We start from the raw sequence: 54,076 nt of genomic DNA, 5'->3' as shown, positions 1-54,076 counted from the left end.
CCACTTCCTGGAGAGCACGCCCAAGCCGAAGCTGCTCCTCTTCCTCGGCATCGTCCTGGAGGACGCCGACCAGGCCGAACGCGCCGCGGTACTCGCCGGTCTGCCCCTGCCCGCGCGCCTGGTCTGGCACGCGGTGGGCCGCCCCCTCTACCGCCGCAGGACCCGCCTGGTGCGCGCCTCCCGCGCCTGATCCCCCGACCGACGCCCTGCCGCGTGCCACTTCGCCTCCGTCACCTCCCTCACCTCTGGAGACATGCCATGAACACCAAGCACATCGCCACCGGTCTCGCCGTCCTGGGCGGCGCCTTCATCGCGTACATCGGAGCCTGTTATCTGCTCGACCCGCAGGCCACCGCGTCCGGGTTCGGCCTGCCGTCCTGGCCCCGGAGGGAACAGGACGGCACGGGGTTCCTCGCCGTGAAGGGCGTGCGGGACCTGGGGTTGGCTCTCGTCGTCTTCGCCCTGCTGTTCACCGGTCAACGCAGGGCGCTGGGGTGGGCGTTCCTCGCGATGGCGTTCGTCCCCGCCGGGGACACGGTGATCGTCCTGAGCAGTGGTGGCTCCGCGGCCACCGCGCTCGGGGTCCACGGCGCGACCGCCGTGGCCGTGGCCGTCACCGCGGTGCTTCTGCTGCGCGAGCGAGCGACAGGGCAGCCGCAGGGCGTGCGCCCCACGGACAGGAACCGCTCGTCACGGGTTTCGTGATCGTGAAAGGGTGGCGCGCATGACGACAGAGCGATTCGAAGTGCAGCGTCAGATAGCCGCGGCCCCGGAGAAGATCTTTGCCTTGTTGTGCGATCCGGCCGGGCATGTGGCGATCGACAGTTCAGGAATGCTCCAGTCCGCCGAGGGAGACGCGGTGCGCGGGGCGGGCGACGAATTCGTCGTCCACATGGACCGTGAGTCGTTGAACGACTACCCGCTGGGCAAGTACGACGTCACCGTGATCATCACGGAGTTCGAGCAGGACGCCCTGATCGAATGGACGATCTCCGGCCAGGTGCAGCCTCCCATCCGGCACCTCTACGGTTACCGGCTCAAGGCGAGCGAGGGCGGCACTCTGGTCACGTCGTACTACGACTGGAGCGAGATCGAGGAACGCTACCGGGAGGCGGGCATCTTCCCCGTCATCCCCGAGGCGGGCCTTCGCGCGACGCTCGGGATTCTGGCGCGGAACGTGGAGTAGCCCCCGACTCGCGGCAGGTCGCCGCCCCCGGCCGTCGTGGCCCGGGGGCGGCGGTTTCACCGGGTCAGGACCAGATCGTGAAGGTGACGGCGACGGAGGCCTTCTTGCCCGTCGCGTCCGTGACAGTCAGCGTCGCGTTGCGAAATCCCCAGCTGGTGGGGGTGCCCGAGATCAGGCCCGTGGTCGGGTGGACGGTCAGTCCTGCCGGGAGGTTCGTCGCGGTGAAGGTGTACGGGGCCGTGCCGCCGGTGGTCTTCAGCGGCAGGCTCATCGGCTTCCCCACGTAGCCGGTCTGGCTGCCGGGATCGGTGAGCTTGGGTGTGCCTGTGCCGGGGGCCGTCACCGTCCACGCGAAGGATGTGGACCCCTTCTTTCCGGCCGTGTCCGTCGCGGTCAGCGTCACCTGGTGGGTGCCCGCGGCCGTCGGGCTGCCCGAGACGGTGCCGGTGGAGGCGTCGAGGGACAGCCCTGCGGGCAGGCCGGTGGCGCTCCATGTGTAGGGGGCCGTGCCGCCCTCCGCGCTGTTGCGCAGCTCCACCCGGCTGCCGGTGACGGTGGTCTGCGCGGACACCGCGGACACAGTCACCTCGCCGGGCTGCGGGTTCGACGTCACCAGCTGGGCGTTGAACTTGGTGAGGGCTTCGTTGACCGGCTGGAAGATGGTGTACTTCTCGCCGCTTCCGCCGCTGCACGTCGCGCTGCCGCCACCGGAGTGGAGGCCGACGGCCCGTCCCCCGGCCGGCGTGACGTAGCTGCCGCCCGAGTCGCCTCCTGCGGAACAGGCGCTGGAGTAGGACAGCCCGTCGATCACCACGTTGCCGTAGTCGACGCTCTGGTTGACCTTGGTGACCTCTCCGCACCGGTATCCGGTCGTCTGGCCCGAGTGGCACACGGCCGTGCCCACGACGGCTTCGGCCGAACCCGTCACGGCGACATCTCCCTCGCCCCAGCCCGCGACCTTGGGTGCCAGGGCCCAGCCCGCCTGGTCGACGTCGACGATGCCCATGTCGCCCTCACGGGCGTTGACCGAACCGGTCCCGTTCTTGTTCGAGGTGCCCACGCGCGTGCCGTCCTTGCCGTACGCGGGCTGGCCGACGTCGTTCGTGCAGTGCCCGGCGGTGAGGAACGCCTTGCCCGCGCCACTCGTGCGCGTCACGGGGAAGCCGATCGAGCAGGGTGACTCGCTGCCGGGTGTCCACTTCTCGCCGCCCACCACGTCGCCGCCCTGCTGGCGGGGTACGTCGCGGGACTCGACCACCCGTATGAGACCGCCGAGGGAGGCGAGCTTGGCCCGCAGGGCCTGGGTGGCCGCGGTGGACGCGGTGGGGTCGACGACCACGTCGACCCGTCCCGCGCGGGCGTCCGGACCCCATGAGCGCACGCCGGGCACCCCGCGGCTCCACTCACCGGCCTGCCGCGCCGCCGCCTCCAACTCGGCGCGTGTACGGCGCACTTCGTGCGCTACCGCTCCGGCGTCCCGCGCGGCCGCAGCGGCCCGGGGCGTGGTGACGGCGGCGTGGAGGCGGCCGTCGGCCGCGTCGAACCACAGGGCGGTGGCCCGGTCGCCGACCGTGGCGCGGATCGCGGTCGCCGCGCGCTGGGCACGGGTCTCGTCGGCCAGGCGCTCGGCCACGCCCGCGCGGCTCATTCCGAGGTCGCGTGCCAGGGCGGCGCGGAGTTCTTCGGGCAGCGGCGTCTCGGCCGTCGTTCCGGGGGCCGGGGCTTCGGGGGTGCCCGCGTGGGCGGGCAGGGCGGCCAGGGCGGTGAGCGCCACCGTGGCCACGAGGCCGGTCAGGAGCGGCCGTTGGGAGAGGGCTCGCATGGGGTGTTCCTTTCGGGGAGGGGTCGCCGGTGACGGAGCATCACCAGCGGTGTGGTGCGTCCGGGGCGGGTGTGGGCGCACCGGTGGGTGCGCCTCCCGAACGGCCCACAGCGTCCTGGCGTCGGGGCGTCGGCGGTATCCGGGAAGGCCCCTGTCACGCACGACCCGGGAGCCGGGCCGGGCACGGCGGCGCTCGCCGGGAGGGTGGGCGTGTCAGGGAGATCCCTCGTCCGGGACGCGGGCCGTGCACGGGCGTTGTGGTGGGGCAGGCGGGCGCCTACGGTGCCCGGTGTGCAAGGACGGACGGGCGCGGACGGCGAGGCGTGGGCGGCGCAGGACGGCTGGGCCGCCGTGGTCCGCGATGCCGTCGCGCTGCTGGAGCGCCACGGCCGCTTGGCGGTCAGCGGTCCGTGGGGTGCGGGCAAGAGCGCCCTGCTGGACGCGCTGGCCGAGCAGGCGTCAGGGGTGCAGGACGCCGGGGTGGCGCGGCGCTGTCTGCGGGTGCGTACGCAGGAGGGCGACGCGGAGGTCCGCTACGGGGCGCTGGTGCAACTGCTCACTGCGGCGCGGATGCCGGGGGCCGGTACGGCGCGGACGCCGGGAGCCGGTACGGGGCGCTGTGGACCGCAGGGTCCTGAGGATGGCGCCGACCGTGCGGGCGGCGCGCCTCCCGCTCCCTCTGTCGCGTCACCGGACTTCCCGGCGGCCGTAGTGCTGCCAGGGTCCATGGCACGCGCGGAGATCGCGGAGGCGCCTGCGGCCGGAGGGGCGCGGAGTGTTGCGCGGGACAGTGTGTGGAGCGGTGGCTGGCCCTCGGGCGCCGGTGACGATCCGCTGAGACTGCGTCTGGACTTGACCCGGCTGCTCGCCGAGGGGCCTCCGGTCCTGCTCGTGATCGACGGTGCGCAGTGGCTGGACCCCGCCAGCGCGGAACTGATCGGCTATGCCGTCCGCACCTTGGGTCCCGATCGGCTGACCGCCGTGGCAGCCGAACGCACCAGTGGCCACCCCGCGGCGGCGGCCGCGCTGCTCGGCGGCCACCCGGCGGTGCTGCCCGTGCCCTCCTCCGGTCTCACCGAGACCGTCGCCGCCTGCGCGCGCCTGGGGCTGCCCGCTCGGTGGGCGGCGCCCGTCCACCGCTACTGCGGGGGCCACAGGGGTCTGCTCGACGCGTGGTTCCGGTTCCACCCCGCCGCTGCGCGGTCCGCTGACGCGGACGGCTGCACCGGGCCGCCGGAGCCGCCGCGGCAGGTGCGCGACCTCGCCGCCGCCTGGCTCGCCTCCGTTCCAGCCGACGTCCGCGGCACGCTCCAGGTCGCGGCGCTGGCCGGCGGGTGTGACGCGGACCTGCTGCGGCACAGTGGGTGCCGCGGTGCCGAAGACCATCTCGCCCACGCCCTCGACGCGGGCCTTGTCACCGCGGACGGCGGCTCGGGCCCCCTCCCGGCCGGTGTGGCCCTGCCGTACCGGTTCGCCGCGACGGCCCTGGCGGACGCCGCGGCCGCCACAGTGACCCGGGAGCGGCGCACCGCGATCCACCGTGCCCTGGCCGCCTGCTGCCACGGCCCCGTCACCCGCGCTCTGCACACCGCCCTGGCCCAGGAGTTCCCGGACCTGGCCGTCGCCGCTGACACCGCGCATGCGGCGGCCGCGGCCCGCGCGGCGGGTGAACGTCTGCGCGCGGCCGAGCTGTTGTTCCTCGCCGCGCGCCTGACCCCCGCCGACCGGCCCCGGCTGCGTCTGGACCGGCTCGCCGAGGCCGCGCGGGAAGCCGCGGCCGGGGGATCTGCCGTTCTGTCCCGCCTGGCGGCGGACCGGATCGTGGCGGAGCACGGCACGCCCGCACAACAGGTGCACGCTCTGCTGTCCGTCGTGGACGCACACGGCCAGGACACCGCCGGTACGCGGCCGTTGCTCGCCACCGCCCGCAGGACCGCTGCCGAGGACCCCGCGCTGCTCGCCGCCGTCGAGCTGCGCGCCGCGGTGCAGGCGAACATCTCCGGCGAGGACTTCGCCCGTGCCCTGCACCACGCCCAGGCGGCCACCGACCTGGCCCGAGCGGCGCGCGCCGTGCCGCTGGAGGCCGCCGCGCTGACGATGACCGCGCGGATGCAGCGCGTCCTGGGCCGTCTCGACACCGCCACGGCCACCTTGGACCGCGCCCTTTCGCTGGCCGTGCCGCCGACGCGGCTGGGCATCCGCAACAGCCCGCAGTATCTCGCCGCCCGCCACGCGGTGTTCGACGCCCGCCTGCCCGAGGCCCGCGCTCTGCTGCTGCAACTGCTGCCCGCGGCCCAGGAGTGCGGGGAGCCGGAGGACCTGGTGGATCTGTGGCGCAGTCTCGCCGAGGTCGACGCGGGACGTGGTGCGTGCGGTCAGGCCCTGCTGTGGTCGGCCCGTGCCGTCGACCTCACCGCGGCCGCCGGTCTGTCGCCCGGTCCCGCCTGGTACACCGCCGCCATGGCCGAGACGTGCGGCGGCAGTTTCGCCCAGGCACTGCGTCACGCCGCCCACGGCGTGCGGGCCTCTCGCGAGGAGCAGGACGCGCTCCACACCACACGCGGGCTGTGGGCCCTGGGCGCCGCGCTCTTGCACACCGGTCGTGTCGAGCGGGCCGCTGCGACTCTGGCAGAGGTCGCGCAGCTGGAGTCGCGCTCCGGGGCGGCCGATCCGTCCGTGCTGCGCTGGCAGGGCGACGCGGTGGAGGCGTTCGCGCTCTGCGGTCGCACGGACGAGGCCCGCGACCTGCTGGAGCGCATGCAGGAGCGGGTGGGCCCGCATCCCGCACACGCCGCTCTGCGCGCCGCGCTCACCCGGGCCCGCGCCCTGTGCCGCTACCTCGACGGCGCCGACGCCGTCGAAGAGGCCGCGGAGCTCCTGACGGACACGGCAGGCGTCTTCGCCTCGCTCGGCCTGCCGGTCGAGGAGGGCCGCACCCAGCTGCTGCGCGGCCGGGTCGAGCGCCGCCGCCGGCGTGCCGCGGCTGCGCGCACCGCGTGGGAGAGGGCCCGCGTGCTCTTCGAGGACGCCGAGGCGCGGCCCTGGACCGCGCTGGCCAACGATCACCTGGCCCATCTGTCGGGCCAGGCCGCCGCGTCCAGCGGCTCGGCGGGGCCGACGGCCCAGCGCCTGACCGAGCACGAGCTGCGCCTGGCCGAGCTCGTGCGCACCGGCGCGACCAACCAGGAAGCGGCCCAGCAGATGTTCATCTCGGTCAAGACGGTGGAGACCGTGCTGAGCCGCATCTACCGCAAGCTCGGCATCCGCTCCCGGACCCAGCTCGCCGCCGCGCTCACCACATGACCGGCGGCGTCCCCGCCGTCGAGCATGCCGGGGGACCTTCCCGCGCACGGTGAGCACGCCGGGTCCGTCTGCTCCTGATGCACATCAGCAGCGTAGAAACTGCGTACATCCGTGCCACACCGCGCGTGCTCCGCACCAGCGTGGGAACCAGGGCTACCTCGCCGGGCGGGCCGCACCCCTCGACGGCGGTGCCGCATGCCAGAGCGCCCGCTCCGCCCCATCGACAGCCGCCTGAGCGGCGTCTTACGGAAGTGAGTCATGTCGCGACAGAATGCGTTTCACGACTTCGGTGCTCTGCATTTCGGCCGCCGGGCAGAGTTCGATCAAGCCGAGGTGCAGAGAGTGCACGAGGCTGTGCATGACAGTGGGATTCGGGACCTCTACGTGCTGGTACACGGAGCCCAGAACGATGAGGCGGTGGCCAAGGCCGCCGACGACGCCTTTCGCGAGATGCTCGCCGACGCGTGGGCAGACGCCTCGGACGCGGCGGGGTGTCTCCAGGTGCGGTGGCCGTCGCTGTGTTTCAGGGACGAGGGCATCCCGGGTGTCGCGGAACACGAGACGCAGCGGGAACGTGATGCGTTCCCCGGGATCAGCCGGGCGATGAGCGACGATCTGGTGCGGCATCTGCCCGACAGCGCGTCCCCGTTGGCCGAGATCGCCGCGTTGCTGAGCGACCGGCCCCTGCACGAGGGGGCGTTCGACGACCTCGGGTCGGCGCTGCGTCGGCTTGCGGAGACCCCCTTGCAGGACCCGGTGACCGAATTCGCCGCCGACACCGAGGGCGAGGTGCTGCCGCAGACCGACCCGCTGATGCTGTTCGAGGACACGAAGACGATGTGCAGCGAGTTCGCGGGCGCGCTGAGTGACTTGACGGGCCCCGTGGACGACAAGCCGGGCGAGCCCGCCCGTCACGAGGCCGGAACCGGCGATTCCGAGACCCCGGTGTCCCGGGCGGGCACCCTTCCCGAGATCCGGGTGGCGGGGCACCGGCCGGCCACGCCGCTCAGCCACCGGGTGAGCGAGACCGGCACGGTTGCCGCCGGCGGCCCTGTGGGGCAGGACCGCGACCGCCAGGATTCCGCGGACCTGTGGCGCGGGGCTCATGAACTGTTTCGCCAAGTGGTGCGCCATGTGCTGCGCCGCCGGGCGGGAGTGGTGGGACAGGCAGGACTGGGGCCCTGCCTGGCTGCGCTGGCGGACGCGAGCGAGACGCGGATCCATCTGGTCGGCCACGGGCTGGGCGGCCGCCTGGCCGGGTTCGCGCTGCGCGGCCTGGAATCAGCGGGGTCGCATTCGGCCATGCTCGCCTCACTGACGCTTCTGCAGGCCGAGATGTCCCACTTCGTCTTTGCCGACAGCCTGCCTCAACAGGTCTCCGGACACGGCGCGTTGTGGGATCAGCGACGCCTGGTCAGCGGGCCCTTGCTCTGCACGTTCTCCCATCTCGACACGCATCTGGGCGTGATGTATCCGCTGTCGGCTCAAATGGTCGGCGACTCGGCGGAGCTGGCCACCATGAGCCGCAAGTGGGGAGCGTTGGGCTTCGACGGCATCCAGGGCATCAACGGCCCTCCCACCATCACCTGGAACGACGCGGAGGAGCAGGATCTGCGCGAGATGCCGTACACGAACCTGGACGCCTCCTCGCTCTTCCGGTCCGACAACGTCCCGATGGGAGGTCATCATCACGTCGTCCACAAGGAGGTGGGCCGGCTCCTACGGAAGGTGGCAGAGAGCTGCGCCCAGAAATAGCGCAGAACCAGCCCAGAACCAGCGCTGTGCACGCCGGCCCCCGCTTCGCGGTACTCCTGGCCGGCGGCCGCTCAGGTGCGCAGCAACCGCTGGGTCATCTCTCGGTACTGCCGCATGGCGTGCCGCAGGTCGTTCGCATGCGTTTCGGGGTCCTGGTCCTGCCGACCCTCGTGAAGCGCGCGCCGCCGTTCCGCCAGAGCGCTCATCAGCTGGGCGGCGGCTTCATCGAAGACGCTCTCGGCCTCTTCCAGCGCCTCGAGCGGGCTGTCGGTGAAGTTGTTGAGGGCTTCCTGGAGGCGCAGGGCGAGCCGGTCTCGTTCGTCCGACGGGACAAACGGCTCCTGGCCCGGGGCGCGGCGTTCGGTGGAGCTGCGGCCTTTGTCCGGCGGCTGCTGAGCACGTGCCTGGTCGTACATCATCGTGTGTCACTTTCCTGTGCGTCGTGTCGACGGAAGGGGAACGGGCGGCGGGGCCGATGGGCCGTGGGCTCCGGTCAGGAGCCTTGGCCGGCGAGCGGTTCGGAGTCGTCGAGGAAGGCGCGGGCCACGTCGGACGGGCGACGGTGGTGGAAGCCAGCGTAGTTGCGCAACCGGTGAAGGCCCACCACCTGGCGATACCTGGCCTGCGGCCGGCCTCCCTCGGCGTCGGTCGGGTGGCCTCGGTCGGGTTGCCTCGGTCGGAGCAAGTGACCGATTTGATCGTCCTACGGCCGGGTAACAGGGCGACATGGTCACCGACAGCGCCACTCCCCCGAGCGGCTACGTACAGCCCGCGATCGACGTCCAGGCTCTCGCCGAGCTGCTCGACGGCGAATACGCGGAGGTCCGCAGCCTGGTCCGCTCCAATCTGACGACGTACGCAGGCGTACTGGACGAGGCGGAGCAGCTCGGCTTCGACGCGTTCCGTGAACGTGTGCGGGAGGTCGTCGTCGAGATGGCGGCGACGGGCCAGACCGGCATGGGGTTCCCGAAGGAGTACGGCGGTGGCGGCGACATCGGCGCATCGATCGCCGCGTTCGAGACACTCGCCTTCGGCGATCTGTCGGTGCTGGTGAAGGTCGGCGTGCAGTTCGGACTCTTCGGGGGCGCCATCCTGCACCTGGGCACCGAGCGCCACCACGAGGCCTATCTGCCGGATCTGATCACCGGGAAGCTGATGGGCTGCTTCGCGATGACCGAGACCGGACACGGCTCCAACGTCCAGGCGCTCGGCACGGTGGCCCGGTACGACGCCGGCAGCCAGGAGTTCGTCATCACCACCGGCGACGACCAGGCGCGCAAGGACTACATCGGCAACGCGGCCCGCCACGCCGAGCTGGCGGTCGTCTTCGCCCAGCTGGAGGTGGGCGGCGAGCACCAGGGGGTGCACGCGTTCGTCGTACCGATCCGTGTCGACGGTGAGGTGGCCCCCGGTGTCCGGATCGAGGACGACGGGCGCAAGATGGGTCTCAACGGCGTGGACAACGGCCGGATCTGGTTCGACGGCGTACGCGTGCCGCGCGAGGCCCTGCTCAACCAGTTCGCCGACGTCACTGCCGAGGGCGTCTACCAGAGCCCGATCGACAACCCCGGCCGCCGCTTCTTCACCATGCTCGGCACGCTGGTGCAGGGGCGGGTCAGCGTCGCCGGCGGTGCCATCAACGCCAGCAAGGTCGCCCTGGCGATCGCCATCACGTACGCCCTTCGCCGACGGCAGTTCGAGGCGGCATCGGACACCGAGGAGCAGGTGCTGCTCGACTACGGCATGCACCAGCGCCGGCTGCTCCCGCTCGTCGCGCGCACCTACGCGCTGCATTTCGCCCAGGACGTGATGCGCACGCAGCTGCACGAGGTCTTCTCGGGGCTCAAGGGCGACGAGCAGGCACGGCGTGAGCTGGAGTCTCGGGCCGCGGGCACCAAGGCGCTGGGCACCTGGCACGCCACGCGGACGATTCAGGAGTGCCGCGAGGCGTGCGGGGGCGCCGGATATCTCGCCGTCAACCGGTTCGCCGCCCTGAAGGCCGACAGCGACGTCTTCGCGACGTTCGAGGGCGACAACCACGTGCTGCTGCAGCTGGTGGCCAAGGGGTTGCTCACCCATTACGCGAGCGAGTTCGAGAACATGGACCAGCTCGGCATGGTCCGGTACGTCACGAACCTCGCCGTGGAGACGGTCATCGAGAAGACCTCGGCCCACAAACTGCTCGAGCGGGTGCGCGACTTGCTGCCCGGGGGCGATGAGTGGGACCAGGAAGCGGGTCTGCTCGATTCCGAGTACCAGCTCGCCATGCTGCGCTTCCGCGAGGAGCACATGCTCGCCGGTGTGGCACGGCGGCTCAAGCGTGGGATGGATCAGAAAGCCCATCCCGGCGTCGTCTTCTCACAGGTGCAGGACCACGTCATCGCGGTGGCGCACGCGCACGTCGAACGGCTGGTGCTCGAGGCGTTCGTCGACAAGGTGCGTCAGCTGCCCGCCGGGGACAACAAGGTCGCGCTGGGGCTGCTGTGCGATCTGTTCGCCCTCTCCACCATCGAGGCGGACCGCGCCTGGTTCATGGAGCACGGGCGGTTGACGGTGCAGCGTTCCAAGGCGATCCGCCGTGAGGTGAACGACCTGTGCCGCAAGGTCCGGCCGATCGTCGCCGATCTCGTCGCTGCCTGGGGCATTCCGCAGCAGATGCTGCGCTCGCCCGATCTGGTGGGGTGAGACGGAACGAGGGAGTTCCGGCCCGACGGCCGGAACTCCCTCGCGTGCTCGGCGCTCAGAGGGACCGGGCTGCGGTTTCCCAGCTCGTTGTCGCCACATCAAGGCCCGTGCGCACCCCGTCGACGATCTCGCCGGGATTGTCGGGGATGTTGATGCCGTCGTGGCTGGATTCCTCGCCCGCGTGCGCGGGGGCGGCCACAGCGAGGGCTGCGGCCGCGAGGGTCAGGGCAGCGACGGCGTGCTTTGCGTTCCTCATCATGCCCACCTGAACGATCACGCGGTTCTCAGGTTGCGCTCGTCGCCCGGCTCGGGCGGGCCCCCGGCCGGCAAGCACTCGTGTGGCGCAACGACGCCGGGAATGCCCCCCGCCCGGCTCGGGGTTCCAGACAGGGGGCTTCCCGCACCTGCCCGTGATCCGCGCGGGGATGCACGGACCACCCGGTCGGAGCAGTCCGCGCATATGGTCCGAGCAGCACCGACGGGTGCGTCAGCGGCGGCTGTGGTCGATCCAGGTGCTGGGCCGCTCGATCTGGCCGGTGCCCGGTCGGGCGTAGTCGCAGACGCCCTTGGGGAAGGCCACGCGCAGCTGCGCCTTCTCGGTCTTGGTGAAGCGCACCCGGTAGTCGGCGAAGTCCACCGGTTTCAGTGCGCACTTGAGCGTGGACTCGGCCAGCGGCTCGCCGGCGCGCAGTCGCGGGTCCGCGCCGATGGAGTACTCCTCGGCGCACGGACCGCTGGCCGGGTAGGTCAGCGGAGCGTGGATGCGCTTGTCGGGGGTCAGGTAGCAGCCGTCGCAGAGGCCGGTGGGCTTGTTCGCGATGACCTTGGCCTGCTTGCCGCGTGCGGACGGGTCGGCTGCGATGTCCGACGGCCAACGCCACACGATCCGCCGCATCCAGCACGACTTCGTGGCCGAGTGGGTCGAGCTCCTGTCCGCCGTACGCCCCGAACTGGACCACACAGACGCCCAGTTGACCGTGCACGGCGCACTCGGCGTGATCAACGACGTACTCAGAATCACCTGCTTCCGCGCCCGCCCACGGCTGACGGAAGGACTGACCGGCCTGTCCCGCCTGCTCCTGGGCGCCCCCTCGGCCTGACCGCTCACGAAGCGCTCTTCACCGGCCCACCGGTGGCCAACTAGGGTGTCCTGTACCCGTGTTGGCCGCAGACGGCTTGCCGCTCGTCCCCCCTGCCCCGAGGAGCTCTCGTATGCACCAGCCGCAGATCCTGGTCCTGGATGCCGCCGGGAGCGACCGGCACGCCGAGGATGCCGAGCTGCGCTCGCGCGGGCCGGCGGCCCGCGTCGATGTCCTGGGCGTCGAGGCGTGGGCGGTGTCCGACCCGGCCCTGCTCAAGGAGCTCCTCACCGACCCGCGGGTCTCCAAGGATCCGCGGCGGCACTGGCCGATGTTCCCCGACAAGATCGTCGGCACGTGGCCGCTCGCGCTGTGGGTGGCCGTCGACAACATGTTCACCGCTTTCGGCGGCGACCACCGGCGGCTGCGGCGGCTGGTCAGCCCGGCTTTCACCGCACGCCGGATCGCGGCCCTGCAGCCGCGCATCGAGGAGATGTCCCACGCGCTGCTCGACGAGCTGGCCACCGTCCCTGCCGGAGAACCCACCGATCTGCGCGAGCGGTTCGCCTATCCGCTGCCGATCCGGGTCATCAGCCAACTCATGGGGCTTCCCGAGCACTCCCAGTCCGACTTCCGCCGTACCGTCGACGGCGTCTTCGACACCACGCTCAGCCCCGCTCAGGCCGCCGCCAACACCCAGGAGGTCTACCGCATTCTGGCCGACCTGGTCGCGGCCAAGCGCGCCGAGCCCGGCGAGGACATGACCTCCGTCCTCATCGCCACCCGGGACGACGACGGCTCCGCGCTGACCGAGCAGGAGCTCCTGGACACGCTCCTCCTCGTCATCAGCGCGGGCTACGAGACCACCGTCAACCTCCTTGACCAGGCCATCGCCGCGCTGCTCACCCATCCCGACCAGCTCGCCCTGGTCCGCGAGGGCAAGAGTCCGTGGACAGACGTCGTCGAAGAGACGCTGCGCTACGAGGCGCCCGTCGCGCACCTGCCGATGCGGTTCGCGGTCGAGGACATCGCGCTGCCGCAGGGACTCACGATCCGTCAGGGCGAGGCGATCCTCGCCTCGTACGCGGCAGCGGGCCGTCACCCCGACCTCCACGGACCGAGCGCCGACTCCTTCAACGTGACCCGGGCCAGCAAGACCCACCTCGCCTTCGGCCACGGCGTCCATGTCTGCCTCGGCGCCGCGCTGGCCCGGATGGAGGCCGAGATTGCGCTGCGGGCGCTGTTCACCCGCTTCCCCGACCTCGCCCTCGCCGTCCCGGCATCCGCACTGCGTCCCGGGGAGTCGTTCATCTCCAACGGACACCGGGAACTGCCCGTCGTCCTTCGCCCGGCCACCGAGAACTGACCCGGCCCTCCCCCACCGGGCCGGCTGAGTGCGCGTACTCATGCGCGCCCTGCCACCGGCCCGGCAAGGTGGGGCCATGACATGTGCTCTCACGGAACCTCGACGTCGACGCAGATGGCCCTGGTCGAGCAGGACGTCACTGCGCGCGGACGTCTCCATGGGCCTTTTGCTGTTGGTGGTTGAGGTCGTCGTCCACGTGGCGGGGAGTTTCGGTCACGGCATGGAGGTATGGGCGGCGCAGGACGACCAGGCGAGGATCGACGCGGCGCAGCGCGCCGGTATCTCATGGACGCAGTACTTGCTCATCGGCGCGCTCGTGCTGGCCGTGCTCGCGGCGCTGGCCCGTGCCCCGTGGACGATGATGCTGCAACTGCTCGCGGTCGCGGCGCTCACGGTGCTGTTCGTGTTTTCCCAGCACGAGTACGAGCGCACCCACCCGGGCCCCGCGCCCACCCCGAGCGCCGGATACTCGCCCTGCTACAGCGGAAGCAACCGGTGCGACTGAAGCGCTCGTACGCCGGAGATGGTGGCGACCGACAACGCCTCGTACTCCGACATGGTGTTCGGCCTGTTCAAGATCCTCGGCTACAACTCCAGCACCCGGTTCCGTGACCTGGACGACCCGCGGTTTTGGCGGGCCACGATGCCCGGCGTCGAGACGGGCATCCACGGCACGGCGCACACCGCCTCGACTCCGGCCGCCGGCGCCCTGCGGCCGTTGCGCGACCCGGATGCGTCTGCGCTGGACGAGGACGACGACGGACTGGAGTGAGTGCCAGGGGCCTTCGGTCCGCTCCCGCCGCTGACCGTAGCTCCTTCATCATGCTGTCGGTTCAGTGCGTCGCTCGTGGCGTGAGCGTGCAAGGTGGTGGGCGGCTCGCAGCAGTTCATGTGTTGCGGCCTGCGTGCGCTTGCCCGGGTTCACCACGGCCAGCCAGCCCAGGCTGCCGTACACGGGGTGCGCGATCACGGTGTCGGCGGCGCTGGGGTCGACCTCGGCGGAGGCCGGTTCGCGCGGCGCGTGCCCGGTCCACCGGATGAACGCGTCCTTGCCGGCGGCGATGTTCACACGGAAGGCGTCCGGCCGGTCAAGGCGGGACGACTCGTCACCGGGGTAGTTCTTGGTCACGACGGTCGCGAAGGGCTGGGACGCCGTCGGCGTGACGCCGTCGGGGGCGTAGTAGAAGAAGGTGTCGCCCCAGCTGATCTCCGGCGCGCCGTCGCCGGGTGCGGGCTTGAGGGTCAGGACGCCGTCAAGGGCGTCCACGAAGCTGATGATCTCTTCACTGGTCATGCGCTCCAGCGTTCCATTGAAGTGCTTGTGGAGACTTCTGGACGCAGACCCGCTCCGGCATAGGGTTTCCCACATGACAAGTCTCAAATCAGCAGGTATGCGCACTGCTGATGTCGCGCGCAGCGTCGGGTATTCCGTCCAGCAGATCCGCAACCTCGAACGCGACGGGGTGCTCCCGCCCGCGGCACGCACGGCCACGGGATACCGGACCTACGGCGAGGTGCATCTGCAGTGCGCCCTGGCCTACCGGGCCCTCGCCGCGGCGGCGGGGCCGGTCGAGGCCAAGAACATCGTCCGGGCCTTCCACCAGTGCCCAGCCTCGCAGGCCCTGGCCCTTCTCGACGCGGCGCATGCCCGACTCGACAAGGAGCGCGCCGAACTGGGGCAGGCCAAGGACGCCGCCCGCGCGATCTCCCGCGAGCCGATCGACGACGTACGCGCCTCGGACGCGATGAGCATCTCCGAACTCGCCACCGCTCTCGATGTACGCCCCTCGACGTTGCGGCACTGGCATGCGGAGGGCCTCGTCGTCCCCGACCGCGACCCCGTGCGCGGAACCCGACGCTACACACCGGCCCAGGTGCGCGACGCACGGATCGTGCACCAGCTGCGCAAGGCCGGATACCGCATCACGCCGCTCCAGGCGCTCATGCCACAACTCCGCAACGCCCACCGGTCGCGGGACGTCGAGTCGGTGCTGGCCGCCAGGGACGCCAGTATCACCGCGCGATCCGCGGCCCTCCTCGACAGCGCCTCGGCACTCCGCGCCGTGCTCTGCCTGCGGGAGCGAACGGACCGACCCGAAGACAGCCGCGAGGACCCCGCTCGCACCGGGGGCGCGACTTGAACCAGGACGGCCGCTCGCCGGCCTCCTGCTCAACCACACCGCCACCGAGGAGGACGCCCCTGCCCCAGGGCTGTCGGTCACCCTCGACATGCCGGACAAAGTCGTCGACTTCTGACGTACCACCGAGCTGGAGCCCGCCGAGCCGGCCGTGCTCGACCAGGCGACGACCGTACGGCGCGGCCAGGGCGTCCCCGCGGTCCCGGATCGGCCGCGTGGTCGTCGGTTTCTTCGCGGGCCCGAGGTCGTCCCCGTCGGCACTCCGGGTCAATCCGACGGTGTCGGTTCCGTGGCGATCAGGCCCTGCCGGTAGGCGACGCCCACCGCCTCCGTACGACTCGCCGCTCCCATCTTGGCGAGGATGTTGGAGACGTGGACGCTGGCCGTCTTGGGGCTGATGAACAGTTCCTCGCCGATCTGCCGGTTGCTGCGGCCGAGGGCGAGCAGCCGCAGCACGTCCTGCTCACGGGCCGTCAGCACGGCGGTGCGGTCCTGGGCGGGGACCGCCAGCCGGCCGCGACGCACCAGAGCGTCCAGCCGTTCCCGCAGGAGGGTGGCGCCGAGCCGGTCGGCCTCTTGGCGCACCGCGTCGGCCTCGGCGGCCGCCTCCTCGCGGCGGTCGGCCGCCAGGAGGGCCTCGGTCAGCCGCAGTCGGCACCGCGCGCGTTCGTAGGCGTCGCCGTAGGCGAAGGCGGTCATCGCCTTCTCCCAGGCCGCCACGTCGGGCCCGGACACCGCTCGGACCCATTCGGCTTCGGCACGAGCCAACCACGCCTGCCCCTCCGGACCCTGTGGTGTGCCGTCCTCGCCGCGCGTGGCAGAAGCCCGCGCCTGTTGTACGAGTTCGGTCGCGGTGGCCGCTCGGCACCTGGCCCCCTCCTCGTCACCGCGCAGGCGCAGTTCGACCGCCGAGTCGGCGAGTGCGGCCAGGGCGAGAACGGTGAGCCGGACCGTGACGTCGGGTGCCGTGCCCGCCTCGCTGGTGAGGGACTCGAGGGTGTGACGCATCGACCGCACCGCCTCGTCCGGGTCTCCCCGCAGGGCCGCGGCATCGGTCCGCACGATGCCGGCGACCAGCGTGTTGATCCAGTCGAACGGCCCCTCCAGCAGTGCCCGGGCGCGCTCGACAGCGGTGAAATCACCGCGCGCCAGTGCCACGTAGAGCCCCGGCCCTGCGGTGTAGTCGCCCGCGCCGGACTGGGCCGCGGCCTCGGCCGCGCCGCGCGCGCACTCGTCCCAGTTGCCGAGCGTGTACTGCACCAGCAGCCACAGGTAGCGCATCTCGTGCGGATAGGGCGAGGACAGCAGTCCGGAACGGCGGGCCCGTTCCAGGCCCTCCGCGGCCCACGGCAGGCAGTCCTCCAGGTCACCGGATTCGAAGCAGCCGACGGCCAGGTTGAACAAGGCGCGCATTTCCACCGGTGCGTTGCCCGATCGTCGCGCCAGCTCCCGGGCCTCTTGCAGCTGTTTCCTGCCCTCCGGGGAGCGACGCTTGTTGTGGGTGTGGAACGTCATGGAGATCAGGAGGTCGGCCCGCGCGTCGTCGACGCCCAACTCCTCGGCCACGCGCAGGGCCTGATGGCCGATCCGTTGCGCGTCCTCGCCCGCGGCGCCCTGGCGGATGGAGGCCATCACGGAAGCCATCACGTACGTGGCCGCGGCCCACACCCACGTCGTCGAAGGGGGCTCGGCGGGGATGAGAGCGAGGGCCTCTCGGCTGTGGGCGAGGGCGGCCGGCAGGTTGTCGACGGTCAGCAGGTTCCCGGCGAGCGTGTAGCGGACTCGGGCGGCGAGCTCCAAGTCGGCGTCCTGGCCGAGCCCGGCGAGCGCGGACCGGGTGAGGGAGACGGCGCGGTGCAGTTCCCCGGCATGGGCGGCCGCCGCCGAGGCACGCAGCGTGAGCGTCACGGCGTCGGTCCCGGCGGGCCGGCCGGAGGCCTCGACCGCCGACCAGAGGTCGAGGGCGGCCTCGACGTGCCGCAGTTCCTCGGCGGGCGCCCCGACGCGCTGGGCGTGGTCGGCGGCCTCCAAGGAGGCGGCGAGCGCCGCGGGCAGGTCGTGGCTCTCGCGGTAGTGGTGGGCGCGCTCGGCCGCGCCGGCGGGCCGGCAGCCCTGCCCGGCGAGCAGGCGGGCGAACACGCCGTGCAGCCGGGCCCGTTCACCCGGCAGGAGATCGGCGTAGACCGCCTCCCGCGCGAGCGCGTGGCGGAACGCATACGTGTCACCGTCGCCGGGGACGAGCAGCTGCCGCCCCGCGGCCTCGCGCAGCACCGCCTCCAGCTCTGCCGGGGGCAGCTCGACGGCGTCCCGCAGCAGATCGTGACCGACGCGTCGCCCGGCGACGGCCGCGGTGCGCAGCACCTGCTGGGCGGTGTCGGAAAGCTGCTCGAACCGGATGAGCAGGACGTCGGCCAGGCCGCTGGGCACGCTGTCGGCCGGGGCGTCGGTGGCGGCGACCAATTCCTCCGCGTAGAAGGCGTTGCCCTCGGCGCGCTCGACGATCCGGTGGACGGCGGCGTCCGGCAGAGGGTGATCCGGCAGGGAGCGCACCAGCCGGGCCACATCCGCGTCGGGCAGCGGTTGCAGTTCCAGCCGCTCCACCGCGGGCAGCCGCACCAGCTCGGCCAGCAGGGGGCGCAGGGGGTGGCGGCGGTGCAGGTCGTCCGCCCGGTACGAGGCGACCACCGCGAGCCGGTGGTCGTGCGAGCCGCCGGTCGGCCGCTGCAGGACACTGCGGCTGAGCAGGAACCGCAGCAGGTCCCGGGAGGACTGGTCGGCCCAGTGCAGATCCTCCAGGATCAGCAACAGCGGGGCGATGTCCGCCAGTTCGACCAGCAGGGCGGCCACGTCCTCGAAGAGCCGCAGGCGCCTGTTCACGTCCCCCGCGGCGTCCGTACCGCCACCGAGCATCCGTTCCGTCACCGGATGGCCGCCGAGGACCGGGGCGAACCGCTCGTCGGCGGCCAGCGCGCCGAGGATCTCGGTGAACGGCAGATACGGCAGTCCCACGTCGCCGAGGTCGACGCAGTGGCCGGTGAGCACGGTCGTCCCGGCCGCGACGGCTCGTCCGGCGAGCTCATCCAGTACCCGTGTCTTGCCGACGCCGGCGTCCCCGGCGACGAGGACCGCGCGGGCCTCGCCGGCGCGGGCACGCTCCAGGACATCAGCGAGACGGTCGAGTTCGTCTTCCCGGCCGACGAACGGGCTGGTGAACTGGGTGTACGACACGCTTCACATCCTGGCACACGGGTTCGCTCGCCCCTTCGTGGCCGGGAGTTTCCCGAACTCGGCCGACGCGGCGAGAGAACCGTGCCGCGCCGCGCCCCGCCCCGACTCAGTCCGGCAGGGCGTCTTCGAGCCGCGCCAGCTCCGCGGTGCTCAGCGTGAGCTCTGCCGCCTTGGCCGAGTCGGTGATGGAGGTCGGGCGGCTGGATCCCGGTACGGGGATCACTGCCGGGGAGCGGGCGAGCAGCCACGCCAGGGCGATCTGCTGCGGGCTGACGCCGTGCTCGGCCGCGATGTGGTGGAAGGCGGTGCCGGTGGAGGCGGGGCCAAAGGGGCCGTCCAGGGAGCTGCGGGAGATGCCACCGAGGGGGCTCCAGGGCAGAAAGGCCAGCCCCAGTCGGGTGCTCAGGCGCAGCTCGGGCTCGCTGGCGCGGACGGCGGGCGAGTACTGGTTCTGCACGCTGACGAGTCCGTCGCCGAGGATCTGGTGCGCCTGGCGGATCTGGTCGGTGGTGACGTTGGAGATTCCCGCGGCGCGGATCGTGCCGGCATCGAGCAGCTCGCGCAGCGCGCCGACGGACTCCGTCCAGGGCACGGCCGGGTCGGGCTTGTGCAGCTGGTACAGGCCGATCGCGTCGACGCCCAGGCGCTTGGCGGATGCCTCGGCGGCTTGTCTGAGGTGGGCGGGGGTGGCGTTGACGGTCCAACTGCCGTCCCCGGGGCGGCCGCGGCCGCCCTTGGTGGCCACCAGGACGCCCGAGGTGTCGCCGCCGTAGCGGGCCAGGGCGCGGGCGATCAGCAGCTCGTTGTGGCCCGCCTCGTCGGCGTACCAGTGATAGCTGTCGGCGGTGTCGATGAGCGTGATGCCTGCGTCGAGGGCGGCATGGACGGTGGCGATGGCCCGCGTCTCGTCCGGGCGGTGCTCGATGGACAGGGGCATGGCGCCCAGGCCGATGGCGCTGACGGCGGTGTGGGCAAGGGTGCGGTACTGCACGGGGGCTCGCTTCCTCAGGCGGTGGGTGACGGCGCGGCGGTGAGGGTCTCGGCGACGGCGCCGGGCAGCCAGTCGGTGGTGTGGGCGAAGGAGAAGCCCAGCTCCTTCGCGCGGGCGTTGCTCATGGCGTAGTGGCGGTCGAAGGAGAACGCCGAAGCCTCGCCGCCCGCTGGGACGGTGCGGTAGACGGGCTCCCGGCCGGCCTGCGTGGCGATGATCGCGGCGAGGTCGTGCACGTCGAGCGGCCCGTCGGAGCAGGCGTTGACCGGGCCGGTGAAGTCGGCCATGGTCGCCCACCGCAGCAGGTCGGCCAGCTCCTGGTAGTGGATGAAGACCGTGGGCAGGGCCTTCGCGTGCACAGTGATCTCCTCGCCCCTGGTGATGCGCCCGGCGTAGTGCGCCAGCCGGCCGGTGAACTCCATCGCTCCCCCGCCGAGCACGTGGGCGCTGCGCACACTGGTGAACTCAAAGCCGGCGGCGCGGGCGAGGACGGCTTCGGCCTGGCGCTTGCCCTCGGCGTAGTGCGCCTCCAGGTACGCGTCGTCGTGCCAGGGCAGGTCCATGGCCACCCGCCAGCTGGCCGGGTCCACGGTGTCCTCCGTCACCGGTGTGCCGGGAGGCACGGTCGGCAGCGCGGCGGTCGCGGGGTCGTAGACCTCGATCGTGGAGGTCATGACGTAGCGCCGGGTGCGGCCGGCGAAGGCGCGGGCGGCGATGGCGGCCTGCACCGGGGTGTAGCAGACCTGGTCCACCACGACGTCGAAGGTGCGGGAGGCGAGCGCGGCCGTCAGGGCCGCCTCGACGTCCCGGTCGACGACCAGGTGCTCGACGCCGGGGGGCGGCGGGGTGGAGCCGCGGTTGATCACAGTGACCTGGTGGCCCGCGGCCTGCAGCCGCCGCACCAGGAGCTTTCCGAAGTAACGGCTTCCGCCGATGACGCAGATCCTTTGCATGCCCCCATCCTGGAGACCTATCGTCATCGACAGAAGTGCCGACTTACTGGCTACGCATTAAGGAAAACTGTTGATCGATGTGCAGCGGCTCCGCGTTCTGCGGGCGGTGGCGGAGCACGGCAGCTTCAACCAGGCGGCCACGGCCCTGCTCCTGACCCCCTCGGCCGTCTCCCAGCAGGTGGCCGCCCTGGAGCGCAGCCTCGGCGCCCAGGTCGTGGCCCGCAGCACCCGCGGCGTCACCCTCACCGAGGCCGGCCGGATCATGGTGGGCGCCGCCGAATCCGTCGCCGCGGAACTCCAGCACGCCCAACAGCAGGTCGCCCAGCTCGGCACCGGCCGTGCCCAACTCACCCTGGCCACCTTCACCAGCGGCGGCAGGCTCCTGCTGCCCGCCGCGATCACCCGGCTCATGGCAGCCCACCCCCGCACCGTGCTGCACGTCAGGGAGGGCGAACCCGAGGACACCTTGCCGCTGGTCCGCCAGGGCGCCGTGGACCTCGCCCTGGCCTACCACTTCGACGGCCCGCTGCCGGCCGGCCCCGGCTCCAGCCTGGAGTGGACGCCGCTGCTGGCCGACCCCCTGCACGTGGTGCTGCCGCAAGGGCATCGGCTCGCCGACCGCGACGCGCTCGACCTCGCCGAGCTGGCGGCCGAACCCTGGGTGCTCGGCTGCCTGAAGACCGAGGCGTACCTGCGCCGTTACGCCGAGCGCGCCGGCTTCGATCCCCAGGTGCGCGGAACCACCACCGACTACTTCTTCGCCCGCTCGCTCGTCGCCGCGGGCATGGGAATCTCGCTGATCCCCTCGATCGCGCTCACCCCGACGATCCCGGGCCTGTGCACCGTCCCGATCAAGTCGCCGACACCGATCCGGCACATCGGCGTGGCCGCCATCAACCGCAGCGACCGCCCTCACGTCACCACACTCATCCACGCCCTTCGCGAACAGGCCCTTCAGTAGCCCAAGGAGAGCCTCAGCTGCCGAAGGGGATGTCCTTCGGGGTGGCCATGCGGCGGGTGTCCGGGTGGGTTTTCACGTAGTCCGTGATGTACGAGAGCGACTCCCGCACCGCGCTGTCATCGGTGCCGCAGCCCTGCGGACCGTTGACACCGTCCGGGTAGCACGACATCCGGTTGCCGTAGATCAGGCTGTCCACGGCGGCGCTGCCCTGGGAGGAGTCGAGCAGGGTGGCGGCGCGCTCCCTGTCGCCCTTGCCCACCGTCCAGCCGACGGTCTGCGCGAGGTCTCCGGTGTCCCGTGCCTTCCGGCCGGCCTCCAGCTCCTCGCGGATACCGGTGAACTTCAGCGCCATGTTGAACAGGCCGTTGTCCATCACGCGTTGATTGCCGGGGACGTTCGGCCCGTGCTCGGCGAAGCCGTCCCGGACCTGTGCGTAGTCGCCGCTGAAGCTCACCGCCTCCTTGGAGTTCAGGTCGCCGAGGGCGTCCTTCCAGCCGCTGCCGCCCTCCTTGCCGTAGAAGCCGTAGAGCACGCGGATGCCCTTGCTCTCCAGCTTCGTGCGCGCCATGTCCCGCAGTGCGGCCACCGAGCAGTGGCGCCACTTGGGGTCGCGGCTGTCGCACCAGTCGGGGTTCTTCATGTCCAGCCAGACGAAGGAGACATCACGCCCGCCCTCGTGTTCCTTGGCCACCTGGTCGAACATGTCCGCCATGGTGTCGCCGGAGCTGGTGAGGGTGCCGTCGTGGTCCGCCCACCAGCCCTTGCGCCAGGCCGTGGCGTCGATCTCCAGCGCGTTGGCCCCGTTCGAGAGCGCCGTGCTCACCCCGCCCGTGGTCAGTACCCGGTGGGCGATGGCCCAGGTGGGGCGCTGCTCGGGGGTGTTCGGGGCGGTGTGAGAGGGCTTGCCCTCCGGTACGGCCATGGCGGCTCCGGTGCCCAGGGCGGCGCTGGAGACGACCAGAGCCAGCGGGAGCAGGGTGATGCGGAGCCGGTGGGGTGTGGCCATGAGGACGGTCCCTTCAGTTGCCCGGGCCGCGTGTGACGCCGGCCCGTCTGCCGTGCGGTGGCTGCCTGTCGTACAACCTGATGGGCTACCTGCCCGCTCCACGCGAAGTTACCCCCGGGTAATTGCCGGCTGTTGCCTGCTCGGGGCGGCCGGGGCCACGTGCCCGCCCCGTTCCCGCGACGGTCGGCTCGGTCCAGCTGTCGGCATTTGGGGGAATCTGCGTGTCCGGAGCCCGGGAAGGGCGTTGACCAGCCCAGGTGCCAATGAGGCGGGGTGCTCCGGCCGCGCGACAACGTGGTGAGGCCGGCTTGGCGCCTTTTCGCTGATGGAAATCAAGGAGAAAGAAGTATGTCTGCCATGAAGAAGACGATGAGCGTCGTTCTGGCCACCGGTGGTCTCGTGATGGGCGCGGCCGGTCTCGCGTCCGCTGACGCCGGCGCCCAGGGTGCTGCCGTGGGTTCGCCGGGCGTGCTCTCGGGCAACCAGGCTCAGGTCCCGGTCCACATCCCGGTCAACCTGTGCGGCAACACCGTTGACGTCATCGGCCTGCTCAACCCGGCCTTCGGCAACACCTGCGTCAACAGCTGATCAGCCGTATCGCACCGTAGGAACCTGCTGGTTCGTCGCGGTCTGAGCGGGTGTGCCGCCGATGTTCCCTTCGGCGGCACACCCGCTTTCGTGCTCGCGGAGCGTCTGGGGAACAGCTCAGCGCGTCGTGGGAACAGCTCAGCCGACACCGATCGAAGCGACCTCATAGCCGACCGCGGAACTCATCGACAGGCCGCGGCAGGTCAGCTGGTACGGCGGTGTGCGGTAGGAGTGCACCTCGACGTCGATGGCCGCCGGCCGAGGCGGGCGGCCGGTGATGCGGATGCGCCAGCGGTTGGCTTCGCGGGACGTCTCGACGACCGTGTAGTCGTGCCGGCCGGCCGGGCCGAAGCGCTCGAGTACGGCTGCGACAGCGACCTGCTGAGGTGGGAAGAGATCGGTATATCCGCGCAGATGCTCGGCCCTAATCCGGTCGGCCAGGTGCCCTTCGATCGCCGCCACCGACGACCCGGCATCGAGACCGCCGTAGTAGACACCGTCGGGCGCCACAACGATGTTGGCGGCGAACCTGTCACCGCCGATGTGGGTGCACTCCCACACCAGGTCCGGCCAGCGCTCGCTGAGGTCACGCGCCACGGGCCGGCCGCGCACGGCGCAGCAGGTGTCGTGCTGGCCGTGGGCGCAGACGAGGACCACGGGCGGGCAGCCGAGTTCTCCGGGGGCATCGAGGGCTCCGGAGATCTGCGCCAGGTCCTTGTCACGGCTCCACGTGCCCCATTGCTGACGGTGCGCGCCGGAGTTCTCATAGCGCACCACGGCCCAGCGCCTGGGGCCTTGAGGGCTGTGGCGTCCGTGCCGCCTGACCAGCAGCACCCGCGCCCGCACCGCCTGGGCGGCGGCGAACACGAGCCCTTTGGTGTGCGGCTCAAGGTCGAGGCCGTCGAACCCGTTGGGCGGCCAGCCGCCTAGGTACTCGATCAGGACCCAGACGGAGCCGTGCGGTGCTGTTCCCGCCAGGGAGTCGCCGCGGGTGCGCGCGGCGTCGGCGCAGAAGAAGCGTTCCGCGGCAGTCACCGTGACCACGTCACTGTTCCGCGGGCACCAGCACGCCCGCGCGCAGCAGTCTCTCCACGAGTGCGACGCCGAGATCGCCGGCGGTGCGGACCTCGCCGTCGAGCATGCGCGTCACCGCCGGCAGCTCACCCTCGGGGAAGTCGAGCCAGCCCACCCGCGTGGCCAGGCGCGGGCCCTCCAGTCGCGCTGCCAGCTCTCGGCGAAGCCGTACCCGAGAGTTGGGGCCGAGCCCGTCGACCGCTTTGAGCTGAGCCAGCGGTCCCAGCGGCGCGGGGCGTCCCTGGGACCGCCGGGTGCGATGGAACAGCGGAGCGGAATCGGCCTTGGTGACGGCGGCGAGGAGGCGTTCGCGAACGAGGTCGATCTCACCGTCCGGCCCGTCCACCCCCAGAGGCAAGGTCCCGCGCATCTGGGGATCGTCGCGCAGCTCCGCGAGTGCGGACTGGGCGAGCTGTTCGGCCAGCGCGTAGCGCGTCCAGCTGTGGATTCCCAGGGTCAGGTGGATCGAGACCTCGCCCTGCGCCTGGGCGGCATGCAGCCAACCCCGCGGCAGGTAGAGGACGTCACCGGGCTCCAGAACCGTGTCGATGCAAGGCTCGCCCCGCGCCGCCTCGGCCACGGCGCCCCGGCGTTCGGACCAGGGCTGATCGCGCAGCGGGTCGGGGTGGACCGGTTCGCGGACGAACCAGCGCTTGGCGCCGCCGATCTGCAGGACGAAGACGTCGTGGACGTCATAGTGGTCGTCGAACCCGCGGTTCTGCGGCGGAGTGACGTAGGCATTGGCCTGCACCGGATGGCCCAGCTCCGTGCCCAGCCGGGCGCTGAAGTCCGCTACCGGCCCCCATGTGCGGTGCAGGGCCTGCAGGACCAGCGTGGCGCCGTCGGCGAACCTGCGCCACAGCGCGGTGTCGTCCAGCTGATCGCCGATCGTGGCGCCGACACCGGCGGGTGAGGTGTAGGACAACTCGGGAAGGGTGGAGCCGTCCTGGGCCACGCGGAGGAAGGGCGTGCGCAGCCCACGGCGTGAGATCAGTTCATCCACGGCGTCCGCGGAGAACAGGTCGGAGAAATCGCTCGCGCGTTGCGTGAGCAGCGCTGTGCGCGCCCAGACGTCGCGAGCGAACCGCTCCCGGCTCAGGCCGGTCAGTCGTGTCTCCAAAACGCCGACGCCTGTTGGGGCGCCGGCGTCCAGGAGCTCGGTCGGGGGGATGCTCAAGAGCCGCTGTCGGACTCGGCTCCGCCGTCGGCGCCGCCGTCATGGACGCCCGGCGTGCCCGCCGCGCCGCCGTCCGCGGGCCCTTCGGCTCCACCGTCCGCGCCGCCGTCATGAACGCCCGGCGTACCTGCCGCACCACCGTCCGCGGGGCCCTCCGCTCCGCCGTCCGCGCCACCGTCGTGGACACCGGGGGTGCCCGCCGCGCCGCCGTCCGCGGGCCCTTCGGCTCCACCGTCGGCGCCACCGTCATGAACGCCCGGCGTACCCGCCGCACCGCCGTCCGCGGGGCCCTCGTGCTGGTTCGGATCCTGGTCGGGGTTGGTCATCGTTCCTCCTGCGAATCGAACGGCTGGGATTGGCGCATCCTCCAGAGCCTTCTCTGCTTTCACCAAGCTCGCTCACGCAATTCCGGTCGGCAACCTGAGGGAAGGGCGGGGCGCCCGGTCGGTCCACGCCATCGCGGTGCCAGATGCTCTTCACCGGCGGCGGGTCATGATGGTTGCGTGGCGACAGACAGCACGCAGTACACCGAGGACGGCCATTTCATCATCATCAAAGGTCGACGGTGGCGGGCCACCGACCCCCTCGTGCCCGACGAAGTCGAGAAGCGCCTGACTCACCACCTCATGTCCGCCCGGCGGGCTGTGGCCGCTGCGGGTGACGACGAGGACGCTCGGAAGGCGGCCCGAGCCCGTGTACAGCTCGCGAAGACCGGCCTGGGGGAACGCGGCACGGCCTGGTGGGAGCAGAGCCCGGCCGAACGGCGTGAGCGCTGGGACGCCTGTCTGCGTCAACTGGAGGCCACGGAGCTGCCTGCCGGGTGAGAGCGACGCGGTGCCTCACGACCACGAGGTCTCCGGTGTCCGGTTCGCCTAGGTCGACGAACCCTCCACCGGAGACCTCACTGCTGCTGGCTCAGGGCGCGCTGCTACTCATCCCACTTCGCCGTACGCCCACTTCGCCGTACGCCCGCTGCGCCGTACGCCCGCTGCGCCGTACGCCCGAGCGGTTCGCGCTCGGCAACTCGGCAACTCGGCGGCTCGTCAGCTCCTCAGCTCGTCTGCATGGGAACAGCAAGCCACTTGTACGCGATCCAGCCGTTCTCTCCCTTGTGCGGGCCGCTGAGAACCTTCAGGAAGGCCCACTTGCCGCCCCCCGCCGTGCAGGTGACGTACACGCGGCGGCCCTCGCCCACCGTTCCCTTGGCCGTGTAGCCGGTCCCGGGGCCCGTGCGGAACTTCACCGTGGTGTCCGTCTGGGAGTAGTAGTTGGCGACATTCTTCGTGCAGGCGCTGGAGCCCACCGCGGACGCGGCCGGCGCCAGCGCCACGGTGCCACCCGCCACGACGGCGCCGACAGCGGCCATACCGGCGAGACGGGCGGCGATCCTGTGCTTCGTCACTTGTTGCCTTCTCTTGAGAGCTCGTACGCCACGGCCACAGCAGTGCCACGGCCATGGCTTCCAGATGTGCGGGGCAGGGCAGGGCTGAGTCCCGGCTCGAAGCCGGACCCAACTCGCTCCCGCTCAGGCAGCCTCGCGTACCGCTCCAACATTTCCCCAACATCCGGCTGTCACCGCGAGAAGCCTCCACGCGAGACTTACCAGCAGCCTTTCTGGAGTGACGGCTGCGCGACGGTTCGAGCCCCACAAGGCCGGGAGCCCCTCACCTGGCTGGTGAGGGGCTCCCGTCATCGTCTTCTCACCCAGAAGGCTCGTCCGGCACCGGCTCCTCCGAGTGGCCTTCCAGGGCACGGGATTCGCCGCGCCTGGCGGTGCCTCCCTCGTCCGTGTCGGGTACCTCGGCCGCCTTGCCGCTGTCGCCGCCGCTGTCGTCCTCCGCCTTGCCCACGTCCAGGTCCCAGGCGTCGGGCCCATCCGTCGCCTGCTGGTCGGGTGGGTCCCTGGGGATAGGCGTGCTGCCGTCCTCGCCAGGGGAGGCCGGTATCTGTTCACTCACGATGTCTCCTCCTTGACCGTTCGGCTCCAGGCCGGAGCAGGTACCCGCGGACGGCGCGACGACACGTCACCACGGCGGCCATATATCTGTTTTCGCTGTTCAGCTCAGGCAGGGCGCCAGGGGTTGGTCGGACCGTACGCCTGAGTGGTCGCGGTGACTGGCGCGCCCGCAAGCGGGTAACCGGGAGGTCCTCGAAATCCGCGTGGTGTCACAGGTTGGGAGAGCCGATGAGTGAGCGCGACGAAGGCCGGGCGAGACCGGACCCCGGCGGCTTGAGCCCGGGTGCCGTCGACGATGAGCACGTTCCTGTCCCCGAAGAGGACCATGCGGGTCCGCCCGCGCTGCACACTGCGGTTACCGCCCGTGGCCTGGCTCGTCATCGCAGCCGTTCCCTGCGGTGGCTGGTGCTCGGCATCCTCGTGACCGCCGTATGCGTCGTCGCGGCGTGGTGGGGAGCGGCCAGCGGCATCGAGTGGCTGGAAGGGGTGGGCAGTCGACTGGCCGCGGCCGGTGTCGTGATCCTGGGGCTGGGGGCGAGCGGCCTGCATGCGAATGCGCGGATGCGTCAGATTCTGGCGGCAGGCCCGTGGCTGACCCGGCGCGCCCACCAGTTTCCGCCCAGCCGCCTCAAGGGCGTCGGGGTCGTCCTGCGCGACCCGCACGGCGGGCTGTGCCCGCTGCTCGTCCTCTCGACCCGGCAGCGCTACCAGCACGCGATGACCGGGCCCGACGGCACCTTGTGGTGGTGTCCGGGACCCGGGGGCCGTGGCGTCCTCGTCCGTCCCGATGGGCACGAACTGCTCTACGCACGACCGCCGTTCACCGCGTGGGGCCGCAGAACTCGGATCGAGGACGCCAGAAGGGCCGGACTCGACGCATAGCTTCTGCCGCCCGGAGCCGCTCGACCCCACGTCCCGCGTGCGCGCACGAATTTGACCATGAGCGCGGGACAATACCCTCAACTCTTTACGGCTGAGGGCGAATTGACGGGGCACCCGGAGCCGTATGCAGCGAAATCTCTTCGATCCCGAGAATCTCATCCAGCCCGCGTCGGCCCCCGGGCTCACGCAGGAAAACGCGATGGCGGTCCGCTACGCCGTCAAAGGCGAGGCGCGAGCCCGGCAGGGGACGATGGTCGCCTGGCGGGGTTCACTGGAGTTCGAGCGGCAGGGCCAGGGCGTGGGCAACTTCCTCAAGCGGGCGGTGACCGGTGAGGGCCTGGCCCTGATGACGGTCAGCGGTGAGGGCGAGGCATGGTTCGCCTCCGACGCGGCGCACTGTTTCCTCGTCGACGTGGACGACAGCCACGGCCTGACGGTCAACGGCAAGAACGTCCTGTGTTTCGACGCCGCGCTGAACTACGACATCACCACGGTCAAGGGCGCCGGCATGGCGGGCGGCGGGCTGTTCAACTGCACGTTCACCGGCACCGGCCGACTGGCCCTGACCAGTGCGGGCATCCCGCTGGTGCTGCCCGTGACCCCGGAAGCGCCCGTGTACGTGGACACCGACGCCGTCGTCGCGTGGAGCCCGCAGCTGCACGCGTCGCTGCACCGCTCCCAGAGCGTCGGATCGATGGTGAAGGGCGGCTCGGGCGAGGCCGTGCAGCTGAAGCTGGAGGGTGAGGGCGTCGTGGTGGTCAACCCCGGCGAACCCAAGCCGGTCCCGGCATCCTGACGGCCTGAGCGTGTCTGATCGGGCCCCGAAGGGCCGCCGGAGGTGGCGGCCCCTTCGGGCTCGTGGCGCGGCTTGTGTGTGGAGCCGGGACGCACCCCGGATCTTCGTGGCTTCTGCCAGTACGGAGGTCCGCCGGACCCCGGGGAGACTGCCGAGCAAGAGCCGCGGCATGCCTCGGCGACGGGGGCGGCACCCACGGGTGTACCGGAGGGAGACATCACCATGAGCGCGCAGCAGCAGTACGACGAGATCGGTGAGGCGTACGAGGGGGTCAAGGCCCTTCCGTTGGAGCAGTTCGCAGCAGTGCCCAGCTTCCTGGCGATGGTCGGGGACGTGCGCGGCAGGTCGATCCTCGACCTGGCCTCCGGCACCGGCTTCTACAGCAGGGAGTTCAAGCGGCGCGGCGCCACCGACGTCCTCGGTGTCGACATCTCCGGCGAAATGGTCGCCGTGGCGCAGCAGTTGGAGAGTCGCGAACCGCTGGGGGTGCGCTACCAGATCGGTGACGTGGCCGAACTGCGGCCACTCGGCGCGCGCTTCGACATCGCGCTGGCCGTCCAGATGTTCAGCTACGCGGCGGACATCGCCACCACGGAACGCATGTGCCGCAACATCCACCGGAACATGAAGCCAGGCGGTGAGCTGTTCGTGCTCAACCAGTCGCCCGACTTCCGCTTCGACGGGCCGGGCCCGGACAAGTACGGCTTCCGCAGCGAGCTCACCGGCGACGAGGGCGGGACGGGGCCGCAGGTGAAGATCACGGCGCTGCTCGACCCGGGACCGGCCTCGTTCGTCGCCAACTTGCCGCGCCGCGAGGTCTACGAGAAGTGCCTTCAGGCGGCCGGGTTCAGTGACCTGGCCTGGGTGCCGCTGTCGGTGTCCGAAGCCGGGGTGCGCGAGTTCGGCGCGGAGCACTGGGCGGACTTCCACGCCAATCCCCCGCTGGAAATGCTGCGCTGCCGCGCCTGAGGGTCGCGCCGGTGGTCTGAGGCCGGGATCGCGGACGTGCAGCCGCCACGCGCGAGTGTCCGGTGCGGGCTACTGGCCTCCGGCGTCGGGCCCGACGGGCGTGTGCCTACGGTTGCGGAGCTCTTTGCAGAACTCCAAGCACACCCATACGCCCACGGCGGCGACGGTGAGCAGGACGGCCACGCCCAAGAGGAACGGGAGGATCATAGGAAGAGCCTATCCCGGCGCCGATGGAGCGACAGAACCGCCCTATTCTCGCGCCGCCCAGTCAGCTGGACTGCCGCCAGAGCGGTGCCTGTGACCGGCCTTGTTCCGCGGGCATCTCCCGGACCAGGTGGTAGAGGTTCTCGAAGTACGCCTTCCAGCGGTGGGGAAGCCCGGCCAAGCCGAGGGAGAGGCCGTAGGCGGGCAGTTCCTCGTGCACGACGCCGAATGTCTTCCCGCTCCACCCCTCGTACCCCTGCACTTCCCACCGCCACACCCAAGATCCAGGCCGGCCTCGCGGCCCTCGAAGGTGGAAGTACCGCGGCCGCCGCGCACGGCCCCGTAGGCAGCCCTGTGACAAGGGCTCGTCCGGTTGGCCTCAGCGAGTCAAAATGCCGTTACGCGCCACGCCCACGAGGATGCCGAACTGCAGGACCTGATTCACCGCTATGAGCTCGTGACAGGATCTTGCTGAAGCGGCCTGGTCGATGCAGCCGAGGCGATGGTTCACGGTTACGCGGAGTCGAGATGGCGCGTGTCGCCAAGGCTGACGACTTGGCGGTTGTGGAAGAAGTCGTCCTCGCGCAGTGTGGTGATGCTGCCGGGAGGGGCCCGAAAGCTGGCGTAACTGGCCGACTCGATCGGCATCTTGATCCAGGACGCCACGACGAAGGTCAGTGAGCCGCCATGCGTCACGATGATCTGGTGTTCGCGCGCACGCCGCAGGATCTCATCCATGGCCGCGTAGATGCGCTGCGCCCACTGCGCCTTCGTCTCGGCACCCTCCACGCCCTCGTCATGGTCCATCCGCTCCCCGACAGCCGGCGGCGGGACGAAACGCCGGTCCAGCCACTCCTGTGGCCTTCCCCCTGCCGCACCGTAGGACTTCTCCCGCAGCCTGCGGTCCAGGAACAGCTTCACGCCGAACAGTTCGGCTACCTCCTGGGCGGTTTGCCGGGTGCGCTGCAGATCCGAGGAGAACAGGTCGACCTCGGCGCCGTCCGGGATCACGCCCCGAAGCGCCTCGGCGATGGAAGCCGCCGCGCGGACGCCGGTGGGCGTCAGGCGGGAGTCGTGCCATCCGCCGACGACTCCCTCGACGTGGTGCGTCGCCTGTGGGTGGGTGACAACGTAAAGAGTGCGCACGAGAGCCTGCCCTTCGCTGCCTGGCCTCCCGGCCTGCCGGTCGCGGCCCGCTACCTTAACCAACGCGATCACGATCGAGCCTTCCTGAGTCACCTCCAGCAGATCGAGGGCATGGCGTTCCTGCGCCACTTCCGGGAGGCCGCGGTCGCGGTGGACCCGCGCATGGGCGGCCCTGGGAGGGGGGGACTCCCCTAGAGGCAGGCGAGATGTCCATCTTTGCGCGAGAAAGCTACTTCTTCAGCTCATTGGTGGCGTTTATAAAGCCCTGTCTGCATTGCTCAATACTCGTGCGAAATGGTGCACTCTGATACGCCATCGCGCCGCATTCCCAATCCATCCCTCATTCAGTGAAACGGGTCACACCAATGTTTGTGAGCCCGGGAGCCGCTGAGCGCGGTTTCGTTCTACGCAAGGAAAGTTGGGCTATTTGATCAAAGCGCGTGAGGGATTTTGATCATTGGGGAAGGGCTCCTCGCTTTCCCTATGCGAATTCGTGTCTTGTTCCTCGCCAGCCTTCTCGCTTAACGTCGCCATCAATCCGGATGGAACGCCGAATCCTGCCGCTGTCCGGAATCCCTCCCACCCACTCACTCACTTACGCACGGCAGGAGCGGGGGACCCAGGTAAGCCGCCGGTCCGGATTCCGGAACGGCTCGGGGTGAAGTCGCACGCCCAGTGCGACCGGACATCTCCCGTCCGAACCCGACAGCTCACCTCGTAGGCGACGGAGAGGAATTCGTCATGCCCGCAAAGGGAAAGCACCGCCGCCCCAAGTCCAGCAAGCTCACCCGGGGCATCGCCGCCGCAGGCACGGGCGGGGCCGTTCTCGTTCTCCCGGTGCTCGGCGCGACCGCCGCGAGCGCGGCGCAGGCCGCCCCGGCCGCCAAGCCCGCCGCAGCGCCGAAGACCTACGTCGTCGTCGCGGGCGACACCCTCTCCAAGATCGCCCGAGAGCACTCCCAGAGCGGCAGCTGGAAGGAGCTGTACGAGGACAACCGCAGCGTCCTCGGTGAGGCCCCGGGGCTGATCCACCCCGGTCTCAAGCTCACCATCGGCGAGAAGGCCCAGGCCAAGGACGCGGAGAAGTCGGCCGCCTCCAGGGCGTCCGCCGATCGGGCGGACCGCTCCGAGCGCACGGCCGCCGAGCCCGCCGCCGCCCCGGCGAAGAAGACGTACACGAACGACCTCGACGGCTGGATCAAGGAATCGCTCGACGTGCTGGCCCAGCACGGCATCCCCGGGACCTACGAGGGCATTCACCGCAACATCATGCGCGAGTCCTCCGGCAACCCGACGGTCACCAACAACTGGGACTCCAACGCCGCCGCCGGAACCCCGTCCAAGGGGCTCCTGCAGGTCATCGACCCCACATTCGCCGCGTACCACGTGCCCGGCACGTCGACGGACAGCTTCGACCCGGTCGCCAACATCACCGCCGCCTGCAATTACGCGGCCGACCGGTACGGCTCGATCGACAACGTGAACGGCCCGTACTAGGCCGCATCCCGTCTCGTCCGCTGTGAGCCCCGGCGCGCCATGCGTCCGGGGCTCAGCCCTGGACGACGACGGCCAGGATCTCATCTTTCGCTTCCCAGCCGCGGCGGGTCGCTTTTCTCGTGCAAAGCAGTCTCGAACTCGACCTCGGGGCTGCATGCTGAAGCGCCGTCATATAGCGCCCTTAGCCCGCCACATACACGGTGTTGGTGGCGGTCCCGCCTTGCAGGGGGTTGGGGAAATCGACGACGTGACTCGCCGTCTTCGGGAAGACCTCGGCGAGCACGGTGGTGAACTCCGCGTCGGGCGGGTCGTTCGACCACAGGGCGAAAACGCCTCCGGGGTGCAGCCGCCGGGCGAGGGCACGCAACCCCTTGGGCTCGTAGAGCGCCGCGTGGCTGGGGTGCAGCACATGGCGGGGCGAGTGGTCGACGTCGAGGAGGATCGCGTGGAAGCGACGGTCCGGCTCCTGAGGATCAAGGCCGTCGCCGCCGTCGCCGGCCAGCGCGAAGAAGTCGCCCTGGACCAAGCGGCATCGGGGGTCCGTCGACAGGCCGGTGCCCAGCGGCACGTATCCGCGCTCGTGCCACTCGATGACCTCACCGAGGGCCTCGATCACGGTCAGCGAACGCACCCGCCGGTCGTCGAGGACGGCCCGTGCGGTGTAGCCGAGACCGAGGCCGCCCACCGCGACATCCAGTTCGGTGTCCGGCAGTTGCTCGAGGCCGAGCCGGGTCAGGGCGATCTCACCCGCGGTGAAGAGGCTCGACATCAAGAACTCGTCCCCGAGCTTCACCTCGTACACATCGTCGCCCGACGCCGGGTCCCGCCGCCGCCGCAGGCTGATGTCCCCCATCGCTGTCGGCCGCCAGTCGATCTCCTCGAAGCGCATGCTCATCCATTCACCTTCCTGGGCGTTTCTGGGCGGCGGGACCGGCGCGTGGTCAGGCGTCGATGATGACCGGGATGATCAGGGGCCTGCGGCGGTGCGTGCGGAACGCCCAGTTCGCCACGGCGCGCGCGATGAGCTGTTCGAGCTGGTGGGCGTCGCCGACCCCTTCCTCGGCCGCGGTGGCCAGCGTCTTCTCGATCACCGGGATGACCGGCTCGAAGGTGGCGTCGTCGTGGACGAACCCGCGGGCCAGGAAGTCGGGGGCCTCGGCGAGCGCTCCCGTGTCGGCGTCGACGATGGCGACCACCGTGACGACACCCTCCTCGGCCAGCGTGATCCGGTCCTTCAGAGAGGCTTCGGTGACGCCGCCGACGGTCATCCCGTCCACGTAGACGTTGCCCGCGGGCACCTTGCCGGTGATGGAGGCGCGGCCGTCGACGAGGTCGACGACGACACCGTCCTCGGCGATGACGACCTGGTCGGGGTCGACGCCGGTGCGGATGGCCAGATCGGCGTTGGCCTTCAGGTGCTTCCACTCGCCGTGCACGGGCATGACGTTGCGGGGCTTGACGATGTTGTAGCAGTAGATGAGCTCACCGGCGCTGGCGTGCCCCGAGACGTGCACCTTGGCGTTGCCCTTGTGGACGACGTTGGCGCCCCACCGGGTCAGCCCGTTGATCACCCGGTAGATCGCCGTCTCGTTGCCGGGGATCAGCGAGCTGGCGAGGAGAACGGTGTCTCCCTTGCCGATGCGGATCACGTGGTCGCGGTTGGCCATCCGCGACAGTGCGGCCATCGGTTCGCCCTGGGATCCGGTGCACACCAGGGTGATGCGGTTGTCGGGGAGCTTCTCCAGCTCCTTCATGCTGACGACCAGGCCCTTGGGAACCTTCAGATAGCCCAGGTCGCGGGCGATGCCCATGTTGCGGACCATCGAGCGGCCCACGAAGGCCACCTTGCGGTTGTACTGGTGGGCGGCGTCGAGCACCTGCTGGATGCGGTGGACGTGACTGGCGAAGCTGGAGACGATGACCCGTCGCGGCGCGGTGCGCAGGACCTGCTCGATCGCGGGGTTCAGCTCGCGCTCGGAGGTGGTGAAGCCGGGCACCTCGGCGTTGGTGGAGTCGGTGAGGAACAGGTCGACGCCCTCCTCGCCGAGCCGGGCGAAGGCCCGCAGGTCGGTGATCCGGTCGTCCAGCGGGAACTGGTCCATCTTGAAGTCACCGGTGTGGAGCACCATCCCGGCACCCGTTCGGATGGCGACGGCGAGCCCGTCGGGGATGGAGTGGTTGACCGCCACGAATTCGCAGTCGAAGGGACCGAACGCGCGCCGGTCGCCCTCGCGCACCCGCACCGTGCGCGGCCGGATGTTGTGCTCCTTGAGCTTGGCCTCGAGGAAGGCAAGCGTCAGCTTCGACCCGACGACGGGGATGTCGGACCGTTCCCGCAGCAGGTAGGGCACGCCGCCGATGTGGTCCTCGTGGCCGTGGGTGAGCACCACGGCCACGACATCGTCCAGCCGGTCCCGGATCGAGGTGAAGTCGGGAAGGATGACGTCTACGCCGGGCTGGTTCTCCTCGGGGAACAGCACCCCGCAGTCGACGATGAGCAGCTTGCCGGCGTACTCGAAGACGGTCATGTTGCGGCCGATCTCGCCAAGGCCGCCCAGGGCGACGACCCGCAGGCCTCCCTTGGGCAGCGGCGGGGCAGGCTTCAGCTCGGGGTGTGGATGACTCATACGGTGACGCTACCGGAGAGTTGAAAGAGCTGGTCCGAAGGACGCCCGCACTTCGGCGCCCGGGTCGTCGACACCTCCCCATTCCCCGAGAACGAGCACCGGGGCAGCACAGGACCCTCACATCGGGAGAGAGAACAGACGCAGCGGTTCCGACGGCGGGCACGCGGTGTCGTGCAGGGGCGTCATCATGGTCCGCAGCGGCATGGTCACCACACGGTCCCCGGGTTGCTCGACGAGTACGTCCTGGTCGAGCGGATGCCATCCGATGCGCTGGTACAGCGGCACGAGGGGGGACCGGCAGAACAGGAGGGCGTACTGAGGGCCCATCGTGCGGGCGTGGTCGAGTGCCGCTGCGACCACGCGCCGAGCGAGCCCCTGGCCCTGCATGTCGGGTGCGACGGCGACTCCACCGACGCCGACGACCTCCGTCTCGACGTCGCCGATCGCCGCGGGCAGCCGTCGCAGTCCGGCGTGGGCCACGAGCCGGCCGCCGTGGCGGATGCCGAAGTGTTCTTCTTTCGGCAGCCAGGCCAATCCGGTCGCGGCGACACCGAAGGGGTCATCGCCGGCGCCGAGTATCTCGTCCTGCTCCGTCTTCGTATACCGAGGGAGCCGGACCGCGGGCGATGCCGCGAAGGATGGGTTCTCAGACATCCCCCCATGATGATCTTCTTTCTGGGGTCGGCCAAGGGGTGCCCGCCGCTGCACCGCGACCGGCACCGCGACCGGCGCGGCTCGCCATCGTGGCCGGCGGGTTGATCGATCGTCGTCCGAGGTCGATGATCAGTGGGTTCGTAACGGCGAGGGGTGGGCGGTGGCGATGCGGGTGGTTCCTCTGGTGGGCGGTCCTGTGGAGATACGGGGCGCACTGGATCTGGAGAGCACGCCGACGGGGGTGATGCCGCGCCGGTTGCCCGCGTGGACCACGGAGCAGTATCAGAACCCTTCCGTCTACGGAGTGACCGTGATGCCCTCCGGCGTGCGGCTGGTGTTCCGCACGGACGCGCGTGAGCTGGAGTTCGATGTGCTCACCTCCACGGGCCAGCTCGACGGCGATCCTCACCCCCGGCCGACCGGCATGCTGGATCTGCTGGTGGACGGCGTCCTGACCGAGCGCCGCCGAGCGCCGGTGGGCAACGTGCTGCGGATGGCGGGACCCGGGACCGAGCAGCGACTGATCCCGGGCGACCCGGGAACCGTGCGGTACACCGGGCTGCCGGCCGGCATGAAGACCGTCGAGCTGTGGCTGCCGCAGCAGACCCCCACGGAACTGGTGGCCCTGCGCGCCGACGGCGATGTGCTCGCGCCGCTGCCCGACGGTCGGCGCCGCTGGGTTCACCACGGCAGCTCCATCAGCCACTGCATCGAGGCCGACGGCCCGACCGGCACCTGGCCGGCCGTGGCGGCCGCACTCGCGGGAGTGGAGGTGATCAACCTCAGCCAGGCGGGCAACGCGCTACTGGACCCTTATGTCGCCCGGACGATCCGCGATCTGCCCGCCGACCTGATCAGCCTCAAGGTGGGCATCAACATCGTGAGCCTGGCCGCCTTCCGGCTGCGGACGTTCGGCCCGGCGGTGCACGGGTTCCTGGACACGATCCGGGACGGGCACCCGGACACCCCGCTGCTGCTGATGTCCCCGGTGAGCTGTCCGGCGGTCGAGGAGACTCCCGGCCCGACGACGACGGGCCCGGACGGGAAGGTCGTAGCCCTCGGCGACCCGGCGCAGGTGGCCGCCGGGGCGTTGTCCCTGGCGGTGGTCCGTGCCGAGCTGGAACGGATCGTGGCCGCCCGCCGGGCAAGCGATCCCCACCTCCACCATCTCGACGGCCGCGAACTGCTCGGCCCGGACGAGGCGGACGATCTATCCGACGGCCTGCACCCCACGGCCGCCGCGTACCACCGGATGGGCAAACGCTTCGCCGCCCACGCCTTCGCGCACGACGGCCCCTTCCGCTGAACGGCGACGCCCGCAGCGGTCCGGTACGCGACGCGGTCAGTCGTCGATGCCCGACCGTTCCACCCCCGCCACGATCCACCGCTGGAAGAACAGGAACACCACGAGCAGCGGCACGATCGACACGGCGGCCGCGATGAAGAGTTCGTGCAGCCTGATCACCTGTGACGTGGTGAACGACGACAGGGCCACCTGCACCGTCCACGCGTTGCGGTCCTGGCCGATGACCAGCGGCCACAGGAACGAGTTCCACGCGCCGATGAAGACGATCGTGCCCACCGCCGCGAAGACCGGCCGGGAGTTGGGCACCACCACGCGCCAGTACGTGCGCCAGTATCCGAGCCCGTCCACGCGCGCCGCGTCCTCCAACTCCCGGGGAAATCCGAGGAAGTACTGCCGGAAGACGAAGCACGCGAAGGCGGAGAACAGGGTCGGGACGATCAGTCCGCGCAGCGTCGACACCCAGCCGAGGGACGAGACCAGGACGAACGTCGGTACGAAGGTGACCGAGGCCGGGACCATCAGCGTGCCGAGGATCGCGTAGAACACCTTGTTCGCGTGGCGGTAGGGGATGCGGGCCAGGCCGTAGCCGGCGAGCGAGGCGAGCAGCAGCGTGCCGAGCGTCGTCGCGACCGCGATGAGCGAGGAGTTGAGCAGGGAGCGTGCGAAGGGTACGGAGGTGTCGTCGAAGAGTTCTTGTACGTTCCCCCAGTGCAGCGTGGAGGGGAAGAAGGTCCACTCGGGCGAGGTGATGTCGCTCTCGGCCGAGAGCCCGTTGCGTACGAGGAGATAGAAGGGGATCAGGAACAGCAGCGCGAGCGCGATCAGCAGCGAGAGCCGCAGCGCGCGGCCCGCCCTGACCCGGGAGTCGTCTCTCACTCCGCCTCCTTCTTGCCGAGCCCGAACCACTTGGCCTGGCCCACCGTCACCACCGCGATGATCAGGGCGAGCAGCACGGCCCCCGCGCTGCCCAGGCCGAGGTTCTGCCCTTGGCCCAGCGCCGTGTAATAGAGGTAGACCAGGGGCGGTCTGGCGTAGGGCGGGTAGCCGCGGGAGTCGGAGAGCAGGTTGTAGAACTCGTCGAATGCCTGGAAGGCGTTGATGACCAGCAGCAGTACGACCGCCACCGATGTGGCCTTCAGCTGGGGGAACGTGATGTGGCGGAAGACCTGCCAGCCGGGCCGCGCCCCGTCCACGGCCGCCGCCTCGTAGAGGGTGGGGCTGATGCGCTGCAGGCCGGCGAGGAAGAGCACCATGTAGAAGCCCGCCTGGAGCCAGAGCCGCACGGTGACGATGACGGCCCAGTACCAGGGCGGGTCGGTGGTCGACAGCCAGGCGATCTGGTCGGCGCCGAACCAGTCCAGGACGGTGTTGGCGAGCCCGAACCGCACCCCGTTGAAGATGGACATCTTCCAGATGAGGGCGGCCACCACGTAGGAGCAGGCGGCGGGCAGGAAGAAGACCGAGCGGAAGAACGCCTGGGCGCGGCGCTGGCGGTGGACCATGAGGGCGAGCGCGAGGGAGAGCGCGTAGGTCGCGGGCACGATGAAGAGCGAGAAGACGAGGAAGGTCCACAGGCTGTCGGTGAACGCCTCGTTCCGCAGCATCGCCGTGTAGTTGCCGAAGCCGACGAAGTCGTCCGGGGTGACGGTGTTGTGCGCGTCGAAGAAGCTGAGGTAGACGCTCCAGCCGAGGGGGATGTACGTGAAGACGCCCAGGCCGAGCAGGAAGGGCCCGACGAACACCCAGAACCACAGGGTGCGGTTCTGATGCCCCCACACCTTCCTTCGCCCGCTTGCCTGTTGTTCGCGCGGGGCTGCGGTGGTCACGACTTCTTCTTCACCCGGCCGAGCTCGGCGGACACCTTGCGGACGACCTTCTTGAGCTCTTCGTCGGGGCTCGCGCCGTCCTTGATGATGCGGCTCAGGGCGTCCTGGTAGGCGCTTCGGCTGGCCGGGGTCCACAGGAGGGGTTCGGCCTGTCCGTGGTCCGTGGTGTAGCGGACGGCGTCGGCCGCCGCGCCCTTCCTGAGCTTCTCGGCCTTCTTGGCCAAGGAGACGCGGGCCGGGATGTGGAAGCCGTAGGAGAGCGCGAAGTCCTCCTGCCGGTCGGTGCTGTCGATCCACAGCCACTTGAGGAAGTCCTTGCCGGCCTTCTGGTGCTTGCTGCGGGTGCTGACCGCGGCGGCGTACGCGCCGACCGGCACCGAGGGCTTGCCCGCGGCGCCGTCCTTCGGGAACGGCAGGACGCCGAAGTCGTCGCCGAGTTCCTTCTGCACGGTCGGCAGCGCCCACAGGCCCGACCACTGCATGGCGGTCAGCCCCTGGACGAAGGCCGAGGGGTCGGACCAGTCGGCGGGCGCTCCCAGGAGCAGCGACTTGTCGGCGTACAACTGGTGGATCTTGCCGAGGGTACGGGCCGCCGCCGGGTCGTCGAAGCCGACCTCTCCCTCCGCGGTGACCAGTTCGAGGCCGGCCGCGTACAGGGGCGTGCCGCCCAGGACGCCGGCGCCTCCGTCGTTGCCCAAGAACAAGCCCTTGGTCTTCTGGGAGGTGAGCTTCTTCGCGGCGTCCACGAGCTCGTCCAGCGTCTTCGGCGGCCGGACACCGGCGTCGGCGAGCAGGCTCTTGCGGTAGTAGAGCATCTGCATGTCGATGACCTGCGGGATGCCCCAGATCTTGCCGTCGTACGTCTTGGGGGCGAGGACGGCCGGATTGAAGTCGTCCTTGACGCCCTCGAACAGCTCGGTGAGGTCGGCGACCTGCTTGCCCTGGATCTGGTCGAGGCTGGGTCCGTTGACCTCGAAGACGTCGGGGCCCGAGTCGGTCAGGAGGGCGGCCGCGGTCTGCTCGTCGTAGTTGCCGGGCCGCCACTGGACGGTGACGTTCGCCTTCTTGTAGGCGGCGGCGTACTTCTTCACGGCCTGTTCGGTGCCCTGCTCGCCGTACTGGTGATACCACTGCGACAGCTTCGGCCCGTCCCCTGAACCACCTTCGTCCCGGCCGCTGTTGGAGCCACACGCACTCAACAGCCCCAACGCCGCGCCCGCCCCGAGCAGTCCCCTGCGGTTGATGGTCATAGGTCGTCCCCCTGTTCGGTGTACGGCTGATTCCGACGGCCCAACGATCAACCATGCAGGCGGATTACGACAGGGGGACTACGGCCGTGTGTCGGGTGATCCAGCCAGCGGCGCCGAGCGCCTGCCTACCCTCTGGGGATGACAGCCATCAGCTACCTCCGGCAGGGCCCGCGCGTGGCCGTACGCCGCATCCGCCGTCAGGATTATGAAGAGCTCAGCGCGCTGCGCCGGAAGAGCGCCGAGATGCTCCACCGCTGGCTGGGCGCCGGTGAGATGACCGCAGAGGCCTTCGAGCTGTCCCTCGAGCTGTTCGATCAGCCCACGCACGAGGGCTTTGTGATCTGCCGCCACGACACCGGTGCGATCGTGGGCGGCGTCAACATCAACAACATCCTCGGGGGCAGCCTTCAGAGCGGCGCCCTCGGTTACACCTCCTATGCCTCCACGACCGGCCTCGGCTACATGACCGAGGGGCTGGGGCTCGTGGTCGAGTTCGCCTTCGGGCAGCTGGGGCTGCACCGGCTGGAGGCGAACATCCAGCCGGACAACACCCCTTCACTCGACCTCGTCAAACGCCTGGGGTTCCAGCGCGAGGGCTTCTCCCCCGCCTTCCAGTTCATCAACGGCCAGTGGCGGGACCACGAGCGGTGGGCCATCACCGCCGAGATGACGCGCGACGGGTGAGAGCACCCCATGCTCAGTCCTCAGGCCCGCACGATGATCCACTCACGGGCGCCGGGGAGGCCAGCCGGGCAGAAGGGACGTACTACCCTTCCAGCGTGACCACTCCCTCCGAGCCCCAGGGCCCGCAGTCGGCCGAGCAGGGCTCGGCTGGCGTGGCGCGCGGTCGTGCCGATGGCGTCGTCCGTCCAGCCAATCAAGGGCGGCGGGTCGCGGCCCGTAATCGTGCCGCCCTTGTCGCCGCCGCCCGTGAGGTGTTCGCCGAGCAGGGGCTTGACGCCCCGCTGTCGGCCGTCGCCCGCCTCGCGGGAGTGGGGCAGGGCAGCCTCTACCGGCACTTCGCCGACCGCGACGCACTGACCTGCGCCGTCCTGGACGAGAACGTCCAGCAGGTCGAGCAGGCCGAGAGCGAGGCCGACGCGAGTCTGGCGACTGTGCTGGGCGTGGTCACCTGGCATCTGACCCGCTCGACGGCGTTCGTCGACCTGCTGCGCATACGGGACGCGCGGGGGGACGGTGAGCTGGCCCGGGTGCTGGCCGGGCGCGTGCGCACCGTCCTGTCCCGGTGCCTGCCCGCCGGCCATCGGCTGTCCATGGACGACGTCATGCTCGCCGTCGCGATGGTCTCCGGGGCGGTCAGCGGCCCCACCCCGGAGGAGCGGGAACGTCGTGCGATGGCGGCCTGGCGCCTGCTCGGCGTCGAGGTGGGGCCGTTGCGCCCGGTCGAGACCGTCGTCGACGAGGGGTGAGCGTCAGCCGCCGTTGGACTGGCGGGTGCCCTGGGCCAGTGCGGTGAACCGGAAGACGTACCCGCCGTCGGGGCCGCTGACGGTCATGTACGCCTTCGTGCCGCCCGGAGTGATGGCGACGTTGGTCGCCGACTCCAGGCCCTTGGCGGCCTTGGCCGGAAGTTCGACGGTGGCCAGCCGTTCGCCGTCGGGGCTGTAGACGGCCATGGCCGGTCGGCCGTGCAGGGCCTGGTAGAGGTTGCCGTCGGCGTCCACGGCGATGGAGTCGGTCTGGGCCACGCCCGCGTCGACGTGGATGGCCTCGTGCTGGGAGGTCACGGTGGTCTTGTCGGTGTCGAGCAGCAGGTAGGAGACGGTGTTCTCGGCGAGTTCGCTGATCCACAGACCGCGCAGCTTCGGGTCGAACATCACGCCGTTGGGGTGGGCGAGCCCGTCGGCCAGGACGGTGGCCTTCGCGCCGTCGCGGTCGATGCGCACGATGCGGCCCGTGGCCTCGCCGGGCTTCATGCCGTGCAGGTCGCTGACGTACAGGTTGCCTTCGTCGTCGAAGGCGATGTCGTCGAGGTTCGTGGCGGAGCCGTCGATCTCGCCGGAGAAGAACGTGCGCGGGTCGGAGCCGTCCGGCTCGATGCTGACGACGGACCCGGTGTAGTCGGTGAGGTAGAGGCGGCCGTCGTACGGGCTGAGCTGCGCGGAGGTGTAGGCGCCGGTCTTGTCGGTGTAGACGCCCTTGTGCTTTCCGGTGGTCACGTCGACGGAGATGACCTTCGGCTCGCCTGCCGGCGCGGTGACGTCCACGACGTACAGGTCGCCGTCCTCGTCCAGGACCGGGCCTTCCAGCAGGGTTCTGCCGGTGGCCTGGTGAGGGTCGGTCACGTGCGCGACCTGCGTGGCGCGCAGGGTCCTGCCCTCGCCGGACGGTGCGGGGTGCGAGGCGGACGCGGCGGGCGCGGCGGTGGTCTGGGTGCCGCATCCGGTCAGGGCCAGCAGGCCACCGGCGGCCAGGATCGCCAGGACGGTGCGGGGACGGTGGCGGGGTGTGCGGGGACGGTGGCGGGGTGTGCGGGGGTGGGGTGTGCGGTGGGCGGTCATGCGGTGGAGGTGCTCCTTCCGGTCGTCCGGACGACAGCTCGGACGGGGTGACGTGCAGGAGACGTGGTGCCGACGGTGGCGCCGGGCGCGTGGGCCCCCGGGCCCTCGCCGGACAGGTCAGGCGGCCGACCAGCCGCCGTCGGAGGGCAGGACGGCGCCGTTGATGTTCACCGCGTCCCTGCTGAGCAGGAACGTGATCGAGGCGGCCAGTTCTTCGGCCCGGGCCAGGCTCGGGATCGCCACGCGCATCTTCGCGGTGCGGGCCGATCCGAAGGGGGCGGGGGCGGGCACCGGGATGCCGGTGGCGACCGCGCCGGGGGCGACGGCGTTGATCTGTACGCCCGTTCCCGCGTACTGGTAGGCCGACGACAGCGTCAGGCCGACCAGGGCGTGCTTCGAGGTCGTGTAGGCGGCGCCGGCCGCCGAGCCGCGCAGGGCCGCCTCGGAGACGACGTTGACGATGCGGCCGCGGCCGGCAGCCAGCATGCCGGGCACGAGGGCGCGCATCAGGCGCATCGGTCCGTCGAGATTGATGCGCAGGACGCGTTCCCAGGTGGTGTCGTCGACTTCGTGCACGGCGGCGTCGTTGTCCATCACGCCCGCGACGTTCGCCAGGGCGTCCACACGGCCGGCCGCGGCGGCCAGGACCGTGTCGGCGGACGCGGGTGCGGTGATGTCCGCGGTGACGGGGACGAGTGCCTCGCCCAGGTCGGCGGCCAGAGTGGCGAGGCCGTCGGCGGAGATGTCGACGGCGATGACGCGGCCGCCCTCGCGCACGATGCGGGCGGCGACGGCCTTGCCGATGCCGGAGGCGGCCCCGGTGACGACGACGCTCTGGCCGTCGAAGCGGCCGGGGGTGACCTGCTCGGTCCACGGCTCGGGGGTGCCGGTCTCGACGCCCGGTTCGGGCTGTGCGGGCGTGGCGGCACCGTCCGGCGGCGCGGTCGGCAGGTCGTCGGGGATCTGCCCGGTCTCGGCGGCGGTGACCAGCGCGTCCACGAGTTCCGGGGGGAACTTCCCGCCGGACATCTGCACGAGCTGCTCCAGCGGCAGACCGAGGGCGGGGGCAAGGGCCTCTTCGCTCTGCCCCTGGGCGGCCAGCAGGCCGCGCAGGACCTGCCCGGCGGTGGGTTCCGCCAGCCAGTCGCGCAGGGGGGATGCGGGGGTGACGTCGGGCATCGCGGGCCTTTCAAGTCGTGGCCCTCGGACGGGGCCGGGTCGTGGCCCTCGGACGGGGCCGGGTCGTGGCGCTCGGGCAGGGCCAAGTCGCGGCGCTCAGGCGGGGCATGGGGCGACCCACCCCAACCGGACAACACTGTCCGGTTCCTGGGTTACGGTACCTGGGACCGCGCGGGGCGCCCAGCGAGGGCACCGATCCCGCCCGCGCGGCGCCTCCGCGCCTCCCCCACCTCCCCCACGAGAGGACCGAGCACCATGCCCCTGCCGCAGCGCGCCACGCAGCCCACCCCGCAGGAGATCGTCGCCCTGCGCGAGCGCTACCGCATCGAGCGCGAACGTCGCGTACGCCCCGAGGGAACGGGCCAATACCGCCCCGCGGAGGCGGAGTTCGGCTACTTCGCCGCCGACCCGTACGCAAGCGAGGTGGCGCAGCGCGAGCCGCTGCACGACGTGGTGGACGTCGCGGTCGTCGGCGGCGGGTTCGGCGGAATCCTGGCGGGTGCGCGTCTGTGTCAGCAGGGCGTGACGAAGGTGCGGGTCATCGACAAGGGCGGCGACTTCGGCGGCACGTGGTACTGGAACCGCTACCCCGGCATCCACTGCGACATCGAGTCGCACGTCTATCTGCCGCTGCTGGACGAGACCGGCTACGTACCCCGGTGGAAGTACGCCCCGGGCGAGGAGATCCGCCGGCACGCGGTGCGCATCGCCGAGCAGTTCGGCCTGTACGAACACGCCCTGTTCTCCACCACCGTCACCTCTCTGACCTGGGATCAGACGGTCGAGCAGTGGGTGGTCGCCACGGATCGGGGCGACGCGTTCCGGGCCACCTACGTCGTCACCGCAACCGGCACCCTCTCGGAGCCCAAGCTGCCGGGCATCCCCGGCATCGAAAACTACCGGGGCCACACCTTCCACACCTCGCGCTGGGACTACGGCTACACCGGCGGCAGCCCCGAGGGCGGCATGAAGGGACTGGCGGGCAAGCGGGTGGGCGTCGTGGGCACCGGTGCCACCGGCGTGCAGGTCATCCCGAAGCTGGCCGAGGACGCCGGTCACCTCTACGTCTTCCAGCGCACTCCCTCCGCCGTGGACGTGCGCGGCCAGCAGCCCATGACGCCGGAACAGGTCGGCGCGGGAAGGCCGGGCTGGGCGGCCGAGCGCCGGGAGAACTTCCTGCGGATCTGCTCCGGGGAGCACGCCGGGCGGGATCTGGTCGCGGATCGCTGGACGGAGTCGGCCGGCCTGCTGGAGAAGCTCCTGCCCAGCTTCCGCCGCGACGGCGAGCCGGACTTCGAGGCCGCCTACGAGATCGCCGACCACGCGACGATGAACGAGATCCGGGCTCGCGTGGCCGCCGAGGTCACCGATGCGGCCACCGCCGCGGCGCTCAAGCCCTGGTACCGGTACGCGTGCAAGCGCCCTACGTTCTCCGACACGTATCTGCCCGCGTTCAACCGCGACAACGTCACCCTGGTGGACACGGCCGACACCCACGGCATCGAGCGCATGACCGAGCGCGGCGTCGTGGTGGGCGCAGTGGAGTACGAGGTCGACTGCCTGGTGTTCGCCACCGGGTTCTCGGTGGGCCTGTCGGGCATCACCTCGGGCAAGCTGCCCGTGACCGGCCGCGACGGCATCCAGCTCCTGGACGCCCTGAAGCAGCGGGGCCCGCGCAGCCTGCACGGTTTCACCGGCCATGGGTTCCCGAACCTGATCCGGATGGGCTCCTTGCAGAACGCCAGCAGCGTGAACTTCACGCACGTCCTGGACGAGCAGGCCGTGCACGCCGCCGCCCTGGTCGCCGCCGCGCAGGACAAGGGCGCCCTCGTGGAGCCCACCCCCGAGGCCGAGGACGCCTGGGTCGATGTCTGCGCGCAGGGCGCCCCCGACCACGCGTGGTTCCACGCCGAGTGCACCCCCGGCTACTACAACGGCGAGGGCCGCGGCCGCCCGAACGGCCCCACGGCCTATCCGCACGGTGCCGTCGCCTTCCACGACCTGCTCCGCCGCTGGCGCGCGGAGAAGATGGGCGAGGTGCTGCGGGCCCGCACCGCCGCCTCGGTCTGATTCCCTGCGTTTGCCGGTCTCTCTTGATCAGCCTAATTTTGCGGCGACACGGCTTTTTCTCAGGCAAGAGGAGAAAAGCTTCATGGCGAAAGGCCTGCCGCACAGAACGCCCCGACGGCCCCGGGGACCGGAGACGGAATCGACGCGTACCTCGCGTTCGGCGACCGACCGCATGGCGCGCACGCTGCTGCGCCGCCGGAAGAAGTCGCTGAGCGCCGAGGACGTGATGGTCTCGGATCGCCCGAAGGTGCGGCGCGCGGTGACGGCCGCCGCGCTCGGCAACACCATGGAGTGGTTCGACTTCGGCGTCTACGCCTATCTGGCGGGCACGATCGGCAAGGTCTTCTTTCCGTCCAGCTCGCCCGGCGCGCAGGTCGTCGCCACCTTCGCCACGTTCGCCGCGGCCTTTCTCGTTCGTCCGTTGGGCGGCCTGGTCTTCGGGCCGCTGGGCGACCGCATCGGCCGGCAGAAGGTCCTTGCCGCAACCATGATCATGATGGCGGCGAGCACGTTCGCCGTCGGTCTGCTGCCCTCGTACGCCTCGATCGGATTCGCCGCCCCGCTGCTGCTGCTCCTGTGCCGACTGGTCCAGGGCTTCTCCACGGGCGGCGAGTACGCCGGTGCCACCACCTACATCGCCGAGTACGCCCCCGATCAGCGGCGTGGCTTCCTGGGCAGCTGGCTCGACTTCGGGACCTTCGTGGGTTACTCCCTGGGCTCGGGCCTGGTGACGGTCCTGACGCTGACCCTCGGGTCGGACGGCCTGGAGAGCTGGGGCTGGCGCATCCCCTTCTTCATCGCGGGCCCGCTGGGGCTCATCGGCCTGTACATGCGGCTCAAGCTGGAGGAGACGCCCGCCTTCCAGCAGGAGGCGGCCTCCGCCGCCGCGGAGCGGGAGGCGGGTCCCGAGCGCGGCGAGGACGATCCCGTCGAGCAGGCCCGCCAGTCCGGCAAGGGACGCCTCAAGGAGATCTTCACCCGGCACTGGCAGGCGGTGCTGATCTGCATGGGTCTGGTGCTGCTCTACAACGTCACGAACTACATGGTGACGTCGTATCTGCCCACGTTCATGACGGTCACCTTGGGCGAGAGCGACACGACGGCTCAGCTGCTGGTGCTCGGCACCATGCTCCTGGTGGCGCTCGCCATCACCACGGTGGGGCGCAGCTCCGACCGGTGGGGCAGACGCCCGATGTTCATGGGCGGCAGCATCGCGCTGATCGCCCTGGCCATTCCCGCGTTCCTGTTGATCCGGGAGGGCGGCATCCTCCTGCCCGCGTTCGGCTGCGCCATCCTCGGTCTGCTGCTGGTCTGCTTCGCCGGCACGGCGGCGGCGACCCTGCCGGCCCTGTTTCCCACCCGTCTGCGGTACGGCGCGCTGTCGATCGCCTACAACATCTCCGTCTCCCTGTTCGGCGGAACCACCCCGCTGCTGGCCTCCTTCTTGGTCGAGAAGACCGGCAACACCCTGGTGCCGGCCTTCTACTTGATGGTGGCCGGAGCGATCGGCCTGGTCGCGACGTTCTTCCTGCACGAGACGGCCGGCCGGCCGCTGCGCGGTTCAGGACCCATGGTCGAGACGCCCGACGAGGCCCGCGAGATGGTGGCGCGCAGCCGTACGGAGGCGGGGCGCCACGCACGCGACGTGTGGCTGCGGTTGTGGCATCCCCGCGGGGGCGGCAACGATTCCTCCAGGGGCCGCAAGCGGGGGGACTGACGCGGCGCTCCACGGCGGGGCACAGCGGCGGGGCCGCTGTGCCCGTCTCCGCCCTGTGCGGCGCACGGGTGGTTCGCCCACCGAGTCGGGGGCACACGGCGATGTATGACCCTTCGTGATGAGCATGGTGGCTCGCCCGACATCGGCGAGATGGAACGAGGCACTCCGCACCGTCTCGCCGCGCGCAACGGGATGTGGACGCAGGCCTGGACAGCGCTGTGCGTCCTCCTCTCCGTGTGGACGCTGGCCTGGGCGGTCGGCGCGGCCAGGGGCGGCACCAACGCGTGGGCCTACAGCTTCGCCGGTCTGGTGCTGCTTGCCTGCGCGCTGTGGGCCCGCCGCTCGGCCATCCGCAACAATCCGCCCCGCCATCTGTGACGGAGGCGCCACAGCGGGGCGACGGCAGGCTCCTCCCCCGGCCTCCGCCGCGCCCGCATCATTGGGGCGCTTGGCTCTCGACCGCCACCTCGAAGGTGTTGAGGAAGCCGCAGATGAGCTGGTAGAAGCCCACGGTGATGACCAGGTCGGCGAGCTGATTGATCGTCAAGAAGGCCAGCAGCTCGCCCCGTTCGGCATCGTCGAGGGTGTGCCGGGCCAGCAGCCGGTCCGTGGCGGCCAGGACGGCGGCTTCGGGGCCGGGGAGCTGCCCGGCCGAGCCGGTCGCGGCGGCGGTGAGCGCCTCCTGCCCCAGTCCGACGAGCAGAGCGATCCGCTCGTGGTGGTGGACCTCGTAGGCCGCTCCGCAGACGCGACCGACGCGCACGATGGCGAGTTCGCGCAGGGGGTCCGGCAGCGCGTTCCGCCGCAGGATGGCGTCCCCGAGCGTCAGGACGCCGGGCGCCAGGGCCGGTGAGTGCATCAGCATCCGGAAGACGTTGAGCGAGCCGTTGGCCGTCACGGCCTCCTGCAGTTCCACGGGCAGCGTGGAGAGATCCGGGTACTCCATGTCGGCTCCTTGCCAGGAGGGAAGCGAGCGGCAGCGGTGCGGGACGGGAGGTCGAGCTCTTCGCACGCTTGACCCTAGAGGGGATGACACGTGCGTCGCTTCCCTGTTCAGCGATGGATTCCCGCGGCGAGACTGTCCGTTTGTGACTGAACGGGTGCCGGGGCAGACCGACCGGATGAAGTGCTCCCGGCGCAGGTGGCGTCGGCCCTACCGTGGCCGGACATGGGCCAGGGAAGCGGATGCGCGGGCGGGGTGGGCGTGGAGTGGCCCCCGTCGTCGCGGGCTGTGCGGGTCGGCGTCGCGAGCGCGGACGGCCGGCTCACCGTCCGCGTGGCCGGTGAGCTGGACATCGCCTCCGTACCGCTCCTGGCCCGCGAGCTGGACCGCGCCCTGGAGCAGCCCGGCCGCCGCATCCTGCTGGACCTGAGCCGGGTGACGTTCTGCGGTACGGCCGGCGTGGCCCTGCTCCTGGACACCCGCAGGCGGGCCACCGCTGCGGGCAGCCATCTGGTGGTGGAGCGGGCCCACAGCGCGGTGCTGCGCCCGCTTGAGCTGTGCGGGGACGTGGAGGGCCTGCGGATGGTGCAGGAACTGGCGACGGCACCGCTGGCGGAGAGCGATCGGCGCCTGCGGATGTCCGTGGTGTCGGCAGCGCTGTCGGCGGCGTTCGAGATCACCGGGGCGCCGATGGGCAACGCCCAGCTGTACGAGCCGGACGGTGGCGTGCTGCGCATCGTGGCCCAACAGGGCTTCCGCCACCCGTTCTTGACCTTCTTCGAGACGGTGGCCGACCGGGAGTCCGCCTGCGGAGTGGCCGCGCAGGACCGCAAGCCCGTCCTCGTCGACGAAGTGGCCGCCAGCCCGCTCTTCCTCGGCACCCCGGCGCTGGACGTGCTGGAGGAGGCCGGCGTCGGCGCGTGCGTCTCGGTACCGATCACCGCCGGGGACGGCGCGCTGATCGGGGTGGTGTCCACACACCTCGAGCAGGCAAGGCAGTGGACGGACGAGCAGCGCCGCTCCCTTGAGGGACTCGCCCGCGCCGCCCACCTCCTCTCCTGACGGCAGCGGCCCCCTGCCCCTCCCCCATGGGCGCCGGCGCAGTCCCGCCTCGCCGGCGCCCATGGTCGGGCTGCACCGGCCGTGGAGGGGAGCTCATCGCGATCGGTACGCCCTGCCTCCACCGTCCTCCTCCGACGGCCCCCAGAACGAGCCGGTCCGGCGCATTTCCTCTACGCCACAAGGCTCCTGCGCCCCGCGTGACAGCCCCTCTCCGGATCTTCCTGTGCGGCGAGACGGCGCTACGGCACTGTTGACGGCCCACTGGGGCGGTCGGGAACAGTGGGGCAGCAGACGGCGAGGGAAGCTTCCTCGCCGCTGTCGATGGCGGGCTGTCGAGAGAGCGGAGTACGGGACTGTGGCGACACGTCGGACGGTGATCAAGGCGGTGGGCGCCGGGGCGCTGGCGAGCGGGCTGTCCACGCCCGCCTCAGGTGCTTCCCGGGCGGCACAGGACGACATCCTGGTGGTGGTGGAGAAGAGCAGCCACGCGGTCAGCTTCTACGACGCCGCGTCGGGGCAGCGCCGGCAGACGGTCCAACTGCCGGACTACCCGCATGAGATGGTCGTCGACTCACGCGGACGCTTCGCCTACGTGGGGCACTACGGCGTGCGCATGGCGTCCACCGTCGGCGCGGGCGGCTCGGCCGTCTTCGTCATCGACCTGGCCACGCGGTCACTGGCCCGGACCATCGACACACGGCCCTTCAACCGCATCCACGGCGTGGGCATCGACCGGCAGGACCGGCTGTACGCCCTGAGCGAGGAGAAGGCGGTGCTGCTCGGTTTCGACGACCCGGCCACCGACCTGGCCCCGACGCGGGCGGTGCCCGCCCACGGGGTGAAGACCCATCTGTTCACGCTCAGCCGCGACGGCGAACGGGCCTATGTGACCGGGCTGTTGTCCCACACGGTGAGCCTCGTGCGCCCCCACGACGCCTCCGTCCCGCCGGTCCTGGTCACCCCAGGTCAGCTGCCCGAGAGCAGCTGTCTGAGCCGGGACGAGAAGACGCTGTTCGTCGGCGCCCGCAAGAGCTCCTCGCTGGTGGCCGTCGATGCCCGCACCATGAAGGTCCGGCGGACCAGGAAGACGGGCGGCGATCCGTTGCGGGTCTACACGATCGATGACGAACGGCTGTTGGTGACGGACATCGTCGCCAACACCCTGACCTTATGGAGCACCGGTCTGCGGCCGATCCGCTCCCTTGACCTCGACGGCACTCCGTCCGCGGTCTCGCTCCATCCCAGCAGGCCGCTGGCGTACGTGTCTCTGCTGGGCACCCATCGGATCGCCGTCGTCGACCTGGACCGGTTCGCCGTCGTGGACGGCTTCGGCACCCAGCTGGAACCGGACTCCTCCGTACTGCTGCCGGGCACGGCCTGAGGCGTGTTGCACGGGCCCCGTGCACGCGGCGGCGTCAGGTGCGCGCGCGGGGTGTGCGGGACTTCTTCGCCGCGGCCTTCCGGGCTTCTCGGAAGTCCACGTAGGCGAGGGCGATCAGCAGCACCGGGGCGACCACCCAGAGCAGGGCGACGCGTAGCGCTCCGTCCGTCAGGGCGGCGATCGCGGCGACCACCATCGCGCCGACCACCAGCCCGACGAACTGCCGCCAGGAGTCATAGCCCCAGGTCGCGGCCTGCGCCGGGCTCACTTCGGGATCGTCGTTCCCGATCTCGTCCAGCGCGGCCCGCGCGGGACGTCTTCGTCCCTCCGACTTCGCCTGGCGCCAGGCGAAGAACAACCGCCCCAGCAGGTAGCAGGCCAACGCACCGAGGAAGATCCACCACTCGGTCGAGCTGTCGGGAAGTGATCGGGCCAGAGTCATGGCCCTCATGTGCCCCCGCCCCGAGGGAGTAGCCGCTTCCGTATCCGCGCAGGGTCTTGCACCCGCCGATGGGGGAACGAGGTCGCCCGCGCCAGCTGCGGTGAGGCGCCCGGCAGGGAGTTATGCCTTGAGTGCGGCGACTTCCCGTGCGCGCCCCGCGAGTTCCTTCACCGGCCGCGCGCCCGTATGAGCGCGCATCTCCTGCCTCATCGTCCGGAAGTGTTCATCGCCGCGCGCGGAGGAGACGAGTTCGTACTCGTCGAGGAAGCGTCCCCACGACGTGCAGGAGGCGTCGAGATGCCCGTGGGCGAGCTGCCGTTGGGCCAGCAGGGCGTAGGAGTGGACGCGGCCCTGGCGCTCCTGCGCGGGCTGGACCTTGATGGAGTCCTTGAGGGCCTTGATGCTGCCGGGCAGGTCCCGCTCCTCGTACAGGACGTGGGACAGGTGGAAGAGCCAGGCGGTGCGGTTGTAACCGCCCACCGCGTCGCGTCGGTTGTCGGCCTTCGACAGCGCGGTCTCGGCCTCGCTGAGTCTCGCGTGGGCCTGGCGGCGGTCCTTCACCATGCTGGCGGCGTGTGCTTGCTGTCCGCGGAGGAACGCCACGAGGCGGGGTCCGGCCTGCGGGGCGGCCTCGGCGGCGCTGTCGGCGAACTCCAGGCCCTTGCGGCCGTGGCGCAGGCTCGTCATCTGCAACGACATGCCCCGCAGTGTGCGGCAGTAGGTGACGTGGTCGCCGGCCTCGTCGGCGAGGGAGAGGGCTTTGAGGTACCAGCGCTGGGCGGCGGCGTGGTCCTGCTCGTACATCGCCATCCACCCGGTCAGATACGTCAGGTCCGAGGCGGCCGCCTTCATGCCGGCGGCAACCGGTCCGGTGGCCTGTGCCCGCATCCACGGGCCCACCGTGTTGACGAGGAAGGCGGCCGCCATCGGCCGCGCGTGCCCGGCGCCGTCCTCGTCCAGGATGTCGGCGATCCTGACGGTCGTACGCCGCACGGAGTCGACCTGTGATCTGCCGATCCGCGTGGTGGCCTTGCCCGGTGAGACCGGCTCACCGGCGTGCGCCGCCGCCGTGCCGAAGACGGGCACGGCCAGCGCCGCACTGAATACGCCGGCGGCGAGCACACCGCGTCGAGAGGGATCCATGTCCGCCCTTCCCAGGTCGATCAACTCCTCAATCGTGTCGCGGTGTTGAGATCCCGAGGAGGACGTGGCGGGCGTCAGGCCCGCGTCCTCGTGCGTTATGGGCCTGCCGAGTCTCTCCGACAGCGCGGCCACGACGAGGGGCCTGATCTGTTGCTTCGGCTGGTGCCCGCGCAGCCACATCGAGACGGACTGTCCGCTGTACGAAAGCGGCACCCCGGCAAGGGCACCGATGCGGTTCACGGCCCGGGCGAGTTCATCGCGCTGACACTGCCCCTGGTCGAGCAGGGTGGCCAGTCTGGTGTTCGGCGTACGCGGTGTGCCTGCCATGGGCAGCTCTCCCGACAGCTCCGACAGCTTTTACGGCGTTTACGTGCCCGCTCCTCCTTTACGGTACCCGCGCGGCGTGGCCAGGAGTTGGCTGTAGGTCAGGAATCAGACGCAACCGTCACGTCCAGCCAGGGAGCCCCCGGTGACGCTCATGACCGCCCAGCACCCGCAGAACCACAACAGCGATCCCGTCGACCTGGCCCTCGTCGACAACACCGTTCACCGCGCGGAGGTGCTCGCCGTCGCCGACCCGACCGGCTCTCTCGCCGAGGCCGTGGCCGCCGAACTCGCCGACCACCTGGCCGCGCTCATCACGCCCGCCGAGTACCACCTGGCCCGCATGCCGGGCCGGAGCCCCGGCGAGCGGCGCGCCCGTGACGTGCTCGACCACTCCATCCGGCACGCGAGATCCGTCCACCACGGTCAGCGGACGGAGACCTTCACCAATCCCACCGCGCGCCTGTATCTGCTGGCCGGCGCCTGCCGCCTGCTGAAGAACGCCATGGTCCCGCCGTGGTGACCCGCTGGAACCGCCGCCGCACCCGGAGCCCGGTCCGTTCCAAGGTGACCGAGGCCGTCATCACCACCGCGCTGATCTCCCTGGTCATCGTGGTGTTCGGCGCGCTGCTGGCCACCGTGCTTGCCAACCCCTAGTTCCTTTCCCGTACGCCCTCGCGGGCCCTTCCCGACCCGCCGCACAGGCTCCCCGCCGGGGGTGGGCCGCAGCCGGTGCCGGGCGAGCGCGGCCAAATGGCCAGGCGAAGCGGGCAGCGTCGCTGCTAGCATTTTCGTCATGGCACGAGGTATCTGGTCGCAGAAGGTCCGCTCCGCCCGCTGACGGCGGCGCCTTCTCCCTGTTGAATC

Annotated in this window: 55 protein-coding genes, 1 pseudogene and 1 riboswitch (1 of these 57 only partly in view); of the genes and pseudogenes, 28 read left to right on the top strand and 28 right to left on the bottom strand. The window is 70.9% G+C overall.

All coding sequences use genetic code 11. From position 1 onward, the window contains the following. From ACZ6ZP_RS17450 to ACZ6ZP_RS17440, 3 genes are all read left to right on the top strand, one after another. On the top strand, nucleotides 1–190 hold the final stretch of the coding sequence (locus ACZ6ZP_RS17450) for a hemerythrin domain-containing protein (protein ID WP_383824612.1). Its footprint begins 494 nt before the window's first position; the window shows 190 of its 684 coding nt (coding positions 495–684); the start codon falls outside the window, past its left edge; its stop codon occupies nucleotides 188–190. Nucleotides 191–258: 68 nt separating this feature from the next. Further along, nucleotides 259–705: a DUF4267 domain-containing protein gene (locus tag ACZ6ZP_RS17445; RefSeq protein ID WP_469407380.1), complete on the top strand. Its 447-nt coding sequence runs from the start codon at nucleotides 259–261 to the stop codon at nucleotides 703–705. A gap of 19 nt (nucleotides 706–724) precedes the next feature. Further along, a complete protein-coding gene (locus ACZ6ZP_RS17440; protein ID WP_366464664.1) occupies nucleotides 725–1,186 on the top strand; it encodes an SRPBCC family protein in 462 nt (153 codons plus the stop codon). Nucleotides 1,187–1,250: 64 nt separating this feature from the next. Here ACZ6ZP_RS17440 and ACZ6ZP_RS17435 read toward each other — a convergent pair whose 3' ends face one another. Continuing rightward, the gene (locus tag ACZ6ZP_RS17435; RefSeq protein WP_351166583.1) at nucleotides 1,251–3,008 is read right to left on the bottom strand and encodes a putative Ig domain-containing protein; all 1,758 of its coding nucleotides are present in this window, start codon (nucleotides 3,006–3,008) and stop codon (nucleotides 1,251–1,253) included. Between the two features lie 291 nt (nucleotides 3,009–3,299). Here ACZ6ZP_RS17435 and ACZ6ZP_RS17430 point away from each other — a divergent pair, with 291 nt between their 5' ends. Continuing rightward, nucleotides 3,300–6,311, top strand: coding sequence for a helix-turn-helix transcriptional regulator (locus ACZ6ZP_RS17430; protein ID WP_469407379.1), 3,012 nt, complete (start codon nucleotides 3,300–3,302; stop codon nucleotides 6,309–6,311). Nucleotides 6,312–6,569: 258 nt separating this feature from the next. Beyond that, complete coding sequence (locus ACZ6ZP_RS17425) at nucleotides 6,570–8,066, top strand: hypothetical protein (RefSeq protein ID WP_351166579.1); 1,497 nt, start codon at nucleotides 6,570–6,572, stop codon at nucleotides 8,064–8,066. Nucleotides 8,067–8,137: 71 nt separating this feature from the next. Here the strand turns inward: ACZ6ZP_RS17425 and ACZ6ZP_RS17420 are convergent, their stop codons facing one another. Further along, the gene (locus ACZ6ZP_RS17420; protein ID WP_351166577.1) at nucleotides 8,138–8,485 is read right to left on the bottom strand and encodes a hypothetical protein; all 348 of its coding nucleotides are present in this window, start codon (nucleotides 8,483–8,485) and stop codon (nucleotides 8,138–8,140) included. 307 nt (nucleotides 8,486–8,792) lie between these two features. On the opposite strand from ACZ6ZP_RS17420, the gene ACZ6ZP_RS17415 reads away from it, so the two are divergent. Next, nucleotides 8,793–10,751: an acyl-CoA dehydrogenase family protein gene (locus ACZ6ZP_RS17415; RefSeq protein WP_366464661.1), complete on the top strand. Its 1,959-nt coding sequence runs from the start codon at nucleotides 8,793–8,795 to the stop codon at nucleotides 10,749–10,751. Nucleotides 10,752–10,806: 55 nt separating this feature from the next. Here ACZ6ZP_RS17415 and ACZ6ZP_RS17410 read toward each other — a convergent pair whose 3' ends face one another. Then, complete coding sequence (locus ACZ6ZP_RS17410) at nucleotides 10,807–11,010, bottom strand: hypothetical protein (RefSeq protein WP_351166573.1); 204 nt, start codon at nucleotides 11,008–11,010, stop codon at nucleotides 10,807–10,809. A 228-nt stretch (nucleotides 11,011–11,238) separates the two neighbouring features. After that, entirely contained in the window at nucleotides 11,239–11,634 is a 396-nt protein-coding gene (locus ACZ6ZP_RS17405; protein ID WP_351166571.1) for a DUF6351 family protein, read from the bottom strand. Between ACZ6ZP_RS17405 and ACZ6ZP_RS17400 the strand changes: the two genes are divergently transcribed. The 4 genes and pseudogenes from ACZ6ZP_RS17400 to ACZ6ZP_RS17385 form a co-directional block, all read left to right on the top strand. Beyond that, the gene (locus tag ACZ6ZP_RS17400; protein WP_469407376.1) at nucleotides 11,612–11,851 is read left to right on the top strand and encodes a hypothetical protein; all 240 of its coding nucleotides are present in this window, start codon (nucleotides 11,612–11,614) and stop codon (nucleotides 11,849–11,851) included. The genes ACZ6ZP_RS17405 and ACZ6ZP_RS17400 overlap by 23 nt on opposite strands. A gap of 112 nt (nucleotides 11,852–11,963) precedes the next feature. Continuing rightward, the gene (locus ACZ6ZP_RS17395) at nucleotides 11,964–13,196 is read left to right on the top strand and encodes a cytochrome P450 family protein (protein WP_469407375.1); all 1,233 of its coding nucleotides are present in this window, start codon (nucleotides 11,964–11,966) and stop codon (nucleotides 13,194–13,196) included. A 40-nt stretch (nucleotides 13,197–13,236) separates the two neighbouring features. After that, the gene (locus ACZ6ZP_RS17390) at nucleotides 13,237–13,701 is read left to right on the top strand and encodes a DUF6234 family protein (protein ID WP_366464660.1); all 465 of its coding nucleotides are present in this window, start codon (nucleotides 13,237–13,239) and stop codon (nucleotides 13,699–13,701) included. A 12-nt stretch (nucleotides 13,702–13,713) separates the two neighbouring features. Continuing rightward, a pseudogene (locus tag ACZ6ZP_RS17385) lies at nucleotides 13,714–13,869 on the top strand (Tn3 family transposase); the annotation flags it as partial. 147 nt (nucleotides 13,870–14,016) lie between these two features. On the opposite strand, the gene ACZ6ZP_RS17380 reads toward ACZ6ZP_RS17385, so the two are convergent. Further along, nucleotides 14,017–14,490, bottom strand: coding sequence for a DUF6194 family protein (locus tag ACZ6ZP_RS17380; protein ID WP_351166563.1), 474 nt, complete (start codon nucleotides 14,488–14,490; stop codon nucleotides 14,017–14,019). Nucleotides 14,491–14,587: 97 nt separating this feature from the next. Here ACZ6ZP_RS17380 and ACZ6ZP_RS17375 point away from each other — a divergent pair, with 97 nt between their 5' ends. After that, nucleotides 14,588–15,337 (top strand): MerR family transcriptional regulator, encoded by a 750-nt coding sequence (locus tag ACZ6ZP_RS17375; RefSeq protein ID WP_361468707.1) that lies wholly within the window; start codon nucleotides 14,588–14,590, stop codon nucleotides 15,335–15,337. A 264-nt stretch (nucleotides 15,338–15,601) separates the two neighbouring features. On the opposite strand, the gene ACZ6ZP_RS17370 is transcribed toward ACZ6ZP_RS17375, so the two are convergent. The 3 genes from ACZ6ZP_RS17370 to ACZ6ZP_RS17360 form a co-directional block, all read right to left on the bottom strand. Further along, a complete protein-coding gene (locus ACZ6ZP_RS17370; RefSeq protein ID WP_469407373.1) occupies nucleotides 15,602–18,562 on the bottom strand; it encodes a helix-turn-helix transcriptional regulator in 2,961 nt (986 codons plus the stop codon). A 106-nt stretch (nucleotides 18,563–18,668) separates the two neighbouring features. After that, the gene (locus ACZ6ZP_RS17365; RefSeq protein ID WP_351166557.1) at nucleotides 18,669–19,553 is read right to left on the bottom strand and encodes an aldo/keto reductase; all 885 of its coding nucleotides are present in this window, start codon (nucleotides 19,551–19,553) and stop codon (nucleotides 18,669–18,671) included. Nucleotides 19,554–19,567: 14 nt separating this feature from the next. Next, the gene (locus ACZ6ZP_RS17360) at nucleotides 19,568–20,506 is read right to left on the bottom strand and encodes an NAD-dependent epimerase/dehydratase family protein (protein WP_469407372.1); all 939 of its coding nucleotides are present in this window, start codon (nucleotides 20,504–20,506) and stop codon (nucleotides 19,568–19,570) included. Nucleotides 20,507–20,576: 70 nt separating this feature from the next. Here ACZ6ZP_RS17360 and ACZ6ZP_RS17355 point away from each other — a divergent pair, with 70 nt between their 5' ends. Continuing rightward, the gene (locus ACZ6ZP_RS17355) at nucleotides 20,577–21,467 is read left to right on the top strand and encodes a LysR family transcriptional regulator (protein WP_468616534.1); all 891 of its coding nucleotides are present in this window, start codon (nucleotides 20,577–20,579) and stop codon (nucleotides 21,465–21,467) included. 13 nt (nucleotides 21,468–21,480) lie between these two features. On the opposite strand, the gene ACZ6ZP_RS17350 is transcribed toward ACZ6ZP_RS17355, so the two are convergent. Then, entirely contained in the window at nucleotides 21,481–22,473 is a 993-nt protein-coding gene (locus tag ACZ6ZP_RS17350; RefSeq protein ID WP_351166551.1) for a PI-PLC domain-containing protein, read from the bottom strand. Between the two features lie 357 nt (nucleotides 22,474–22,830). Here ACZ6ZP_RS17350 and ACZ6ZP_RS17345 point away from each other — a divergent pair, with 357 nt between their 5' ends. Further along, a complete protein-coding gene (locus ACZ6ZP_RS17345; protein WP_383824897.1) occupies nucleotides 22,831–23,061 on the top strand; it encodes a chaplin in 231 nt (76 codons plus the stop codon). 138 nt (nucleotides 23,062–23,199) lie between these two features. Here ACZ6ZP_RS17345 and ACZ6ZP_RS17340 read toward each other — a convergent pair whose 3' ends face one another. From ACZ6ZP_RS17340 to ACZ6ZP_RS17330, 3 genes are read right to left on the bottom strand one after another with little or no spacing between them, the layout of a single operon-like run. Further along, entirely contained in the window at nucleotides 23,200–24,096 is an 897-nt protein-coding gene (locus ACZ6ZP_RS17340; RefSeq protein ID WP_469407690.1) for a sucrase ferredoxin, read from the bottom strand. Nucleotides 24,097–24,106: 10 nt separating this feature from the next. Further along, nucleotides 24,107–25,312, bottom strand: coding sequence for a cupin domain-containing protein (locus tag ACZ6ZP_RS17335; RefSeq protein ID WP_469407371.1), 1,206 nt, complete (start codon nucleotides 25,310–25,312; stop codon nucleotides 24,107–24,109). Next, nucleotides 25,309–25,638, bottom strand: a complete 330-nt coding sequence (locus ACZ6ZP_RS17330) for a BatC protein (RefSeq protein WP_351166545.1) — start codon at nucleotides 25,636–25,638, stop codon at nucleotides 25,309–25,311. The genes ACZ6ZP_RS17335 and ACZ6ZP_RS17330 overlap by 4 nt, the downstream gene beginning before the upstream one ends. Nucleotides 25,639–25,815: 177 nt before the next feature. On the opposite strand from ACZ6ZP_RS17330, the gene ACZ6ZP_RS17325 reads away from it, so the two are divergent. Continuing rightward, nucleotides 25,816–26,136: a hypothetical protein gene (locus ACZ6ZP_RS17325; protein WP_469407369.1), complete on the top strand. Its 321-nt coding sequence runs from the start codon at nucleotides 25,816–25,818 to the stop codon at nucleotides 26,134–26,136. 227 nt (nucleotides 26,137–26,363) lie between these two features. On the opposite strand, the gene ACZ6ZP_RS17320 is transcribed toward ACZ6ZP_RS17325, so the two are convergent. Both ACZ6ZP_RS17320 and ACZ6ZP_RS17315 read right to left on the bottom strand, forming a co-directional pair. After that, nucleotides 26,364–26,714 carry an SH3 domain-containing protein gene (locus ACZ6ZP_RS17320; RefSeq protein ID WP_361468731.1) on the bottom strand — a complete coding sequence of 117 codons (351 nt, stop codon included), beginning with the start codon at nucleotides 26,712–26,714 and terminating at the stop codon, nucleotides 26,364–26,366. 298 nt (nucleotides 26,715–27,012) lie between these two features. Next, nucleotides 27,013–27,270: a hypothetical protein gene (locus ACZ6ZP_RS17315; RefSeq protein WP_351166539.1), complete on the bottom strand. Its 258-nt coding sequence runs from the start codon at nucleotides 27,268–27,270 to the stop codon at nucleotides 27,013–27,015. A 419-nt stretch (nucleotides 27,271–27,689) separates the two neighbouring features. Between ACZ6ZP_RS17315 and ACZ6ZP_RS17310 the strand changes: the two genes are divergently transcribed. From ACZ6ZP_RS17310 to ACZ6ZP_RS17300, 3 genes are all read left to right on the top strand, one after another. Further along, nucleotides 27,690–28,151 carry a hypothetical protein gene (locus ACZ6ZP_RS17310; protein ID WP_469407367.1) on the top strand — a complete coding sequence of 154 codons (462 nt, stop codon included), beginning with the start codon at nucleotides 27,690–27,692 and terminating at the stop codon, nucleotides 28,149–28,151. Nucleotides 28,152–28,275: 124 nt separating this feature from the next. Further along, nucleotides 28,276–28,947, top strand: a complete 672-nt coding sequence (locus ACZ6ZP_RS17305) for an AIM24 family protein (protein ID WP_366464206.1) — start codon at nucleotides 28,276–28,278, stop codon at nucleotides 28,945–28,947. A gap of 222 nt (nucleotides 28,948–29,169) precedes the next feature. Then, the gene (locus tag ACZ6ZP_RS17300; protein ID WP_469407364.1) at nucleotides 29,170–29,916 is read left to right on the top strand and encodes a class I SAM-dependent methyltransferase; all 747 of its coding nucleotides are present in this window, start codon (nucleotides 29,170–29,172) and stop codon (nucleotides 29,914–29,916) included. 69 nt (nucleotides 29,917–29,985) lie between these two features. On the opposite strand, the gene ACZ6ZP_RS17295 is transcribed toward ACZ6ZP_RS17300, so the two are convergent. From ACZ6ZP_RS17295 to ACZ6ZP_RS17285, 3 genes are all read right to left on the bottom strand, one after another. Further along, on the bottom strand, nucleotides 29,986–30,123 hold the full coding sequence (locus ACZ6ZP_RS17295; protein WP_351166531.1) for a hypothetical protein: 138 nt from the start codon (nucleotides 30,121–30,123) through the stop codon (nucleotides 29,986–29,988). Between the two features lie 61 nt (nucleotides 30,124–30,184). Further along, nucleotides 30,185–30,340, bottom strand: coding sequence for a hypothetical protein (locus tag ACZ6ZP_RS17290; RefSeq protein ID WP_469407363.1), 156 nt, complete (start codon nucleotides 30,338–30,340; stop codon nucleotides 30,185–30,187). Nucleotides 30,341–30,633: 293 nt separating this feature from the next. After that, nucleotides 30,634–31,266 (bottom strand): histidine phosphatase family protein, encoded by a 633-nt coding sequence (locus ACZ6ZP_RS17285; protein WP_351166527.1) that lies wholly within the window; start codon nucleotides 31,264–31,266, stop codon nucleotides 30,634–30,636. 582 nt (nucleotides 31,267–31,848) lie between these two features. Further along, a riboswitch (cyclic di-AMP (ydaO/yuaA leader) is annotated at nucleotides 31,849–32,005 on the top strand. Nucleotides 32,006–32,007: 2 nt separating this feature from the next. Between ACZ6ZP_RS17285 and ACZ6ZP_RS17280 the strand changes: the two genes are divergently transcribed. Next, on the top strand, nucleotides 32,008–32,763 hold the full coding sequence (locus tag ACZ6ZP_RS17280; RefSeq protein WP_351166525.1) for a LysM peptidoglycan-binding domain-containing protein: 756 nt from the start codon (nucleotides 32,008–32,010) through the stop codon (nucleotides 32,761–32,763). Nucleotides 32,764–32,944: 181 nt separating this feature from the next. Here the strand turns inward: ACZ6ZP_RS17280 and ACZ6ZP_RS17275 are convergent, their stop codons facing one another. The 3 genes from ACZ6ZP_RS17275 to ACZ6ZP_RS17265 all read right to left on the bottom strand — a co-directional run bounded on the left by ACZ6ZP_RS17275 (nucleotide 32,945) and on the right by ACZ6ZP_RS17265 (nucleotide 36,044). Beyond that, on the bottom strand, nucleotides 32,945–33,658 hold the full coding sequence (locus ACZ6ZP_RS17275) for a spermidine synthase (protein ID WP_351166524.1): 714 nt from the start codon (nucleotides 33,656–33,658) through the stop codon (nucleotides 32,945–32,947). Between the two features lie 46 nt (nucleotides 33,659–33,704). After that, a complete protein-coding gene (locus ACZ6ZP_RS17270) occupies nucleotides 33,705–35,390 on the bottom strand; it encodes a ribonuclease J (protein ID WP_351166522.1) in 1,686 nt (561 codons plus the stop codon). 117 nt (nucleotides 35,391–35,507) lie between these two features. Next, complete coding sequence (locus tag ACZ6ZP_RS17265; protein ID WP_351166520.1) at nucleotides 35,508–36,044, bottom strand: GNAT family N-acetyltransferase; 537 nt, start codon at nucleotides 36,042–36,044, stop codon at nucleotides 35,508–35,510. A 166-nt stretch (nucleotides 36,045–36,210) separates the two neighbouring features. Here ACZ6ZP_RS17265 and ACZ6ZP_RS17260 point away from each other — a divergent pair, with 166 nt between their 5' ends. Beyond that, nucleotides 36,211–37,350 (top strand): SGNH/GDSL hydrolase family protein, encoded by a 1,140-nt coding sequence (locus ACZ6ZP_RS17260; RefSeq protein ID WP_351166519.1) that lies wholly within the window; start codon nucleotides 36,211–36,213, stop codon nucleotides 37,348–37,350. Nucleotides 37,351–37,386: 36 nt separating this feature from the next. On the opposite strand, the gene ACZ6ZP_RS17255 is transcribed toward ACZ6ZP_RS17260, so the two are convergent. From ACZ6ZP_RS17255 to ACZ6ZP_RS17245, 3 genes are read right to left on the bottom strand one after another with little or no spacing between them, the layout of a single operon-like run. Next, complete coding sequence (locus ACZ6ZP_RS17255; protein WP_351166517.1) at nucleotides 37,387–38,226, bottom strand: carbohydrate ABC transporter permease; 840 nt, start codon at nucleotides 38,224–38,226, stop codon at nucleotides 37,387–37,389. Beyond that, nucleotides 38,223–39,176, bottom strand: coding sequence for a carbohydrate ABC transporter permease (locus tag ACZ6ZP_RS17250; RefSeq protein ID WP_351166515.1), 954 nt, complete (start codon nucleotides 39,174–39,176; stop codon nucleotides 38,223–38,225). Before ACZ6ZP_RS17250 ends, ACZ6ZP_RS17255 begins: the two co-directional genes overlap by 4 nt. Next, a complete protein-coding gene (locus ACZ6ZP_RS17245) occupies nucleotides 39,173–40,426 on the bottom strand; it encodes an ABC transporter substrate-binding protein (RefSeq protein WP_469407362.1) in 1,254 nt (417 codons plus the stop codon). Before ACZ6ZP_RS17245 ends, ACZ6ZP_RS17250 begins: the two co-directional genes overlap by 4 nt. Before the next feature lie 138 nt (nucleotides 40,427–40,564). Between ACZ6ZP_RS17245 and ACZ6ZP_RS17240 the strand changes: the two genes are divergently transcribed. Further along, nucleotides 40,565–41,110, top strand: coding sequence for a GNAT family N-acetyltransferase (locus tag ACZ6ZP_RS17240; RefSeq protein WP_361468754.1), 546 nt, complete (start codon nucleotides 40,565–40,567; stop codon nucleotides 41,108–41,110). 152 nt (nucleotides 41,111–41,262) lie between these two features. Further along, complete coding sequence (locus tag ACZ6ZP_RS17235; protein WP_469407689.1) at nucleotides 41,263–41,856, top strand: TetR/AcrR family transcriptional regulator; 594 nt, start codon at nucleotides 41,263–41,265, stop codon at nucleotides 41,854–41,856. A 3-nt stretch (nucleotides 41,857–41,859) separates the two neighbouring features. On the opposite strand, the gene ACZ6ZP_RS17230 is transcribed toward ACZ6ZP_RS17235, so the two are convergent. Both ACZ6ZP_RS17230 and ACZ6ZP_RS17225 read right to left on the bottom strand, forming a co-directional pair. Next, nucleotides 41,860–42,948 (bottom strand): SMP-30/gluconolactonase/LRE family protein, encoded by a 1,089-nt coding sequence (locus ACZ6ZP_RS17230; protein ID WP_469407360.1) that lies wholly within the window; start codon nucleotides 42,946–42,948, stop codon nucleotides 41,860–41,862. A gap of 117 nt (nucleotides 42,949–43,065) precedes the next feature. Next, nucleotides 43,066–44,127: an SDR family NAD(P)-dependent oxidoreductase gene (locus ACZ6ZP_RS17225; protein ID WP_469407359.1), complete on the bottom strand. Its 1,062-nt coding sequence runs from the start codon at nucleotides 44,125–44,127 to the stop codon at nucleotides 43,066–43,068. 255 nt (nucleotides 44,128–44,382) lie between these two features. Here ACZ6ZP_RS17225 and ACZ6ZP_RS17220 point away from each other — a divergent pair, with 255 nt between their 5' ends. From ACZ6ZP_RS17220 to ACZ6ZP_RS17210, 3 genes are all read left to right on the top strand, one after another. Continuing rightward, nucleotides 44,383–46,197: a flavin-containing monooxygenase gene (locus ACZ6ZP_RS17220; protein WP_469407358.1), complete on the top strand. Its 1,815-nt coding sequence runs from the start codon at nucleotides 44,383–44,385 to the stop codon at nucleotides 46,195–46,197. 172 nt (nucleotides 46,198–46,369) lie between these two features. Further along, a complete protein-coding gene (gene proP, locus ACZ6ZP_RS17215) occupies nucleotides 46,370–47,914 on the top strand; it encodes a glycine betaine/L-proline transporter ProP (protein WP_351166798.1) in 1,545 nt (514 codons plus the stop codon). Nucleotides 47,915–48,019: 105 nt separating this feature from the next. Further along, a complete protein-coding gene (locus ACZ6ZP_RS17210) occupies nucleotides 48,020–48,292 on the top strand; it encodes a hypothetical protein (protein ID WP_361468765.1) in 273 nt (90 codons plus the stop codon). 58 nt (nucleotides 48,293–48,350) lie between these two features. Here ACZ6ZP_RS17210 and ACZ6ZP_RS17205 read toward each other — a convergent pair whose 3' ends face one another. Further along, nucleotides 48,351–48,860 (bottom strand): carboxymuconolactone decarboxylase family protein, encoded by a 510-nt coding sequence (locus tag ACZ6ZP_RS17205; RefSeq protein WP_383824679.1) that lies wholly within the window; start codon nucleotides 48,858–48,860, stop codon nucleotides 48,351–48,353. Nucleotides 48,861–49,082: 222 nt separating this feature from the next. Here ACZ6ZP_RS17205 and ACZ6ZP_RS17200 point away from each other — a divergent pair, with 222 nt between their 5' ends. After that, nucleotides 49,083–49,919: an anti-sigma factor antagonist gene (locus tag ACZ6ZP_RS17200; protein WP_351166500.1), complete on the top strand. Its 837-nt coding sequence runs from the start codon at nucleotides 49,083–49,085 to the stop codon at nucleotides 49,917–49,919. A gap of 355 nt (nucleotides 49,920–50,274) precedes the next feature. After that, complete coding sequence (locus tag ACZ6ZP_RS17195; protein WP_351166498.1) at nucleotides 50,275–51,300, top strand: YncE family protein; 1,026 nt, start codon at nucleotides 50,275–50,277, stop codon at nucleotides 51,298–51,300. A gap of 34 nt (nucleotides 51,301–51,334) precedes the next feature. Here ACZ6ZP_RS17195 and ACZ6ZP_RS17190 read toward each other — a convergent pair whose 3' ends face one another. After that, entirely contained in the window at nucleotides 51,335–51,751 is a 417-nt protein-coding gene (locus ACZ6ZP_RS17190) for a hypothetical protein (RefSeq protein WP_469407355.1), read from the bottom strand. Nucleotides 51,752–51,862: 111 nt separating this feature from the next. Next, nucleotides 51,863–53,212 carry a hypothetical protein gene (locus tag ACZ6ZP_RS17185; RefSeq protein ID WP_468616564.1) on the bottom strand — a complete coding sequence of 450 codons (1,350 nt, stop codon included), beginning with the start codon at nucleotides 53,210–53,212 and terminating at the stop codon, nucleotides 51,863–51,865. A 142-nt stretch (nucleotides 53,213–53,354) separates the two neighbouring features. Between ACZ6ZP_RS17185 and ACZ6ZP_RS17180 the strand changes: the two genes are divergently transcribed. Continuing rightward, a complete protein-coding gene (locus ACZ6ZP_RS17180) occupies nucleotides 53,355–53,732 on the top strand; it encodes a hypothetical protein (protein WP_383824686.1) in 378 nt (125 codons plus the stop codon). Then, nucleotides 53,726–53,866, top strand: a complete 141-nt coding sequence (locus ACZ6ZP_RS17175; protein WP_351166490.1) for a hypothetical protein — start codon at nucleotides 53,726–53,728, stop codon at nucleotides 53,864–53,866. The genes ACZ6ZP_RS17180 and ACZ6ZP_RS17175 overlap by 7 nt, the downstream gene beginning before the upstream one ends. Nucleotides 53,867–54,076: the final 210 nt, after the last annotated feature.

This window comes from Streptomyces sp. NPDC054047 (assembly GCF_055585065.1).
This window is presented reverse-complemented; position numbering and strand designations above follow the sequence as displayed.

Bases quoted from the DNA above. Each gene is read 5' to 3' on its own strand.
- ACZ6ZP_RS17360 (WP_469407372.1), bottom strand. From the start codon at position 20,506: ATGCAAAGGATCTGCGTCATCGGCGGAAGCCGTTACTTCGGAAAGCTC.
- ACZ6ZP_RS17400 (WP_469407376.1), top strand. From the start codon at position 11,612: ATGTCCGACGGCCAACGCCACACGATCCGCCGCATCCAGCACGACTTC.
- ACZ6ZP_RS17415 (WP_366464661.1), top strand. From the start codon at position 8,793: ATGGTCACCGACAGCGCCACTCCCCCGAGCGGCTACGTACAGCCCGCG.
- ACZ6ZP_RS17395 (WP_469407375.1), top strand. From the start codon at position 11,964: ATGCACCAGCCGCAGATCCTGGTCCTGGATGCCGCCGGGAGCGACCGG.
- ACZ6ZP_RS17190 (WP_469407355.1), bottom strand. From the start codon at position 51,751: ATGAGGGCCATGACTCTGGCCCGATCACTTCCCGACAGCTCGACCGAG.
- ACZ6ZP_RS17295 (WP_351166531.1), bottom strand. From the start codon at position 30,123: ATGATCCTCCCGTTCCTCTTGGGCGTGGCCGTCCTGCTCACCGTCGCC.
- ACZ6ZP_RS17275 (WP_351166524.1), bottom strand. From the start codon at position 33,658: ATGAGCATGCGCTTCGAGGAGATCGACTGGCGGCCGACAGCGATGGGG.
- ACZ6ZP_RS17420 (WP_351166577.1), bottom strand. From the start codon at position 8,485: ATGATGTACGACCAGGCACGTGCTCAGCAGCCGCCGGACAAAGGCCGC.
- proP (WP_351166798.1), top strand. From the start codon at position 46,370: ATGGCGCGCACGCTGCTGCGCCGCCGGAAGAAGTCGCTGAGCGCCGAG.
- ACZ6ZP_RS17185 (WP_468616564.1), bottom strand. From the start codon at position 53,212: ATGGCAGGCACACCGCGTACGCCGAACACCAGACTGGCCACCCTGCTC.
- ACZ6ZP_RS17200 (WP_351166500.1), top strand. From the start codon at position 49,083: ATGGGCCAGGGAAGCGGATGCGCGGGCGGGGTGGGCGTGGAGTGGCCC.
- ACZ6ZP_RS17245 (WP_469407362.1), bottom strand. From the start codon at position 40,426: ATGACCATCAACCGCAGGGGACTGCTCGGGGCGGGCGCGGCGTTGGGG.
- ACZ6ZP_RS17440 (WP_366464664.1), top strand. From the start codon at position 725: ATGACGACAGAGCGATTCGAAGTGCAGCGTCAGATAGCCGCGGCCCCG.
- ACZ6ZP_RS17205 (WP_383824679.1), bottom strand. From the start codon at position 48,860: ATGGAGTACCCGGATCTCTCCACGCTGCCCGTGGAACTGCAGGAGGCC.
- ACZ6ZP_RS17375 (WP_361468707.1), top strand. From the start codon at position 14,588: ATGCGCACTGCTGATGTCGCGCGCAGCGTCGGGTATTCCGTCCAGCAG.
- ACZ6ZP_RS17230 (WP_469407360.1), bottom strand. From the start codon at position 42,948: ATGACCGCCCACCGCACACCCCACCCCCGCACACCCCGCCACCGTCCC.
- ACZ6ZP_RS17260 (WP_351166519.1), top strand. From the start codon at position 36,211: ATGCGGGTGGTTCCTCTGGTGGGCGGTCCTGTGGAGATACGGGGCGCA.
- ACZ6ZP_RS17345 (WP_383824897.1), top strand. From the start codon at position 22,831: ATGAAGAAGACGATGAGCGTCGTTCTGGCCACCGGTGGTCTCGTGATG.
- ACZ6ZP_RS17330 (WP_351166545.1), bottom strand. From the start codon at position 25,638: ATGACCAACCCCGACCAGGATCCGAACCAGCACGAGGGCCCCGCGGAC.
- ACZ6ZP_RS17280 (WP_351166525.1), top strand. From the start codon at position 32,008: ATGCCCGCAAAGGGAAAGCACCGCCGCCCCAAGTCCAGCAAGCTCACC.
- ACZ6ZP_RS17270 (WP_351166522.1), bottom strand. From the start codon at position 35,390: ATGAGTCATCCACACCCCGAGCTGAAGCCTGCCCCGCCGCTGCCCAAG.
- ACZ6ZP_RS17265 (WP_351166520.1), bottom strand. From the start codon at position 36,044: ATGTCTGAGAACCCATCCTTCGCGGCATCGCCCGCGGTCCGGCTCCCT.
- ACZ6ZP_RS17240 (WP_361468754.1), top strand. From the start codon at position 40,565: ATGACAGCCATCAGCTACCTCCGGCAGGGCCCGCGCGTGGCCGTACGC.
- ACZ6ZP_RS17350 (WP_351166551.1), bottom strand. From the start codon at position 22,473: ATGGCCACACCCCACCGGCTCCGCATCACCCTGCTCCCGCTGGCTCTG.
- ACZ6ZP_RS17390 (WP_366464660.1), top strand. From the start codon at position 13,237: ATGCGCGCCCTGCCACCGGCCCGGCAAGGTGGGGCCATGACATGTGCT.
- ACZ6ZP_RS17305 (WP_366464206.1), top strand. From the start codon at position 28,276: ATGCAGCGAAATCTCTTCGATCCCGAGAATCTCATCCAGCCCGCGTCG.
- ACZ6ZP_RS17425 (WP_351166579.1), top strand. From the start codon at position 6,570: ATGTCGCGACAGAATGCGTTTCACGACTTCGGTGCTCTGCATTTCGGC.
- ACZ6ZP_RS17435 (WP_351166583.1), bottom strand. From the start codon at position 3,008: ATGCGAGCCCTCTCCCAACGGCCGCTCCTGACCGGCCTCGTGGCCACG.
- ACZ6ZP_RS17380 (WP_351166563.1), bottom strand. From the start codon at position 14,490: ATGACCAGTGAAGAGATCATCAGCTTCGTGGACGCCCTTGACGGCGTC.
- ACZ6ZP_RS17220 (WP_469407358.1), top strand. From the start codon at position 44,383: ATGCCCCTGCCGCAGCGCGCCACGCAGCCCACCCCGCAGGAGATCGTC.
- ACZ6ZP_RS17225 (WP_469407359.1), bottom strand. From the start codon at position 44,127: ATGCCCGACGTCACCCCCGCATCCCCCCTGCGCGACTGGCTGGCGGAA.
- ACZ6ZP_RS17210 (WP_361468765.1), top strand. From the start codon at position 48,020: ATGACCCTTCGTGATGAGCATGGTGGCTCGCCCGACATCGGCGAGATG.
- ACZ6ZP_RS17445 (WP_469407380.1), top strand. From the start codon at position 259: ATGAACACCAAGCACATCGCCACCGGTCTCGCCGTCCTGGGCGGCGCC.
- ACZ6ZP_RS17410 (WP_351166573.1), bottom strand. From the start codon at position 11,010: ATGATGAGGAACGCAAAGCACGCCGTCGCTGCCCTGACCCTCGCGGCC.
- ACZ6ZP_RS17300 (WP_469407364.1), top strand. From the start codon at position 29,170: ATGAGCGCGCAGCAGCAGTACGACGAGATCGGTGAGGCGTACGAGGGG.